The organism is Vibrio clamense (assembly GCF_050337905.1).
In the GTDB taxonomy this organism is placed as follows: Bacteria; Pseudomonadota; Gammaproteobacteria; order Enterobacterales; family Vibrionaceae; genus Vibrio; species Vibrio cortegadensis.
In genome coordinates, this window is sequence record NZ_JAKJTJ010000029.1 from 1 (window position 1) to 57,671 (window position 57,671).

Here is a 57,671-nt window from a genome sequence, read left to right on the forward strand (position 1 = left end):
GTGTCTGATCAACTGTATGTCGCCGATCAGGATGCACAGCAAGATCACTTCACCGCACAAATGGATACGCCCACACAGTATGGGCACTTCTCTATCACTGAAGCTGGCTTGTGGACTTTCACCTTAGATAATACCAATCCAAAAGTACAAGCACTTTCRGCGGGACAACAAACAACCGAAGTCATCAACGTTACATCAGCAGACGGCACACAAAAACAAGTGACCGTGACCATTAATGGCACCGATGACCAGTCGACGATAACCGGAACGTCTACCGGCACCGTCACTGAAGACCAATATGTACAGGCCAATGGTAAACTCGTGGCCCATGATGTGGATGCACAGGACCACACCCATTTTGTTGCACAGCAAAATGCTCAGGGGCAATACGGCACCTTTAATTTATTACCCGATGGTTCATGGGATTATCTGCTTACCTCGCAAAAACTGACCAGTGCAGACACTGTGACCGAGCATTTCATGGTGCACACCTCCGACGGTACACAGCAAGAGGTAGTGGTCACGGTTAAAGGGCATGATGATCAAGCACACATTACGGGATTCACCACAGGCGCTGTCACTGAAGATGGTCAATCAATGGTGTCTGACCAACTGTATGTCGCCGATAAGGATGCACAACAAGATCACTTCACCTCACAAACGGATACACCCACTCAGTACGGTCACTTCTCTATCACTGAAGCGGGCGTGTGGACTTTCACCTTAGATAATACCAATCCAAAAGTACAAGCACTTTCAGCGGGACAACAAACAACCGAAGTCATCAACGTTACATCAGCAGACGGCACACAAAAACAAGTGACCGTGACCATTAATGGCACCGATGACCAGTCGACGATAACCGGAACGTCTACCGGCACCGTCACTGAAGACCAATATGTACAGGCCAATGGTAAACTCGTTGCCCATGATGTGGATGTACAAGACCACACCCACTTTGTTGCACAACAAAGTGCTCAGGGGCAATACGGCACCTTTAATTTATCACCCGATGGATCATGGGATTACCTGCTTACCTCGCAAAAGCTGACCAGTGCAGACACCGTKACCGAGCATTTCATGGTGCACACCTCCGACGGTACACAGCMAGAGATTGTGGTCACAGTTAAAGGGCATGATGATCAAGCACACATTACGGGATTCACCACCGGTGTTGTCACTGAAGATGGTCAATCAACGGTGTCTGATCAACTGTATGTCGCCGATCAGGATGCACAGCAAGATCACTTCACCGCACAAATGGATACGCCCACACAGTATGGGCACTTCTCTATCACTGRAGCTGGCTTGTGGACCTTCACCCTTGATAATACAAACCCTACCGTTCAAGCGTTAGGTAAAGGAGTAACAGCTACTGATACCATTACCGTTCATTCTGCCGATGGTACGCCTCATCAAGTGACCATTACGGTGAATGGTACTAATGATGTCGCTATTATTGGTGGCACAAACTCAGGCGCAGTGACCGAAGAGTCAAAATTGCAAACCTCTGGAACGCTAACCGTAACTGATGTCGATACTGGCGAAACCCATTTCTCCAACACAGATATTGTAGGTTCATTGGGCACCCTACATTTAACTGACTCGGGCTCTTGGACTTACGACCTAGACAATACAAACCCTACCGTTCAAGCTTTAGGTAAAGGAGCAACAGCTACTGATACCATTACCGTTCATTCTGCTGATGGAACGCCACATCAAGTGATCATTACGGTGAATGGTACTAATGATGCTGCCGTCATCTCCGGTGACACGGTAAAATCCATCCATGAAAATGCTTTATTTGAAGCCGATAAACATGATGTCACCACTCGACAGAACGCCCACTCATTATCCGGAGCCTTAACTTCACAAGATGTAGATAGTGGACAATCGAACCTCTTCCAACCTATTCATAGTCAAATGGGCCATTACGGCTCAATATCCCTAGATGCAAACGGTCACTGGCACTATCAATTGGCACCAAGTGAAGGGAAAACGATTGATGAATTAGCACAAGGTGAACACGTAACAGAAGTCTTTACCGTGAAAGCTATTGATGGCACAAGCCAAACCATTTCTATAGAGATCATTGGAGACAACGACAGTGCAAGTATCACATTGCAACCTAGTCGCTCTCACACCACTGTTTTCGAAGACAAAATCAGCGACATTGATACCAGCGGCGCATTACGAGCTTATGGAAATGTTGATGTTACTGACGTCGATAACCAAGGCAGTACGACTCATAGTGAAGAACTGCTGAAATCAGAAACAGCGCACACAGCCATTGGCGGAGTGTTTACAGTTCATGGAACGAGTTGGGACTATCAGGTCGATCCAAATAATTCGAAGGTACAAGCACTCGCTGCTGGAGAGAAACTGGTGGAAACCCACACCATAACGTCCATCGACGGAACTGCATCAAAGCAAGTTTCGGTCACCATTGTTGGCACTAACGATGCCGCAGTGATAACGGGGACCGACACAGGAGATGTTACTGAAGGCAATGCAGGGCAACACATGTCCCCAGATTATGCTCAACCTGGCATGGCATTCCTTGGCCGAAGTACCATACATACCACTGGCAAGCTCAATATTACCGATGTCGATACAGGCGAAGCGGAATTTGACACGCACGGCATTGGGTTTACTTATTCAGGTCAATACGGCGACCTCCTTCTAAACAAAGATGGTAGTTGGTCATATCATGCTGATACAGGTCAAATTCGTAGTACAGGAGGGCTAACCAGCACCCGCGGTACAACGATAGACCAACTTGGTGAAAACGAAACACTCACAGATACTGTTACGGTGTACTCAAAAGACGGAACCTCTCATGACATTGTTATTACCATCCATGGTAGCAACGACCGCCCTTATTGCTCTTCAGAAGTACAGTTAAACTCAGGGAAAGAAGACTTAGCTCAGACCATTACTTCTACTGAACTTTTGGCCAATACTGTAGATGTGGATGCTAATGATGCAGGAAAGCTCTCCATCGCAAATCTACACGCTGATCATGGTTCAATTCTCGATAACAATGATGGGACATTTACTTTCACGCCAGATAAAGATTACAACGGGCAAGTACATTTTACTTATGACGTAACTGATGCGCATGGAGGCGTTACCCATACTGGTGCAAATGTTGCGCTTAATGCGGTAGCCGACAGCGCAATCATCACCGGCCAAGATACAGGTGCAGTCGATGAAGGGCATGGGCACTACTTTGATATGTCACCGGATTATGGCAAAAGCCAATTAACTTCCGAAGCGCTGTATGCCAATGGGAAATTAGACATCACCGATCCTGATTTGGGTGAAAGTAAGTTTGACGATCATGGCGGTGGTTATAGCTACAGTGGCCAATATGGCCGTATTAATCTGCAGGAAGACGGCACTTGGCACTATATGGTTGATATCGGCCATAATGGGTTTACCACTGGCACATCAACTACCAATGTCGGTACCACCATTGATAAATTAGGAGATGGTGACTCACTTACTGATACCATCACTGTCTACTCAAAAGACGGTACAGCGCACGATATTGTGGTTACCATTCATGGTGATAATGATGCCCCGTATTGCTCATCTGAAGTCCAGCTAAATTCAGGCAAAGAAGATATTGCTCAAACTTTAACGCTAAATCAATTACTGCAAAATACGGTCGATGTTGATACCAATGATGCGGGTCAATTAGCTATTAGTAACCTACAAGTTGATCACGGCTCTATTGCGGTTAATACAAACGGAACATTTTTATTTACACCTGAAAAAGACTACAACGGTTCCGTCCATTTTAATTACGATGTAAAAGATGCGCATGGCGGTGTGACGCATACAGGAGCAAATATTGATTTAGCAGCCGTCGATGATGCTGCAATAATCACAGGCCAATCAACCGGTGATGTGGATGAAGGCTATGGCACTTTTGGAGATAGGTCTCCAGATTATGCTCAAGCTGGCATGGCGAAAATAGGGCAAGATGTATTAAGTGCTGATGGCAAGTTAGATATTGTTGACCCGGATACTGGTGAATCTCAATTTGATCCTAAAGGCAGAGGTTGGAATAACTCCTATCATGGACAATACGGGCATTTACTATTAAATACTGATGGTACTTGGCATTACATTGTCCCCGTAGGCAGTGTAAATTGGGTTAGTAATCGTAAAACAACAATCGGCACTACCATAGATAAACTTGGCGAAGGGCAGACGCTCACCGATACAATAACCATTCAATCTAAAGACGGCACAACTCACGACATAGTGATTACCATTCATGGTGATAACGATAAACCTTATTGCTCTTCAGAAGTGCAGTTAAACTCAGGTAAAGAAGACTTAGCTCAGACCATTACTTCCACTGAATTATTAGCTAATACCGTAGATGTTGATGCTAATGATTTAGGTAAACTCACCATCGAGAATCTGCATGCCAACCATGGTTCTATTGCCACAAATCCTTATGGCAGTTTTGAGTTTACCCCAGAGAAAAACTACAACGGTGACGTGCATTTTACCTATGATGTCAAAGACGCCCATGGTGGTATTACCCATACAGGCGCTAGCACATCACTGGCTGCTGTTGATGACAAGGCCATTATATCAGGGTTAGATACGGGAGATATTCACGAAAGTAGCAGGCCAAACCGATCTCCAGATCATGCACAACCGGGAATGGGTGAAATAACCAATGATCTTTTATATATTGATGGAAAACTCAATATTACAGACGGTGATAGTGGAGAAAGCACCTTTGATAGCAAAGGCCCTGGATACAGTTATCACGGACAGTATGGCCATCTCATGCTACTTAAAGACGGCACTTGGCACTACACCATCGAAGTCGGCCAACAAGCGTCAGGTATCGGATCAATTATAGATAAACTCGGCGAAAATGAACGCCTTACCGATACCATTAAAGTGTTTTCCAAAGATGGTACAGGTCACGATATCGTTATCACTATTCATGGCGATAATGACCGCCCATATTGCTCTTCAGAAGTGCAGCTGCACTCAGAGAAAGAAGATTTAGCTCAGACCATTACTTCTACCGAATTATTAGCTAATACCATAGACGTAGATCATAATGACGCAGGCAATCTCTCTATTGCAAATCTACACGCTGATCATGGCTCAATTCGCGATAACAATGATGGTACATTTACCTTCACTCCAAATTCAAATTACAACGGTAAAGTTCAATTCACTTATGACGTTAAAGATGCTCATGGCGGTGTGACGCATACGGGTGCGGCAACCACGTTAGTCGCTGTAAACGATAATCCCGATGTGCAACCTTTAACTGACAGTGTTATTGAAGGAGCGACATCACCGCGCCACCTAGATCTGCTAGCAGGCGCGACAGATAAGGAAGGAGACGCTTTAAATATAGAACAGCTATCTTTTTCAGTAGATGGCGGCAAAAGCTCTCAATTGCTTCCATCTGGACTATCAATCGCTAAAGATGGTCATACTTTACTGGTCGATGCAACCGACCCTGCATTTAACTACCTCAATGCTGGTCAGCCATTGAACATAGTGGCGTCTTACCTTGTGAGTGATGGTCATGGTGGCCAAACTCAGCAAACCGCCGTCCTTACAATTGAAGGGACAGATGACAAAGCGGTACTAGTCTCGAATGTCATACAAATGAGTGAAACAGAGGCATTACAGAGTGAGTTTACTCGCTATCAAGGTAAGCTACAGCTAATCGACCCTGATACTGGCGACAATACTCAATTTCAATTTGGCGGTGTTTATATAGGGCAAGGGTTTCCCCCTGGTGAACTTGATATATGGCCTGATGGGTCATACTCATTCCATTTAGAGACAGCTCTCAATCGCCATGCTGATGACTTGGTCAGTAGCTTACACCAAGGGGAATCAATGGAATTCCCTTATACTGTTAAAACTACTGATGGGCAAACAGTAACTATCATGGTGAAAGTCATTGGTGAAGACAGCCAAGCAAGAATCGAAGTCGGTCGTTATTCAAGTGTTGATAACCATGTAACTGAAGACCACTTTACTCCCGGAACTACCCATAACCTAATAAGTAGCACTGGTTATTTACATGTTATCGACCCCGATCATGATCAAGCTGGTTTTATCGCTCAAGATATCACGACTTCAGAAGGAGGGCGTTTTCATATAAACGCCTTAGGAAGTTGGGCGTACAATATAGATAACAGCAAGTTACAACACTTAGGGGCTGGTGAAAGCTACCAGAAAACATTCACCGTAGAATCTATTGATGGTAGTGCGCACCGAGATATTACTGTCACAGTTCATGGTACCAATGATAATCCCGTCATCTCCTCCGCAGTATCTTTACCTGCTGGAATAGAAGATACAAAGATCATTCTTACTTCAGCTCAACTGCTTGCAAATGCCACGGATGTTGATGACAACGATGCCGGCCAGCTTTCAATAGCCAATTTGCAAACCGACCACGGATCCATTTTAGCCAATGTCAATGGCACTTTCACCTTTACCCCTGAAGCTAACTACAACGGACAGGTAAATTTCACTTATGACGTTAAAGATGCACATGGTGGCATTACGCACACAAGTGCTAGCACAACATTGGCAGCGATTAATGACGCAGGTGTAATCACAGGAGACAAGTCAGGAACTGTCACCGAAGATAACCATGTACAAGGTGATGCTCAACATACTATTTATACAGTTGGAGTTCTTGATGTCACCGATCCCGATGCTGGGGAAAATCATTTCCATGAAAGCCATAATGTGCATGCTCTCCATGACCCATTTGGAGGATCTTTCACCATAGGAAAAGCTGGAGATTGGAGTTATTCCGTTCCTAATACCAACGTCCAGCACCTTGCTAAGGATCAGGTCGAGACAGTGCAATACGAAGTGATCACACAAGGTGGCGATAAACAAATCGTTACAGTGAGTATCCACGGCACCAACGATGACCCAATACTTTCTGTCACGCAAACTACGCCAACAACAGGTACATTGACTGAAACGGATGTCGATGTAAAAGACACGCATTCTTTCTCAGTGGTTAGCCCTACCGGACAGTTTGGTGACCTTTCGGTTGATCCAACCTCTGGCGCTTATGTTTACACTCCAAATTCTTCTGTTTCAGGCATGAGCTATAACTCAGCCACACATACCTACCATGGTGCTGATGTGTTTGAAGTTAAAGTTGCGGATAATCATGGTGGCGAATCATCAAGATTCCTAACCTTTGATACCAATGGACAAGTCAATCTGATTACAGGGCAACAACCAACTATCACCACAACAGTACCACAAAACCCCATCGTTACGACGGCGCAACCAAGCCTTCCAACTAGCAGTAACACGCCACCAAGTAATGCGGTCACTGTAGATTTGGCAGCTTCAAGTGATAGCGGAAAATCGGATACAGACAACCTGACAAACGACAATACGCCAACGATAACTGGCCATACTGATATTCCTTATTCACAAGTGATTGTTTATGATGGTTCAACACCAATTGGTCATGCAGTGTCTGACGCATCGGGTCAATACAGTGCCGTAGTAAGCAACTTAACAGATGGCGCTCATAATCTATCGGCTAAAGCACTGGCTCCGTCATCAGTACTACCGGCAACGTCTCCACTACTTTCAGTACATGTTGATACACAAATACACATCGGTATTCATACCGACCCTGTCACTGTTGATAACGTGATTAACGATCAAGAATCCCATTCATCCGTTGATATCACCGGTTCCGTTTCTGGTGATTTTAATACTGGAGATCTTGTCACTTTAAATGTAAATGGCACAAAACATACTGGCGCTGTCGATTCACTTGGGCACTATTCAATTGCTGTTCCTGGTCGTGAGTTAATTGCAGATGCTGACCAGAAAATTGAAGCCTCAATAGCCGTCACAGATAGTGCCGGTAATAGCGCACACGCCACCACCGATGTGGTTTACCAAGTCGACACTCAGGTAAGTCTCCCTACGATTACTTTTGAAAGCGCAGGCGCAGACAACTTATACAGCAAAGCTGAAATTGCCCGTGGTGATGCAAACACGATCACAGCAACCATTACGCCTCCTAGTGATGCTAAAATTGGCGAGCATCTTGTCGTTAATGGACAAGACCATGTGCTCGATGCCCATAGTCTACAGAATGGGTTACAAATAGAAGTTGCACCAGGCTCTCATGTACAAGTGACCATGACTGACGAACACGGTAATACCGCGGGTAGCCAAGGCTTTGCTGCCAGTGCCATACCTGATCCGATCATAGTCAAAGCGCCACCGGGAAGTCACCAAGTGTCCGGTTCACTGGGTACACCGCCACTACTCCCATCTTTAACGCCAGTGCCAACTGCACAACATGGTTGGCGGATTCATCTTCCAGATGGGAGTTATGTAACAAGCCATCACGGTCAATATGGAACATTAACCATTGACCCTCAGACTGGTGATTTACACTATCAAGAACAGGCAAATGTACACACAGGGCCACATGGCAGCGCTTCTGGTATTGGCCAACATGAAGACAAGTTCGAAGTTGCATTACAAGGGACAAATCAAGATGAAGTGGTTGCCCATGTGAACGTTCAAATACTCAGCCACGGCCCGGGAAATAGCGGTAAACTGAATATAGGTACCGAGGTGGTTGATATGACAATAACCCCTATTACCCATACCTCACACCCTGCTCCACCACCGCCTCCTCCGGTGTTACATGACGAGCCTGACATGTCTTCGCAAGCAGACTTTACCGTTACGCAAAGTGATGACAGCTATCTAGATTTGACCCAACACGCTCACCAAGAACCAGACCAGAGAACCAGCCACCATGGTGCAGCAGCTTATCTGGATGCATTGGGCATCAAACCAGATACGACATCTACAGTAGATCACGATCAACCTGCGGACATGGACATCGTACTAGCACAAGTCGACCAGCAAGATGCAGCAACACATGACCAAGCGCACGTGGATATGTCGGATGCGCTTGAACACCATGATGCGAACGTCAACCACAACCAAGATGATGAGCATCACCATCACAACGACATAGACGGGCTGCCAGACATAGACCCTAATCCATAACATCAACATCAAGTAAGATTGGGAGTGTTGTCTGCTCCCGTAATCTCTTCTAAAGAACATACAGAATAAAGAAAGTGAAAACCAAAAAGGGAGCACATGATGTGCTCCCTTTTGCTTTCTATTTTCTTATGTGTTTATTATTCTGCGAATCTCTATAGCGATTACCTTTCACCAAACGCGACACTCACGTTCGTGTAAATTGGCTTCCACAAGTATTGGAAAACGGATTTCTCACCGGTTGTAATATCCACCTCGCCCGTCATACCTGGCAAGATAGAAAAGCTCTCCGGATTATCACGGAAATAAGGAACATCCACCGAAACGACTACTTCGTAATAGATTTCACCGCGCTCACTTTGACTTGTGGTTGGAGAGATACTCTCAACCATACCTTTCAATGCACCAAAGCGACTGTAGTCAAACGCATCAATCTTGATTCGAGTCGGCTGCCCTACGCTCACAAAACCAATATCTCTTGGCGATAATCGAGCCTTAAAGTCAGCTTTCCCACCCACAGGAACAATTTCAACCACGGTACCACCCGGTTGAATTACCCCACCATTCTTGGTACTTGGAAGACTTTGGACTAACCCTTGTAATGGCGAAACTAACGTCGTGTTGGTTACTTTAGCTTGGCTTGAACGAACTCTCGCGTTAAGTGCGGACAAATCAGATACCGCTTTAGAACGGTCGTCACTGACTTTCACTTTTGCTTCCGCGAGTAGTTGCCCAATTTTTTGTTCGACCCCATCCGCTTGTTTAATCAACACCGCTTTTTTACCACGCGCCTCTTCGATCTTCTGTTCAATGCTTGCCAACTTTTGACGCATTTCCAACACTCTTAATCGTGAAATATTGCCAGACTTGTAACCCTTCTCTAGGATATTCAATTCTTGTTTTGTTGCCGAAAGTTCTTTCTCATAACTCGGCAACGACTTCTCCAAACTACGGAGCTGTTCAGCAATCTGTTCGCTGTCTTTTTCAAGAACAATACGTTTCTGATAATAGAGACCCTTTTGAGCATTAAGCTGTGCTTTTTGCTGGCTCACTATCTCTGGGAAATCGATTTCAAACTCTCCAAAGTTTGGTTCACGATTATCAAGCAAAGCATTCATACGTTCTATACTCGCCAGCAAGGTGACTTGTTGAGACCGTAATTCTTCCAATGCGGTTTGCTGAAAAGTGGCATCAAACTCCACCAATGGCTGACCTTTTTCAACAAGTTGCCCTTCTTTCACTAGAAGTCGTTTTAGTTTGCCACCGATATCGCTTTGCAGAACTTGTTTTTCTCCTTCAGGGATAACAGCTCCTTTGGCTTTGGCGATTTCATCAACTTGAGTGACTACAGACCAAGTGGCAAAAGCAATGACACATAAGGCAACCGACCATGTGGCCAGAGCTAATGTACGAGCCGTATTTTGTGATTCAACAAGTTCACCGTAGCGCTTGCCCTTCTCGATAGGTTGTTTAGCCATTAGCGACTCCTTGCTTAGACTTTGATTGTTCTTGTTGGGCTGCATTTTGTTCAGCAGACGGATCTTGTTCTTGAGAAGCTTGAGGCTCTGAAGGCTGTTCCTGCTCCGAAGACTGCTCCGGCTCTAATGGGCCGGCATAAACCACAGCACCTTCATTTAATACCACCACTTTATCGGCAAGCTTGATTAAATCCGGATCGTGAGAGGTATAGATCACCGTTGCATTTCCTTTTTTCGAAGCCAAAAACTCGCCAAATACACGCTTAGCATTTGGATGCGCATCAGGCACGGGGTTATCCATTAAGAACATTGGGTAGTCATAAACCAACGCTTTCGCGTCAATGAGGATCTGCGCAACACTGCCTGACAACATGTCAAAAAGGCTATCCGGTTGAATACTGCTGATTGAAGTATCCAACCCATCAGGCAACGTGGCGAACCAACGCTTGCCACCCACAAGTTCAATCGCAGAAATCATTTTCTGTTCTTCGACTTTATGTCCGTCGTTTAGCCATTCACGAATACTCAACGTGAGCAAATCAGGATAAGCCGCTCGAATAAAGCACCAATGGCGATAGAGCTGTGGATCGTATTGAACGAGGTTAACCCCTTCAAGCTCAACCATCCCGTTTTGTATTGGCTGTAGACCAGACAGCACTTCGATCAACGTTGATTTTCCGCTTCCCGAAGGCCCCGTAATTGCAACAATTTCGCCAGCTTCAATATCAAAACTCACACCACTCAATGCAGGGCGACTTTGCTTCGGATAACGTAGAGTCACCTGCTCCAACTTCAAGTTAGGTGCTAACGTTGGCAGCGGGTGGTGTTGGTAGCTAAATTCACGCTCAGACGGTTGAGACAGAATACGGTTCACCTGCAACTTGGACTGATTAAAGCTATTAAAACGCATCGCACTGTTCGCCAACACCTGAGCAGGGCCTGTCACTTTAGATATCAACATCATTGAAGCAATCAAACCACCAGGCGTCATTACTTGTTCAAAAATAAGCCCTATTCCTAACCCCATAACAGCTAACGTCGAACCCACACCAATGAAATAATAAATCGAGGTGTATCGACTCTGGAGAACCGATTGATTAAACGTCACTGTAGACGCAAGAAGGTTGGCCTTTTGGAAGCGTTGAATCCAGTGCTCTGATAATCCAGCACTGCGAATAAAGGCGAGCTTAGATGACAGCTCATTGGTCATGTTCTGACGATTATTTCCCGCCACCGTCGATTGTATTGAGCGCTTGCTGCTTGAGTGTATCGAACGATTTGCTAGCAAGTAATAAAGAATCAAAGAGACAATAGGAACCAGCACCAGCCATCCGCCTAACACACCAATCGCAAGTACAAAGATAAGAATGAATGGCAGATCAAACAGCGCATTTCCCAAAGGCCCAGACAACACACCTGAAATACGCTCAGACAACATCACTTGGTTTTGTTGACTAGAAGACGCCGTTTGCTGGTTTTGAGCATAACTATTTCTAAGCAAACGTTGAACAAGAGATTGAGAGATCTCGCGACTGACTCGATTTGCCACCGAAGCAAACACTCGGCTGCGCAATGTCCTTAACCAACCCATCATCACAAACAACAAAGCCGCGCCAATGGCGATACCTTGCAACTCATGCCCCGCGTCACCACCAATCACATGGTCATAGATCGACATCGTGATGAATGGAACGGCAAGCGCAAACAAGTTGGTGATAAAACTGACCAGCAGCAACTTAGGAATGATGGGGCGAAATGCATGTAATCTTTCGCCAACCCAATCAGGAGAAGCCTTCTCTAATGGTGGTCCATCTATAACAATACAAAACTGTGGAACATCGGTAATGGCTTCATTCGTGCTAAAAGCAACAAATTGCTTCGATTCTAAATGACCGGAGATCAACTCATGCTCACTAAGAACCAGTAAGACTAATTTATGTTCACCTACCGCATCGAGATTAGCAACCAAGCGATAGGGTAATGCGAGCCTATCGAACATGGCGAACATGTCGTCGATTGATTCAATGCCATTCTCATCGACCCATTGATGTGCGAACAACTGGATATTTGCGTTAACTTCCAATTGCTTAAGAACAGAAAGGCTCTCGGTTTCTAAATGGTTCAGTACCTCTTGTCGATCACTCGTGTCTGGACGGTTGATCGTATCTGAACGGTCACTAGCATCTAAACGATTCATACGACGGCCTCCTGATTGATCTCACTTTCGACCGTAATGGTTCGGCTTTCCACTGTAATAATTCGATTAGCTAATTCGCGAAGTTTCGAATGGTAACTCACCATCAATAACGTGCGTCCTGCCGCCACTTCTTCTTCCAACACCTTAGCTAGATTCCCAAGGGCATCTAAATCGAGTGAAGAGTCAGGTCTCTCTAACATGATTACGGGCTTGTCGCTGGCCAGCTGGGTCGCGATATTGAGCATTTTCACGTTACCCATACTCAATAAAGACGCGCTCGTGTGGCCAATTTGTGTCTCTAGTCCATCGGGCAACCGAGTAATTTCTTTGGTTAATCCCAAGCGTTTAGCATAGTCATTGGCGCTTTGTGTTCTCTCGGGATCAAAGCCACATAAGTTATCGAGAATAGTCCCCGACACCAACTGCCCTTTCACGCCACAGTAGGCAGAAATGTTGGTTACGGATGCGATTGAAACAGCAGTTCCATTAATGAAGCACTCACCCGATTTCAGATCATCAATACCTGCAATCGACGACAATAAATGACTGTTGGTGTGGCGGTCTTCACCCTCTAACAAAACCAACTCCCCTTTATTTAGTATCAGATCCGCATGAGCGAGTTCGCCATATCTTTCAACGGTCGCTTGTTTGATTTCCAAAGTCTCAAAGTCAGATAAATGGGGCTCAGATTGCTCAGAATCTAAAGACTCAGATAGTGACAAGTCACTCAGCTTTTCTATTGCCTGATTGGCACTGTGTATTGAATTGAGCTTGATTCGAACCCCAATCAGAGCGCTCAGCGGCGCGACAGCTCTGCCCGATAAGATAGAACATGCCGCCAACCCACCAGTGGTTAACTGGCCATCCAATACCCACAAGCTACCCGTAATCACGAGTAAGACTGACGTCGCTAACGCTGCAAGCTGAATACACTCTTGTGCGAAAGCATTCTGTTCCTCTTCTCTCGCTTTCGACTGAGAGCGAACGTTATTTAGGGATTTAAACTGATTGAAGATTCGAGACTCAACGGCCTGACGTTTGATTCCCTGAATGGTTTGGCTCAGCAAAATCAAGAACGCTTTTCGCTCCTGCTCATCTTGGGAAGCTTCTTCACTTAGACTTTTAACGCGAATAGAAGATAACCAAACAATTCCGAGAGTAACCAGCCAAACCGCCAAAGGTATCGCCACTAGCTCACCGCCAATGTAAGCAACCAAACCAAGAAAGATCAGTGCAAAAGGAAGATCGATAAAGCCAGCTATTACCCCACCAGAATACCAGTCTTTGACTTTTGATACGGAGCTCAACCCCTCTTCCACGCCCCCAACACCTAGATGGCGAATATGACCCGATGAAGCATTAGTCACTCTTTCAACTAAGGTTTGGTAGGTCGCTTTCTCGGTATTACTGGCGGCTGCAGACAAAAGCCAAGTACGCACGAATCGAATCAATGCTTCCATCGCGACGGCCAATGTCGCACCAGCCAATAGCAGAGTGGCGGTACCGTAACTTTGGTTAGGTAAAATACGATCGTAAATTTGTAAAACCGTTAATGGAACGGCGAGAGAGAGAATATTGATGAGTAAAGAAGGCAGTAAGATTTTTCCTACCACCCCTTTGTTTTTCATTGAACTTGCGGGCATACATAATCCTTATCCATGCTTATGAAATAAGATTGGTACACCATGCTTGGTATTGCAAGATAACAAACTGATTTAACGTGTTTTTTGGGATCTTTACCATCTAGTTTAGATTTAGCAAAACAAGAGTACCCTAAATACGGCAAAAATAAGAAAACGGACACTTTGAATTTTTTAAAATGGCCTATTGAGAGTCTAATGGCACCGGTAAGACCTGACATCATTTACAAACGATTGATCGATAACATTTCTTCGTCAGACAACCTACCATCTCCAGGTCAAGTTTTACCTCATTTTTATCCTTACGATACGAAGATCCTACTGTCACTGTAGCCTATAGATTAACCAAAATAAACGGCATCTGAATAGTCCAGATGCCGCTTAACATTAATGATTATCTTGCCAAGGCTAAATTATTAGACAGTTGTAAACACATGATGCTGGAACAACTGGTCAACAATTTCATGAGAGCTCGCTGATGCGCCCAATTCTAGGCCAGACATATCGAAGCCTTCCAACGCTACCGATGTAAACTGACCTGTCTCGTTAGTAATGGTTAGATTAAGGATATCCTGTTCACCATCAAAACTAGCGCTAACATGTTCCAGTAAGGCATCCATACCAACCATATCATCTGCTGGCGAAATGATATCACTCAAATCTAACTTATCTTCAGCTAGATTGAAGTCTTTGATCACATCCATAGATAGCTCAGAACTTAAAGACTCGTTGGTGAAAGTAAACGTATCGCTCCCCTCACCTCCTGTTAGGATATCATTCCCCAAACCGCCTATAAGTATATCGTTGCCTAGGCCACCAACTAAGATGTCGTCGCCTGCAGCGCCACTTAAGGTATCTGCCCCTTCTTGTCCCAACATGATGTCAATAGTTTCACTACCATCAAGTAGGTTAGATAACTCATTCCCTATGATAGCGTGACGTTCAGTTGAAGCAATATCAGCGCCAGACTCGCTTAGCGTTAAGGTAAAAACGTTGTCACTCAACCCGCCTCTTCCATCTGACACTTTAAAGAGAAAGTTAAGATCAACTTGTTGATTACCTTCTAAGGTAAAGCTATCACTTTGTGTAAAACTGTAGCTTCCATTTGACTCAACTTGCAACAAACCAAATGCCGTTTCAACATGCAAACTCCCATCAACTTGAGACGTTGAAGAAACCAGTTCTTGGTCGACAGCGACACCATGCGTATCAGCACTTAAAAGAGTAAAATCCCCATCAACCAACGATACTGTCATGATGTCGCCATCCGCATCTTGGCTTCCTGAAAGCAACTCACCAGCAATTGGTTCAGGTGAAAAATGGTTCAGGAACTGACCTAACTCTTCGCCAGAGTCGATAAATACAACTTTGTCACTCAGCTCTTCTAGCGCTTGTGCTGCATTTTCACTATCTGACGTTGCAATACCAATACCATATACTTTGGCATCATGTGTTTGCTTGTAGTCTTCCCATCGTTCATTCAAATCCGGAGCTGCTACTTCACCTTCTTTAGGATTTGGTGCGCCGTCAGAGATAAAGAATATGGTCTCTTTGCTTTCGATTGGCTGTTCTTTCAAGTACAGATCCCAATCAAAATTGCCGTTTTCATCTAAGCCATCTTGCCAAGGGAAGCGAGTCCCTATTTCATTAGAGCCCATGACAGCTTCTAGTGCCTTGCTATAGTCAGTGTTCGTCCCGTGATCAATATCACACCATCGACTCACGTAAGAGGCAACTTCACTCAGATATTTAGGATCATTAGAATCGCGTCCATTCTGCAAAGGCGGACGACTCATTTCCTCTACTTGATCTAAAGTCAACCAGCTCTGTGTAGACGTATCGCCATCAAAACGAACCAAACGAATGAAAGTATTAGATTGACCACCATCCTCTATCATATTTACAACCATAGAGTGCAGAGCATCTGCTGCTTTATAAGCTCTTGATTCACTCTTTTCTGCGGTTGCTTCACTACCAACGGTGTTTTGCCCATCAAAGGTGAGAGTCATACTGTTAGACTCATCAAACACAACCGTCACTTTGTTAATCGGCAAGTCTTCCATTTCAGCAAAGCTGTGTACTGGCGATGACGTTGGCGCATGGTTTTCAGTTACGTTTAGAGTGACCTGAGTTGTGTCTTTATCCGTACCGTCCGTCGCCGTGACTTCCAACTGATAACTATTCTGAACAGAGTGGTCTAACTTAACCCCGTCTTTAAGCCAAATCTCACCGCTATTTGAATCTACGCTGAATAAATTGGCATCACCGCCACTTAGCTCGTATTTAATAGTATCTACGCCATCAGGATCGAAAGCTTCAACTTTACCCACCAACAATCCGGATTCCAGCTCTGCAACGTTAAAAGTTGCATTATCCGCTGTTGGCATACCGCTGACATCGGTTCCATGAGTCTGATCTGCATCAGTATTGCTAATAAACTCAGGAGCGCGATCTCGAATATCGATAGTCACTTCACCAGTGGCAGTATCGCCATCCGCGTCGATAACGGTTACATCAAATCTTTCTTGTTGATGGCCAGCAACATTCGTCGCTTTATAATCATAGCGACCATTCTCAAAGTTAATGGTTAACGTGCCGTGCTCGGTGTCAATCTCTGCCAACGAGTGCGAAGAAATAACCGTTCCATCACTCTTACTAACAGTACCTTCCACTTTATTATATTGGTAGGTTTCACCATCCACCTCTATTTGATCGACCCATTGGCTGTCGCCACTAATATCATCTAAAAGGTTACTTTGAAGCTGACCTGATACTGTTTTATTCAGGAGCCCCTCTATTTGAGAATCATCGGTCACCACTAGTGCTGAGCCTTTATCGGTTGCCACTGGTTCTAGATATTTCATATCCGCACCAGCACCAATACCAATTGACCAAATGTTCTCTAAAGATGCACCACTCGAACCGATACTGTGCTCCATCGCATTTTCAAGAATGATATTTTGCTCAGCTTCTGTCGGTTGATCCCAACCATTAACTAAGTACTCGTAACGCTGCTCACTTTCAAAATCGTCGGCTGTAGACCACTTCATTAAGCTATCGCGTAACCCACTATATGCAGGGTCCGAAGTATTTGTCCATGAATTGAAATCGCTTGGTGCACCATCTGAAATAAAGTAAAGCTGATGACTGCTAGTATCGCCCGTTTCATGGCTAAGTTCGGTTAATGCTTCGTTTACCTGATCGATCGCTTGGCTGTATGGCGTCCAACCGCCGCGACCAATTGAATCCAGATAAGTATCAATATCCTCCACAGACTCCAACCATTCAGACGTTTTACCCTCAGGGTATCCTGAGTGTGTCGCAATCTTAAATCGAACATCACCAAGATCATCATATTTTTCAAACATGGTTTTAATTGCACTGCGTGCAAGGTCCCAGCGGGTAACTTCAACACCTTGTTCGTTTTTAACCATATCTGACCACATTGAACCTGACGCATCTAACGCAATGACGACACTGTTGTTTTGTGGGTCAACGTCCATGATTTCATGGTGCCCTGAATTAACTGAAGGTAAAGAATCAACGACGCCAAGGTGCATGGTCGCATTTTCAACTCGACCACCTGCATCCACTTGAATGTTGACAGGGATATCTAACGTATCAGCACCTTGTTCCGGGTGATCTACTGGTTCATATTGTTCGACGGTATAATGCCCAGTTTTACCATCAATACTAGCTTCAATCACTTTGACCTTATCATCACCTGAGCTAACATATCCTGTCAAAGTCCCGCGATCGTCACTCACTTCAAACACGACAGGCTTGCCTTCACTGGTAACGTTCTGCAGATTCTGTTCAGAATCAAATCGGAACTCTGCATCGGATGCTAAACCAAGGTCTGCAACTAAATCACCTTCTGCATGTACGCCAGCATCCGAACCAACGGCAGACTCATCAAGCATGATATGCGAATCATCCAATGAGATAGGTTCACCTACCACATGAACTGTCACTTCTGCTTCATCAGTTAGACCATCCGCATCTTCAATGACGTATTTAAATGAGTATTCCTTTATCTCCCCTGTTTTGATCGTACGCTGATCTTCTGGCAACGACTCAAGATACTTAGCTGCATCAAAAACCAATTTGCCATCTACTAAATTTAAATATTCTGTTTGTGGGTAATCGATAATGGTTAGTTCGTCACCGTCTGGATCGCTATCATTCGCCAACACATCCAACTCTAGAATACCAGCTCCTGTTGTTTGATAGTCGTCATCAAAGTTCGTCAAATCGGCGGAAACTTGCGTTACAAAGTACTCCGACCCTTTAGGATCAACCACACCATCTTTGTAACCCACAGCTGACATTTCAATACTATCGAAATATCGACCGTCCGCATCAATACTAACAACTTGCTTACCATTGCCAGTACCTTCAAATACACCCGAAGCGACAACCTCACCTTTGTAGTAAGCCTTCCAAACACCGCGCTCAACTCCTGGCTCCCAAGAGCTCCAAAGATTATTAACTTGAACTTCAGCATGATCTGCGACTTGACTATCAGTGAAAGTGAAACGCATAGCCTCACTGTGTGAAGTGGCATCATCGAATCCAATTTGGCCATCTTTTACCTGATCCGTACCGCCATCTAAAGAAGAGCTAACCCCAAACTTATGCGTACCACCATCACCGGTGTAATCCGCCTTGTTAGCGTCACCAACTTTGTTACCAGTGTTGGTATCAACGATGTAGTAATCCACACTAATATCGGTGCTCTCGTCCCAGTTCGTGTGATCTAAAACCTTCGTCTCTTTCTCAATACCCTTGTCATCTTCAGCGATTGGAGCTTCGTTAATGTCATTTATCACGACATTGACGTTGGCCATATCCTTCGCACCAGACTGATCTTCAACTTCTACCAATAATTGGTAGCTATCCAACGTTTCATGATCAAAGACTACGCCGCTTTTAACGCTGATCTCACCTGTGAGGCTGTTGATTTCAAACAGGTCGGTGTGGTTAGTTAACTGATAAGTTACGCTACTCCCTTTATCAACATCAAATGCCTCGACCTGCCCAATTACCCCAGCAACAGTATTCTCATTGATACTAAACTGGTAGCTATCGGTATCAGCTTTACCGTCTTCATCTAGGCCGTGGCTATCATTCGTTCCACTAATAAATTCCGGAGCATCGTTGTTACCAGTAATAGTCACCACCACGTCATGAGGGGTGCCGTCCGCCGACGTCACTGTCAGGGTACGGATCACCGGATCGCTATCGGCGTCTAACGCTTGCACGTCTGGGTGGCGGTTGTTCAGCTCATACGTCCAGTTGCCCTCGGCATCAATCGAGAACGTGCCCCAGTGGCCGTCTTGAACGTCGGTTTGTGGGTGGAAGACCGCGTCACCGGCATCAGGATCAGACACGGTTAAGTTACCACTCGTGGTCAGCGTGACGTCTTCTTGCACCGCGCCCGCGTCATCACCCGGTTGCTCTGGTGTGATGATCGCTTGGTCGTCAGAGCCCGCGATGGTCACCACCACGTTATGAGGAGTGCCGTCCGCCGACGTCACTGTCAGGGTGCGAGTCACCGGATCGCTATCAGCATCTAACGCTTGCACGTCTGGGTGGCGGTTGTTCAGCTCATACGTCCAGTTGCCCTCGGCATCGATAGAGAACGTGCCCCAGTGGCCGTCTTGAACGTCGGTTTGTGGGTGGAAGACCGCTTCGCCGGCATCAGGATCAGACATGGTTAAGTTGCCACTCGTGGTCAGCGTGACGTCTTCTTGCACCGCGCCTTTATCATCACCCGGTTGCTCTGGTGTGATGATCGCTTGGTCGTCTGAGCCCGCGATGGTCACGACCACGTCATGAGGGGTGCCGTCCGCCGACATCACTGTCAGAGTACGGATCACCGGATCGCTATCGGCATCGAGAGCTTGCACGTCTGGGTGGCGGTTGTTCAGCTCATACGTCCAGTGGCCATCGGCATCGATAGAGAACGTGCCCCAGTGGCCGTCTTGAACGTCGGTTTGTGGTTGGAAGACCGCTTCGCCGGCATCAGGATCAGACACGGTTAAGTTGCCACCCGTGGTCAGCGTGACGTCTTCTTGCACTGCGCCCACGTCATCACCCGGTTGCTCTGGCGTGATGATCGCTTGGTCGTCTGAGCCCGCGATGGTCACCACCACATCATGAGGGGTGCCGTCCGCCGACGTCACTGTCAGGGTACGGATCACCGGATCGCTATCGGCATAGAGAGCTTGCACGTCTGGGTGGCGGTTGTTCAGCTCATACGTCCATTTACCAGTCTCATCAATCGAGAACGTGCCCCAGTGGCCGTCTTGAACGTCGGTTTGTGGGTGGAAGACCGCGTCACCCGCATCAGGATCCGCCATGGTTAAGTTGCCACTCGTGGTCAGCGTGACGTCTTCTTGCACCGCGCCTTTATCATCACCCGGTTGCTCTGGTGTGATGATCGCTTGGTCGTCTGAGCCCGCGATGGTCACCACCACGTCATGAGGGGTGCCGTCCGCCGACGTCACTGTCAGGGTACGGATCACCGGATCGCTATCGGCGTCTAACGCTTGCACGTCTGGGTGGCGGTTGTTCAGCTCATACGTCCAGTTGCCAGTCTCATCAATCGAGAAAGTACCCCAGTGGCCGTCTTGAACGTCGGTTTGAGGTTGGAAGACCGCGTCACCCGCATCAGGATCAGACACGGTTAAGGTGCCACCCGTGGTCAGCGTGACGTCTTCTTGCACCGCGCCCGCGTCATCACCCGGTTGCTCTGGTGTGATGATCGCTTGGTCGTCTGAGCCCGCGATGGACACCACCACGTCATGAGAAGTGCCGTCCGCCGACGTCACTGTCAGGGTGCGAGTCACCGGATCGCTATCAGCATCGAGAGCTTGCACGTCTGGGTGGCGATTGTTCAGCTCATACGTCCAGTTGCCCTCGGCATCGATAGAGAACGTGCCCCAATTACCATCTTGAACGTTGGTTTGTGGTTGGAAGACCGCTTCGCCTGCATCAGGATCCGCCACGGTTAAGTTGCCACCTGTGGTCAGCGTGACGTCTTCTTGCACCGCGCCTTTATCATCACCCGGTTGCTCTGGTGTGATGACCGCTTGGTCGTCAGAGCCCGCGATGGTCACCACCACATCATGAGGGGTGCCGTCCGCCGACGTCACTGTCAGAGTACGGATCACCGGATCGCTATCGGCGTCTAACACTTGCACGTCTGGGTGGCGATTGTTCAGCTCATACGTCCAGTTGCCCTCGGCATCGATAGAGAACGTGCCCCAGTGGCCGTCTTGAACGTCGATTTGTGGGTGGAAGACCGCGTCACCGGCATCAAGATCCGCCACGGTTAAGTTGCCACCCGTGGTCAGCGTGACGTCTTCTTGCACCGCGCCCGCATCATCACCCGGTTGCTCTGGCGTGATGATCGCTTGGTCGTCAGAGCCCGCGATGGTCACCACCACGTCATGAGGGGTGCCGTCCGCCGACGTCACTGTCAGGGTACGGATCACCGGATCGCTATCGGCGTCTAACGCTTGCACGTCTGGGTGGCGGTTGTTCAGCTCATACGTCCAGTGGCCCTCGGCATCGATAGAGAACGTGCCCCAGTGGCCGTCTTGAACGTCGGTTTGTGGTTGGAAGACCGCTTCGCCGGCATCAGGATCAGACACGGTTAAGTTGCCACCCGTGGTCAGCGTGACGTCTTCTTGCACTGCGCCCGCGTCATCACCCGGTTGCTCTGGCGTGATGATCGCTTGGTCGTCAGAGCCCGCGATGGTCACGACCACGTCATGAGTAGTGCCGTCCGCCGACGTCACTGTCAGGGTACGGATCACCGGATCGCTATCGGCGTCTAACGCTTGCACGTCTGGGTGGCGGTTGTTCAGCTCATACGTCCAGTGGCCCTCGGCATCGATAGAGAAGGTGCCCCAGTGGCCGTCTTGAACGTCGGTTTGTGGTTGGAAGACCGCTTCTCCGGCATCAGGATCCGCCACGGTTAAGTTGCCACCTGTGGTCAGCGTGACGTCTTCTTGCACCGCGCCCGCATCGTCACCCGGTTGCTCTGGTGTGATGAGCGCTTGGTCGTCAGAGCCCGCGATGGTCACCACCACGTCATGAGGGTTGCCGTCCACCGACGTCACTGTCAGGGTACGGATCACCGGATCGCTATCGGCGTCTAACGCTTGCACGTCTGGGTGGCGATTGTTCAGCTCATACGTCCAGTGGCCCTTGGCATCGATAGAGAAGGTGCCCCAGTGGCCGTCTTGAACGTCGGTTTGTGGTTGGAAGACCGCTTCGCCGGCATCAGGATCAGACATGGTTAAGTTGCCACCCGTGGTCAGCGTGACGTCTTCTTGCACTGCGCCCGCGTCATCACCCGGTTGCTCTGGTGTGATGATCGCTTGGTCGTCTGAGCCCGCGATGGTCACCACCACGTCATGAGAAGTGCCGTCCGCCGACGTCACTGTCAGGGTACGGATCACCGGATCGCTATCGGCGTCTAACGCTTGCACGTCTGGGTGGCGGTTGTTCAGCTCATACGTCCAGTTGCCCTTGGCATCGATAGAGAACGTGCCCCAGTGGCCGTCTTGAACGTCGGTTTGAGGGTGGAAGACCGCGTCACCCTCATCAGGATCAGACACGGTTAAGTTGCCACCTGTGGTCAGCGTGACGTCTTCTTGCACCGCGCCCGCATCATCACCCGGCTGCTCTGGCGTGATGATCGCTTGGTCGTCTGAGCCCGCGATGGTCACCACCACGTCATGAGGGGTGCCGTCCGCCGACGTCACTGTCAGGGTACGGATCACAGGATCGCTATCGGCATCGAGAGCTTGCACGTCTGGGTGGCGGTTGTTCAGCTCATACGTCCAGTTGCCATCCGCATCGATCGAGAACGTGCCCCAGTGGCCGTCTTGAACGTCGGTTTGTGGTTGGAAGACCGCTTCGCCTTCATCAGGATCAGACACGGTTAAGTTGCCACTCGTGGTCAGCGTGACGTCTTCTTGCACCGCGCCTTTATCATCACCCGGTTGCTCTGGTGTGATGATCGCTTGGTCGTCTGAGCCCGCGATGGTCACCACCACGTCATGAGGGGTGCCGTCCGCCGACGTCACTGTCAGGGTGCGGATCACCGGATCGCTATCGGCGTCTAACGCTTGCACGTCTGGGTGGCGGTTGTTCAGCTCATACGTCCATTTACCAGTCTCATCAATCGAGAACGTGCCCCAGTTACCGTCTTGAACGTCGGTTTGTGGTTGGAAGACCGCTTCGCCTTCATCAGGATCAGACACGGTTAAGTTGCCACTCGTGGTCAGCGTGACGTCTTCTTGCACCGCGCCTTTATCATCACCCGGTTGCTCTGGTGTGATGATCGCTTGGTCGTCTGAGCCCGCGATGGCCACCACCACGTCATGAGGGGTGCCGTCCGCCGACGTCACTGTCAGGGTACGGATCACCGGATCGCTATCGGCGTCTAACGCTTGCACATCTGGGTGGCGATTGTTCAGCTCATACGTCCAGTTACCAGTCTCATCAATCGAGAAGGTACCCCAGTGGCCGTCTTGAACGTCGGTTTGAAGTTGGAAGACCGCTTCGCCGGCATCAGGATCAGACACGGTTAAGTTGCCACTCGTGGTCAGCGTGACGTCTTCTTGCACCGCGCCCGCATCGTCACCATCAATTAACGCCGTGGAGTTACTACTATCTATTTCAGAAGAACGGTGTACCTCAGGTAAATCTTTGGTATCACTCTGCTCACTGTCTAAACCTGCTGTTTCAAAAAACGTACTTGCCAGAAGTTCAGCTCCAGAACGTTCAATCGTTCCGGAAGACGTTAAACTAGAACCTAATTGCTCACCTGCAGCTGTGGCATATTCCTCTCCTAACTCTGTTGGGTCATCGCCTTGCGCGACGGCTTTAACAATGTCCTCCACTACAAGAGGTATATCTGAGTTCGTATCACCACTTTCTACTGAAGTGTTTAGAGCTAGAGAGCCACTGTTTAACGTCTCTACGACAATCTCACCCGGAAGCAAGTTATCCTTAGATTCAACTACTTTAATGTGACCATCTTTACCGATTACAACATACTTATCTGTAGCTGAGCTTGACTTTCCAACCAAAATTATTACCCCATTGAGCAGATGAAATAATCCCTTCCCCTCGATTAATTCAGGAAATGGGCATTACTTCAGGCAGTGATACATATAAGTGATAATTTATCATTAATTGCCCAACGTAAAACATGCACTTTTTCCCCAATAAATTTCATGTTTTAAAGTTGTTTTATTTTGCTCCATAAAGACATATGTTATGCGGCTTATTTTTAGGACTTTGTTCCGACAATTACATTTTTTGAGAGATGATGGTTTAATTTACAAAGCCAGATCTTATACAAACATTTCTTTAATATATTCAGTTCTTACAGTTTCAATATTGAGACATAAATTAAAAATAATTAGCGTTGCGAATTATTTGGGGAGATTTCCTTTGAAGCTTAGTAGTATTAGTCTTGTGTGTTTTGGTTTGTTAATACCCCTTCACTCAAGTGCACAGACATTAGAGCAGGCTGTAGCAGTTACATTTGCAACCAACCCAGAGATTAAGAGTGCGTTCAATGAATATATGAGCAAACGCTACATCATTGATCAATCAAGTGGCGCGTATAAACCAACTATCGATTTAGACGCTAGTATCGGTTATGAAGGTATAGACTCTGCGAACTCTGCAGATAGAACAGACATGACCCGTAAAGACGCCTCAATTACATTTAACCAACTGATTTGGGATGGTTCAAAAACTCTATACGATATAGATCGTACATCAGCAGACGCAGAATCGGTGCGTTATCAATTGCTGGCTGATGCTCAAAATGCTGCTCTACAAGTTGCTAAAGCGTATCTGGACGTAATTGAGGCACAGGAATTTATTACACTTTCTGAAAACAACCTAAATACGCACGAACGTATTTATACTGATATCAAAAAACGTACACAATCGGGAATTGGCTCAATTGCTGACCTGACTCAAGTTGAAGGGCGTCTAGCAAAGGCTCACAGCAATTTACTAGCGGCACAAAACAACTACAAAGATGCGCAAACCGCATTTATTCGATTAGTGGGCGAAAAACCTCAGGATCTGATCTTTCCACGCGCGGACCAAAACTTTATCTCAAGCAGCTTAGATGAGGCTAAAAATCAAGCTTTTGAAAACCATCCAGTTATCAAAATAGCATTAGCTGATGTTGATTCTGCAAGATTCCAATACCAGCAAACAGACGCTAACTACTTCCCAGTGGTTTCTGTTGAAGCAGCACAAAGTTGGCGTGATGATGCAGGAGGTATTGAAGGTAGCAGCTCTGAAACCACGGCGATGCTTCGTCTCCGTTACAACCTCTACAATGGTGGCAGAGATTCTGCAAACGCTGACAGTATGGCCTACCAACTCAACAAAGCGAAAGATCTACGTGAGCGTGCCTACCGAAGTGTTGAACAAGAACTAGGCCTATCGTGGAGTGCTCTAGAACTGACTGGTAAGCAAAAAACCTTCCTAAGTCAGCATGTTGACTTCATGTCGGACACTGTTATTGCTTACCAAAAACAATACCGCATCGGTAAACGTACCTTGCTTGATTTGCTCAATACTGAAAATGAGTTATTTGAATCACGAAAAAGTTATCTCGAAACTCAGTTCGCTCAACAATACGCTAAATACCGAACTCTAACTTCTACAGGAAAATTACTTGATGCATTGCGCGTCGATATCCCTCAAGAATGGACTCAGCCAGTAGAGTACTAAACACGATGAAAACCAATACCTTAAAATTTCTAGCTTTAACTACAATGAGCCTAAATAGCGCATTTGCAACGGATCAGTTCGATTACATTCCTACTCCAGAAGCCGTTCAGGTCGCTGACCTGCAAGACTTGGACAATGATGGCGTTATCAATGCTCGCGATCTGTGTTCAAATACCCCGCTTGGTGCCGAAGTAGATAATGATGGCTGCGAAACCTACCTAAACAAAGAAGAACAGTATCAACTTAAGATCTTGTTTGCTAATGATTCAGATAGCATTAACTCAGCATTCCAACAAAAGATTACTGAATTGGCCACATTTCTTAAGAAGTACCCTACGGCTTCTATCGAGATACAAGGTTATGCAAGTAAGGTTGGAAGCACTACCTATAACCTTGATTTATCACGTCGCCGAGCAAGCAACGTACGTAATCTATTAATTAAACAGAACATTTCAGAGAAAAGGCTAACTATTGTAGGCTTTGGTGATACTCATTTAGTCAAATTAGGCACGGATGATGTAAGCCACGCTTTAAACCGTCGAGTAACAGCTACCGTTATTGGGCATAAAGGTATGGTCAAAGATGAATGGACTATATTTACTACTTTTCCAAAAGTAGACTAACACCCCAGCCCCTAGTTAATTTTCACTAGTTACTAGGGGCATTTCTCTCCTTCGTATTCAGCGATAAAAATCAAATCTGAATAAACTTTACTCACCWATAACTTTTTAGATAAAAAATCAGAAACTAATAACTAATAACTAATATAYTTATAACTAAGAGAACATAATTATCTTAATAAATTAAGTAAAAACATAAGCCGTTTTAAGAAAATAGTAGTAATATATTTATCTAAAACAGAAATGATACTTTTTAAGTGAATATAGCATGGCTATTCTAAGCCAACTTTAAGGCTATTCCTTATATTAGGTTTTAAATCTAAGTATCCCCTCTTTATCTTTTAAACAAACCGTGGCATAGCAAAATGACCGAAACATGTCTTCGTAGATTGAGTCAGCTACTAAATCATTACAATCACTCTCAGTTGCATCAAGTTAGCTTAGATGATTTGGAAGCCGTCTTTGCCACTTCTAGACGTAATACTTCCAACATCCTCAAGATGCTAGATAACTGTGGTTGGATAAAATGGATACCAGGCCGAGGTCGCGGTAAAGCCAGTACTCTCAAAGTAATGATCTCTATGCATCAAGCCCTGTATCGAACTATCCACCATGAAATTAGTAGCGGTAACTTCGATGCTATTCCCAAATACCTAGAGACGTATAAAGCGGTTGCAGCAAGTGCACTTAGCCAAGCAATGACGGAAGCCGCACAAGAAAATCAAGACGCAAATTCTCTTATCATAAGCCAATATCCTTGGGTTAATGAACTTAACCCATCTGTAACGTATCGCTTTTCAGAGCTCCAAGTCATACGAAGTATTTATGATACCCTGTTCACTATTGATTCTAATAGTCAATTAAGCCCCCACTTAGCCTGTGACTACCAAACTGACGGGAAATTTATCTATATTTGGCTTCGCCCGGATATCCGAAGCCATGATGGCCTTATGCTAGAAGCTCAAGACGTCATCATTGCGCTAGAGCAGTTGGTAGCAACAGACGGCCCTGTAAAAAGATTGTTTCAACAAGTCGTAAAAGTCAGCTTTGATGACACAAGACAAGCTATCTGTATCGAGCTTATTCAGGAGAATCCATTATTCATATTCTGCCTCGCTACTGCTAACGCATCTATCGTATCAAGACGTCACAAAGCTTTTAGTAATCAGAGAAGTGTGGCAATCGGGACAGGCCCATTTAAGCTAGAATACTGGGAAGAAGATAAGATAGTGATGAAAAAACACCATCATTACTTCGCTAAAAAAGCACTGTTGGACCAAATCACCCTCTCCCACCAAGGAGAGGAGCTCGATAAGCATCTCTGTTATAACCAAGACACCGATGATAATGAAAGCTACACGATCCAAGCTTTTTCTTATTTGGCACATAACCGCCGCCCCAGCTGTTCAATTAGCGATCAAACGTGGCAAAGCTTGTTTAAGTTTCTGGAGAGTCGTCGATTTGAATTCGCAGCGCATAGTGACTTGGATGTAATGGATCTAATTGGAGCATCAGAATCAGTGAGCGATATACCAAAGCTTACAGGCACTATTGTCTTGACACATCCAAAATGGACTATCAAATACCTAGAGAGAATGAGTGAGTGGCTTATCGCTTTGATTGGTCAAACTGGCCTAAGAGTAGAGCTAGTAGAATTATCTGATGCTAGTAAACCCCAACTCGTAAAAGAACAAGCGGATTTGCTACTTGTTGAAGACCTTATTGAGCCACCATTACAATACGGTGCATACGAGTGGTTGCTTACAGGGACAGGTATTCGTTTCATCTTTGACACAGATGAGTTTGATCACCACGTCGACGCGGTACACGACGCGATTGCTCAAGGCAGACCTAAGGAACGCTTAATAGAAGTACTCGCCACATTAAGGCATAACGCGAGCATCTTGCCGCTATTTTGGGGCCAAGAACAAGTTACCTGTCAAAAAGGAGTATCTGGTATACAAATACGTAAGTCTGGATACAGTGATTTCTATAAGCTAAGGATAACCCCCTGATAGGCAAACCACTGATGAAAAGTCATATTTCTGTTTTCTTGAGATATCACCACACTCTAAAAAAACAGACAGAACGACGAAGTTTATCTGTCACCATTTTGATCGACTGCTCACTATAAACGGAAAAAGCAATTTTCCGAATATGGTCAATAATCTTGCATCAACTAACGAATCGTTGGTTTAACCATTTGCCATTGAGATAACGCTTTGTTAGCAACATCAATACAATAGCCGTCTTGCCTGTCTAACAGGTCAACCAACTTTAAGTGTGAGCCCGTTTCCTTCCAATCTGCGCTTACTGGACCAGCAAACAACAGCGATAGCAACGATATCAGCCCCAGCGACAATGCAGGGTTCGGTGTTTGATACATTTTGGTGTCCTTCTAATATCGACTTTATAGAGCTGTGATAGATTTGGCGTAATCCAACATTTCGTCAAAATATGGGTTGTAGGTCAGCCTCGCATGAACCTTCCCTTCTTCTTTGTATCCCCAAGCGGAATACCACGGTTCATCACTATTTAAACAAGCTTCATAATCAAGAGGTTCGGTACTGTTACGGCACATTTGGAATTCACCATTAGCGCCATAATAGAAATTGTCTTCACGGTACAACAAGCTCATGTGAGAGAAGTTACTGATACGTTTTGACGGCACACGACTGTCGAAATGAACAACGCGTTTATCTAGCGTATCCGGCTTATCCCCAAACCAAATAAATCGGCTGTTTGCGTTGGTAAACTGTGTTTCAAACAGTTTAAGGACTTCAACAACATTAACGACACTGTCATCTTGAGTGACCGCTAAAAATGCAGGTCTGTCGAATGCCTTTCTTTCGAGGGATTTTTGAACCTCGTAGCTAGTCCAGTAATACTGCGCAAAGCCATTCAAAGGTACGCTATTGTATTTCATTTGATTGTTGTGATTTTGCGGGTCGCCTTGGAACACCCAATCAACAAATAGAGCGCCAGCAGGCGCAAGGAAATCTATATCACTGTCAGATTTAAAGGCCGGAGAAAACAGATACAGAGCCTCTATGCTTGAATTGCTATTTGCATAATCCGTCACTAAATTCGCACCAGTAGAGAACCCGGCTAAAGAGACCTCAAATCCCTCTTCTTGCATAATCTCGACTTGATTTTTAACTGTATTTTCCCAATCAGATATACTAATCGGCACCAAATCGGCGGGACGACTACCATGCCCCGGAAGCAGCACACTGCGCACTAAGTAACCTTCATCGGCGAACTCTTGGGCAACATCGACAAAAGACCAAGGAGAGTCGCCTAGACCATGCACAAAAATGATGCCTTTTTTCAGTGTTTTCGCTTGGTTTGGTGAGATTTCAAAAGGGGTATTATAAGAAAGCTCAGCTGTATGATCGTCTTGCAAAAACACACGATTCTCTTCAAGCCAAGTTTGAACGGTTTGTTGATACTCTAGAAACGAGTCAAACTGTTGCACTGGAAATGCGCTAGTGGACATGTCATAGAGTGGATGATCATATTCCTGCTCGCTGCTAATGCATCCAACAAGCAATAAACCACACACAATAAAAATAAGAGGCTTAAACCTAAATTTCATAAAATAGCGACCTTTTGTACTTAGTTTGAAATGGAAGATGTTGATGAGTTGTTCTGCTTATTACTGGGGATCCGAGACCATACCAGCCACAATAAGCCGCTGGTCACACCTATCGACAATTGGATCACACCAAGGCTTTTAATTAAAGAGCCAGACTCGACAGAAACCAACATCATGCCCATTGCTCCACAAATCATTGACGTAAATTGAATGATTGCAACGGCAGAACCTGTGTCCTTGTCTTGTTGTTCAAGCATGAAATTAGTACCCGGTACTCGCGTTGTAATGGTAGCTAGCGTGGCTAATCCGATCAATGGGGCGAACAAAAAAGCCGAAGTTTCTCCAAGACTAAAAGTAAGTACGCCACACAAAATCAGAAGCATAAAGCAGAAAGAAATAATACGGCTTGCAGACCAGTATTGAGTGATTTTGATGTAAGCCCGAGGTCCAAATGAGGCAAATAGAGCATTTATCGCGAAGATATAACTAAACTCTTGCTCGCTAAAATTAAAGTGCTCCACATAGATGTAAGGACCAGCAGCGACAAACGCCATCATCGACATTGGAGTGAGAGAAAACACTGCCAATAACAACAGAAACCGTGGATTCTTGAGTACGACACCCAGGCGTCCCCAAGATCTCACTACAGATCCGCTATAACGAGATGCCAACGTTTCTGTTAGGCAGAGTGAAAGCACAATCGATAGAAGACCAAAGATACCAAGCACAACAAAAATCATCTGCCAAGTGGCAACCTTAAGCAATAACGCCCCTATAACTAGCGCAACCATAGGCGCAATAACCACCAGCGACATAATGGTTGCCATTACCTTCTCTCGTTCTCTACCATCGTAAAGATCTTTGATAATAGCCACAGCGACAACCGTAACAGCACTACCACCAAACGCTTGAACAATTCGGAAACCAATCAATTGTTCTATGCTACCTGAGTTGGCACATAAGAAACTGGCAACAACGTAAATACTAGCCCCGATCAACAAAATTGGCTTACGACCAAACTTCTCACTGAGAGGTCCCCAAAATAACAACCCGAATGCATAGACAACGAAGTAGCTGCTCAGCGTAAAATTAACCATTGACTGAGTCGTGTCTAACGCTGCCACCATATTAGGAAGAGCGGGTAAATAAAGGTCGGTTGTTAAAGGAGGAAACGCGCTGATCATCACCAAAAAGATCAAAGTACCCGTATTGCCGAGTATGGGTTGTTTGTTTTTCATTACATCACCAAGTAACCGACCTGACACAGCAGGTCAGCATTATGAAATATCAAAACATCCATGTCTTTGAGGACTCAAACACTGCATTTAGCACTTAAAGCTGTCTGAGATAAAAATTGATTTGAAACTAAAAAGGAGCCTGTGGTTAAAAAGAGCTGAGAATCTAAAAACTAGTCGGTTGACCCACTTCAAGCGTAATAAACTCAGAATCTGGTACTTGAGCTTCCTTCTTTGCAACGTCAAGTAACTCAACAGGTTCCAGACGAGACTCCGCCGTCATTTGAAACGTCCCATAGTGCATACCAATCGACTGTTTTGAGTTAAGATCTTGATGAGCTTGCACTGCTTCAAAAGGATCAAGGTGCACCGGCTTGAAAATTTCTCTTGGTGCATACGCGCCAATAGGAATGAAGGCAATATCGACAGGTCCAAACTTCTCATAAGCGTATTTGTAGTGATTGGCATAACCGCTATCGCCTCCAAAATAGATTTTTTGGTCGCCGATATGCATTAAAAAACCGCCCCATAGCGTTGAATTTCTATCGAAGGGAGTTCGACCCGAGTTATGTTGAACTTCTAAAAACCAAAGCTTAAAGATGTCATTAACCTGAACACTCTCTCCCCAATCTAGTTCGGTGGTGTTAACGCTAGAAGGGAGACGTTTTGCCACTCCAAGTCCCACATAGATTTTCGGGTTATCTCGCTTAATGAGGAACGCCAAAGAGTCCAAATCTAAATGGTCATAATGATCATGACTTATCACCATTACATCAATTGGTGGTAAGTTGGCTAGCGCGATCCCCGGTTGGTGCGCCCTTTTGGGACCAGCAAAAGAAACCGGGCTCGATCTTTCTGAAAACACAGGATCGGTCAGTACATTCACCCCTTGGGTTTGAATTAAAAAGGTCGCGTGATTTACCAACGTAATACGAACGTTATCTCCTAGTTCACTAGCAGCAGGCGCTTTATCCTCATTCGTTTCAACAGCGTCAGGCCAATTCGCTTGTTCAACGTCAGAAGTTAAGCCAGCCCAGACAATCTGCCAAAACGTCAGTGTTTTGATATCAGTATTATTTTCAAACTGACCGTTTTTGAAATTAGGTGATGCTTTTCTGGTATCCATCTTGCTCTCTGTACAGGCGGTAATTAAAAGGATGAGACTCACTACCCAAAGGCACTTCATTTCGATTCTCCCGATTACTCAATGTCGCATGCTTGCAGGTAAGGCGCTGCAATCGATTCAAGTTGGTCCCACAACTTCCTAGAACCAGACGCATCACAACCAGGATCCCCCTCCGGTAAGTCAACCAACCCAAACACATTGTGCCAATAACTTCCTCTAGGAAGATCTTGTGTCGCACCAATCAGAGAGGAATGGGCCCCTTGCTCTTCCGACACAAATTGCTTAGTACGAAGCCATGCGAAAAAGCCTTTTTTACTTCCAGCAAAACCACTGGCAACCACTCCGGGATGAACCGCGATTGGATGAATATTGGGGTAACGCTCTGATAACTCCCGCACTTGCCACAAATTTCCCAGCTTGCTTCGTGAATAAGTACTGGATGTGCCATCAAAAGGAATATCAGCCGCACACTCATTTTCCATAATGTAAATATCGCCACTAGTCATTACCAGACGAGCATCGTCAACCAACATGTTTTTCTGCATAAGGAGTCGATAAAGAATGTGATGACCTAACACATTGACTGAAAATGTTTTTTCGTAGCCGGAAGGTGAGATTTCAGCCTTTTTAGACACCAGCCCAGCATTACAAATAACAATGTCGAATGGCGTCTCCCCCAGTTGTTCTACTGCAACGACAATACTCTTGGGATCAGCAAGATCCATATAGATTGATTCGGCATGAAGAATGTCATCCGTCGCATTGGATAAACCTCTCGCCAACGACGTCATCCTAGCACCTTGAGCAAGTAAAGAACGAGTGATGAACTCGCCAATGCCAGCGGTTCCGCCCGTTACAAGTACCCTTTTCCCATCAAGCCTTGGTAACTCAGAGCAAGCATGATGTTTTCTTTTCTGTCCAATAATGCCCGATAACACTCGGCGATGCCTCCCCTTCGGGGGAGGACTTGCAATCAAACTTAGCGACATAGTGATGCTCCTGATGGCCCAACAATAACAAATGACAATTTACAATAAATGTCATTTGTTATATTGTCAACGCACCAATTTGATTTAAGAGCACAATAACTTTTGTGCAAAACGGCAATACTTTTGTATTAAACGACGACCTCGTTTGACTGAGTAGGCGGTAATCGATAGCATCAGACTAATACTGTCGTTATCGAAAGTTCTTATTTTCAAAGCCTTAAATAAGGGTTTAGACACAATTTATTGGTAGTGAATAATGCTTACTAAAGAAAAAATATTAGATGCATCGGAAATCGTTTTACGTAAGTTCGGTCCGAGAAAAACGACCGTTGTTGACGTAGCTCGCGCCCTTGATGTGAGTCACGGCACGGTTTACCGACACTTTGCGACTAAAGCAGAACTGCATGAAGCCATAACATTAAGATGGCTGGATCGTGTCACCGCACCATTAACTGAGATCACAAATAGACCGGAAAGCGCATCACTAAGGCTTCGAGAGTGGTTTGAGGCGTTAACGGCCATTAAGAGAAGCATTTTTATTGGCGAGCCTGAGTTGTTTGAGTCGTATTCATCATTGGCACAACAAACACCAGAGCACGTAAAATCAAAACACATCAACCATCTGTTGCAGCAAGTTGAGTCGATTTTGAATGATGGCGTTACAGAAGGTGTCTTTGAGATTGAGGATTGTGCTATTGCTGCGCGCTGCTTCTTTTTTGGTACCGTGCGCTACCATCACCCACTTCATTCATCAGAATGGAAGAGTGACACCGTTGAACAAGAATTTTCACAGCTTTTTTCTTTGTTAGAGAAAGCCATTTATAAACTCTGATCTCTGGTATTTTTGATAATTAATTTGATGAGAGGGATGACCGTGAAGCGAACACTGTTTCTATGCGGGTTAATCACCAGCCAATTGCTTTCGCTGAATTATGCATTGGCCTCCCCTCAACAAGAGATTGCTCACCTGCTCGCTTTTGTTGAATCAACGCAGTGTAAATATGAACGAAATGGCACAATGCACAACGGACCAGAAGCGGCCGCACATATAAAAAAGAAAGCCGATTATTACGCCGACGATATTAAGTCTGCTGAAGATTTTATCATGTACTCAGCAACAAAAAGCATGTTAAGTGGGCGTCATTACCAAGTTCACTGTAAAGGTAAAGCATCGGTTAGCAGTGAGGCTTGGTTAAAATCCGAACTTGATGATTTTCGGTCTCGTTAACATTTTAGCTTGCTCACTTACTAACTAGTTCCAAACCTGAGTAAAATTGGCAAGCTTTAGGAGCCACCCTTAAATTACTTGTATGCTCGTGTTTCCAACAAAGATGTTATGTCTTTTTTTGAATTCTTCCGAAAGATGCTCAAACCGCTCTGGTGCAACCAAACCTTCTTCACAAATAAGCATGGGTTGAATAAATGCTTTATTCCGAGAATGACCATTAAGGATAAGCTTAATTTACTTTTCAGACGTTTTAGAGTACTGGCACATGAAATGAAATCTTTCACCTGCCTGTTTAAATCACCCACCAAATTTTACTAAAACAAGGCTAAGCAGAAATATCTACCCCTTGGTCCCTAGGCGGTCCCTTTTTGGTCCCCAGAGATTATTTGATGTAGAAAAATCGGAAAAGCAATACGTCAGACACACAAAAACACGCAGATAAGCGTTTCTTTTTAAAGGTTTTTTTGATTGTAAAACAGAAGGGAGCAATTGGAGCGTGCAGCGGGAATCGAACCCGCATCATCAGCTTGGAAGAGTGACACCCACCTGAAAGAAATATAATAAAAACATAGGAATTATAGATACTTACTTTTAATCAACCACTTATATCACAACTTTCTATTTACAACAATAACCATTTAATGTCATCTTATAACGAAGTAGCCTCAAAACAAAGCTAGTAAAAAGCTACTTACGGTACCTTTTTTTAAAAGATGGATTTGGAAATGCCTGTATTTTTATCCGAAAGAAAAAAGAAAAACTTATCTGTAGACATACATCCAGCTTCTCGTGAAGCGTATGAGTTTTACCACTCTCTACAATTGATATTTGATAAAACTCAGCTTAAAGCGGCATCAATAGAATCTCTAGCAAAGACTCAAGTCTACCGTGCAACTTATCTTTCAGATGACCAGATAGGCATAGTTTCAGGCTTCGAACACATAGGATTCTCAATTGAACATTTCTGCTTAAAAGATGCTTTAGTTCTTATTGAAACAGATCTCAGCTTTGAACAAATATCGGAATTTTCTTGGGGCTGCGTACTTAGAATCATTCTTTCTTCTATCGGAGCACAAAACCTTGAACCGATACGCGAAGCATTAAACTTACGTGCACCCCATCCTCTCATACACTCGATATTTCGTAGCGATCATATTACTCAAAAAACACTCTCTCGAATCACAAACTTAAGCGTATCCGGATTAAAGAAGCAGAAAAAAAGAACAAAAAAAGAGCCCACTTCGATTCGAACAAAACCCGCTATTTTTTCCAAGATGAGGGAGGTTTTTAATGACGAATAATCCACAACTCAATGATAAGACAAACGATGAAAAAAGAGCGGCATTCATCGATGATATCTTCTACGGCTCTGATGATAAGAAAAGCGCTATCGCTGACGAAATATTACGCTTATACGCCCTTCTGCCTATCGCATTTCTAGATGAGTTTGATGAAACGTTATGGCTTGTAAAGCAAGCGCAATACCATCAGAAAAAACGAAACACGGTTTCTCTATCCTCGATCAATAAAATACTCCATGACAGAAGGCTCATTAGTAAACAAGAGATCGCTTCTTTCATTACATCATCTTTAACGTTATCTTCGTACAATGCTTTAAAATTTGATCACTATAAAGCACTCGCGCTAGTGATCATTACTCAGCTATATATTCATGGGGATCATCCTGGCCAAATTGAAAATCTGTGCAACGAAATTAGGCAGTACGCTCAAGGACGACGCAAGAAACTCATCCCACTCCTTCCCGAATTAACACGGTACGATTTTTCATCATTGATTGAATACTTTAATGAACTCATTCAAAACAATGACGGTATTGATAAGCAGCAGCACAACCGACTCACTTATTATCGAAATCCAATCCGCTCTAGCTACGAAGGCAGACAAGGGATACATCGAAATGTTGGTACAAGAGAGTTTAAAAATAGTCATGAATTGTCAAAATCTAAAAAACAGCTATTTGATGATGAGCAGGACATATTCACCGCTCAGATCACCGAAATTTCAACACAGAGCAAAAGTAACGATAGTTGGTATTCTGAAGATAACATTCAGCCTGAGCGCTCTCTTTCATTAGTGTCATCAAAACATTTCGTCCGTTATGACCAACACCTAAATGGAATGCGTGCACACGCCATCAACTCTAGTATCATAAAAAATAGCATGGTACTAACGTGCCACATTAGCCATGTTTTGCAATTTGATATTGGGTGTCTTCTTAAAGAGTGTATAGAGCTAATTCGATACAATAACACCAAGTCTGAAGTCGCCACAACGTTGCTGTTGATGCTATTTACTGGTAACTCGTTCAGTGAAATAAAACAATGGAAAGCGGCAAAATCACCGGAAACTGATCACATTATTGGTATAAAAAGAGAATTTAAATTACCGTCAATTAAAAAGCTTGATAATGACTTAACCTTTCTCCTTAAAGATTTTCAGTCAGAGTATTGCCTCCCACTCCCCCTCAACTTGATAAGCAGTCTTAAAAATTTTAACTTTAATTCAATCAACGATAATGACATTAAGTGCTTATTATCCGAYATAAAGGCAAAGCACCAATTATCATTAAACGTATCATCGATTTCTCAATATATGAAACAAACCCTCATCGCCGAAAATACGGATATTTGTATCATTGAATTAATCACTGGTAACGATCCTCAAAATGAATCCGCTCGGTATTATACAAAAATCAGCCAAAATGAGCTTCTAGATTCCTACACTCAATATTGTCAACATTTAAACATGTTAAGCCAATCTGATTATTTGCTCGACCGTTATGAAATCCGTAATAATGGATTTCTTGGCTCTCCTTTCTATATTGACAAAAAAAGACTCCAATGGATGTTTCAACAATTCAACACTTACTTTAGGCAAACTACTCAAGAGCCTAAAGGTTATTTTTCCGAACCCTACCATAATATGCTTGTACTTGAGCTACAGATGATTTTGGGGCTCAGCTCTGGGTACCGCCCAGTCAATGATTGGTTCGGCACTTTAAACGATATTCATCTCACGACAGGTGAGTATCGTATTGCAGATAAAGAGCGAGGTTCAGTTTATGGAGGACGGGTCGTAATACTGCCGCCAATCGCCATAAACAGAATTCGTGCTTATCTTCAATATTGTGAAAGAGCTGAGTTACATTACAACGTCAGTTCTCCCACTTTAAGCCTTCGCTATCGCGAGGCAAGACAAGGTAAATCTGCTTTTTGTTTTTATATTCGCAAAAACAAAATTGACATGTGTACTCCTTCTTCGTATGCGGAACAAATCGACATGATTTTTCCTTTACAGCCCAATTGGACTCGGCATTACTTAAGATCTTATCTGTATTCACAAGGGATATCAGATGAACTCATCGCCGCGTGGTTAGGGCATAAATACGCGAATCAACGGCCATTCGGTCAATTTAGCCAATTTAAAAGAAGCGAACTGATCGCTATTTCAGAATGTTTACAATTGCATTTAACGACACTTTTAGGGAAAAGCAATGGACAAACAGGCAGAAGAAGAGCGTCGACATAGAAGACGTATCAAACATATTGAAAAGGTAAAACTAAAAGCGGATGAACTTTTTCATCAAGCCTTTTTCGCACCATGCACGATAAATTCAGATGAAATATTCATTGAGGTCTGGGAAAAGTTTGAGGCGTCATTACTCAATACCTTTGGTCAACAAAAAGATTTTCGGCAAGCCTTTAAACGCGGTGAACATTTACTGCGTCATTGTCAGAAACAATTTAATAGACCTTATTTTCCACCGACGACCATCGTTACCAATAGAGAACCAAAACAGACACGAGACAGCCAATGGTTGAGTTACTCATGGGACATCTACGACTCCTACGAGGTGTGGCGTCAAAATCTAAGCACGGATACGTCTGATCCAAATCTAAGGTATAAAAGCCTACTGTTATCACTCATATTTGAATCTGGTCAGTTTAACATTGATGTGATCAAGGCATTCAACAAAAAAATTGCTCAAAGTGAGCCGTTGCTTCTCTCTCGCTTCAGTTGTTATACCTGTCTACCACTGATATTAGAGAGTAATAGCATCAATACAAACACCGACATCAATGGTGACAGGGTCACAGAATATCAGTGTTACTTATCAATACACACCCTCGCACAATTGCATCTGTGGAATAAAACGTCGAAAAATCAATGGAAAGCACCGGTACGATCTGACCTCATTTACAAACGATTGAACGATAACTTTTCTTCGTCAGATAGCCTACCATCTAAGTTCCGTGCTTTTTGCAGTTGCGCAGCCAGTTGGTATGAGAGGAATAGGAACCCACATGTAAGCCAAGCATTAATTGAATTTCGAACGGGTCGTACCTCATCGTATTCATTGCCATCCAATAATCTGCAACAAATCATTCAACCACAAGTCAGTATGCCAAAAGCGACATCATTCGGTGATTTTCACCTTCAGATAGAGCAGCCCCGAGCCACACCGCATGAAAGAACAATCAACTTAATAAGTAATGCCAATCTCGCCAGTTTTTATTCAATGATGAGAGCACCGTTTAAGATAACGTCGGGTCAAAAGCTCAGCCCAACCGAATTGTCTACAGCATTACGCTCTATCACCGAGATTTATCCGCTTGAGAACTGGCAGTCTTGTTTCATTGGCTGGCTACAATTCAAGCTTTTAAGTTGCCAACCATCGACCATCAATAGCTACAAGAATACATTACTTAAAGATTGGGTGTACATGAACACTGAACATACGCTCACTCATGACCTCACGCCAGTTGAACTAGAAGAGGTTTACCAGCAACAAATCGATCGCCGTAAAAGTGAGAAATCAAGAAAAAACTTTTCAGCACGTTTAAAAGATCTGCATAGCTTCGCGTGTTCTTATTTGACATTACCGACACTTGGCGATGAATTCTTCCATCATGATGCCACTCAAGAACACACCAGAGCAGGTATTATTGATGAAGTGCTATTTCGAGCATTATTGGAGCACATTCATTCGCTCACCGATATCAATACTCTTGATAAACTGGCACTGCAGTCTATCTGTATTTTATCGTATCGTTGTGGATTGAGAATGAATGAGCTGTATAAAATACAAATGAGAAATATCAGCCATTGCGATGAGGTATGGATCGACATTCGCCCCAATGCGTTTGGGGACAACAAAACTGCAAGTAGCTTACGTAGACTACCTATATTGCCTCTTTTACTGAATGATGAAAAAGCCATCTTTGATTCCTATCTACAACATAAACGCAGTACCACCAAAAATCGAGCATCTCCATTTCTGACTATTGGCGAAAACACCACGAAGCCATTTGATAAGTCAGCCGTTTCCAATTATGTCGGGAGCTTTCTCAGAGTCGCCTCTGGCTTAGAGCACTTTGTTTTCTACCACCTGAGACATTCATGTTTGAGTCGCTTACAAGTCATGCTCGAACTCCCATCACCAAGTGAAGTTTTACCTCATTTTTATCCATACGATAAGAAGCAACACGATGATATTCGTACTTTGCTATTTAAAAATTCGTCATTAAAGGGGTATTGGGAAATTGCTGCATTCGCAGGACACGAAGATCCTACCGTCACATTTGCCCATTATTTTCATCTCAGTGATTTACTCGCGGCCCCCCAAAAGACGGAATACCTTAAACCTATTGATTCAAGTGATGCAATTAAGAGTGGTGTGTTTACACATGACCGATATTGGATGATGCATAAAAAACATCAACAAAAAGTCATATTAGCCCATGGATTAAAGCCATTATTTAAGAAACTGAATGTGAAAGCGTTAGTGTCTAATAGCGCAATACATATTAACGCATCCACAACGAGCTTAATTCCGAAACCTCAAGATACATTATCGATCGAATTATGTTACCAAGTGTTAGATGCCATTGCTTGCGGCCACTCTATTGATAACATGGCGTTCGAGTATCGGCTAAACTCCGAGATCATTGAACAGTGGTTCACTAATGCTCAATACATCAAATCATTACGAGTCAGTTCAGCCAACGCCAATAGTAATCAAAGTCGAATATTCAGTAAAAATCGTCAACACTCGCTCGCCCCTGGCCGCTTAAAAACACAAAAAGAAAAGGAGTATGCTCAAAAGTTCAATATAAAACTAAGGCCGCATTATCGAGCTCACCGTGAGCAATTTATTGAACAGATGAAATATTGTTTACATCACTGCTCCGTCAGTCATTCTGGGGTGTATTTTAACCACCCAGATAAGCTACTGCGCTTCTTAGAAGCGTTTAAATTTGCGATCCCAAATAGCCATTGGCGTGTTGTCACCTATTACATGGCATCAAGTTCTTTGAAAGAGGAGTGGATGCTCGCTTGCAAAGGGTTAAAGGTGATCACTGAGGAGGAGGGTAAAACCACGGGAAGATCTGGCCATGGCTCAGTCAGGCTAGAGTTAATTAGCCCAAATGAAAAAAACATCTTAGACAAAAAACATCTTAGTAAGTACTCATCTCATCTACTGACTTATTTAATGTTCTTTACTTTTGTGATGGTCACAAAAATGTAAACGGTGATTAAACCACACATACCAATAGCAATATCTCTTTGTCATAGTGCCTTTTTACGAAGGCACTATGAATCAAGAAGAAAAACGTAACCTCTGGCTTCAAGTTCTTGAAATAACTGAAACATAGCTCATTATCTATAAAGCCGTATTTCACCGAATAGTCGATTAGTTATCAAACTTTTCAAAACTGGTCTAAAAAATTGAACTCGGCGGATACTGCTCCAACAATTCACCCACAGTGTTTGAGTAAGCGACCAATGATATCGTTATCCAATCATTTCGAGCCGAACGGCCCACTAGTATGGGTGCTGCTCAAATCGGTATTGCCAACCTTTCTGAATTTGGCGTCGAAACGCAACTCACAACGCTTTGCCCTGAACTTTGGATACAACTCACCCTATCCCACGATACAAATGATCGTTCACAGAAAATTCGATAGTGCTTGTCAGGTCGAAACAAGTTATTCACTACAAGGTAGAGCAAGGGCTCGAGAGCGATTACAGGGCCAGTCTAGAGTGATCGACCCAGCGACTTAGGATTAGGTATTGGTTTTTGGTGGGGAGTTAAGAGAACACGTTTGAAACTCTCCAAATGGTTCGACGAAACCAACCAGCTTGTTCCGTTGATAAGGCCGAAAAGCCTCCTCCTTCATTTTTTGTAATTTTGACCATTGAAGCTACCCATATACCCACATCTTCTACCTTATAATCAGTATGACCGTCAACGATATTAGAAAGATCTATATTGTAGATTAAACTCTTTCCTTTTGGTTCGATGGCTTCCAAACCTATTGGTGTATTATTGAATAATGTTCCCATTCGATACAGATATCGTAAAACAAGGTCATTTTCTGAGTAGCAGTTAGTGATAAGTGTATCGGGATGGACCTCTAATATTTTACTCCGGCTTTCTGATTTTGATATGGCTCCACCAAACAATAAAGCTGAGTGTACGCTTTCATTTCGAGTGATCCCGGAAAGAGCATGGTATGAGACCCTAGCTCCGAGTGAATGCCCCATGAAAACATATTTCCCATCACCATGGTTAATGTAATTTGCAAGCCATTCACCATCCTCTCTAGTCTTTTTTAAGGACCTTTTCCACTCCACTGCAAATTATTTTACAGCATCAGCAGGAAGTGTGACTCATTTTTTCATAAGGACCGTTATAAATGATTTACCTAGAACTTTTGTCAAAATTCTTTTTACGCTGCTACTAGGCTAAGTAAAGTGAACTACTTTATTTTCAGGGTATAATTCATCAACAACACTAAGCCAGTCGTTAACATCTTTTGTTGATTCATTTAAAAAGCCATTTATAACTACTATAGTCGGGTCTACACCGTCCCTAACGAGTTTTATTTCCAATTAATTTATCTCCACTCTAAACATGGAACCCCTTTTCTCTGGGCATCCTACCGAATTTGTAACTAAATTAAACACATATCAACACTATGATACTGATAATTATGGAGTTAATCATGCTCAAAATAACCAATCTTCAACAACTATCTACCCTCCCAGTCACTACCACCCTACAAAAACAAGTCAAAGCCATACTCACCGAACCATTTTATAATGAAACGGAAAACCAACAAGCTTGGGATGAACTGCAATGTGAACTCTGGTTTCTCACCTCATTTAATGACCGATCCAGCCTTAATCCATTTGTTTTGACTTACCTGAAGATTACAAAAGCAACTCTAGATATGATGCTTGTGACACACGAGATTTACCAATACAGCTCAACATAAGCAATCGATCTCACCAGTCTAAAATAGGAACCACTTTTCGGAAATTCAGAAACGGAAATGTATTGTGCTAGACAGCTTTAGAAGCGGCGTTATAGTTGCAATAAATGCACCTGAAAGATACTATTATCAATAGTATTAATCTATTGCCATTGATAATAAAATAATCCTAGGGATAAGAATGTGGGTATTTGATTTTAAAGCAGATATACAATTACACAACCTGCATACCAATGAATATTGCAGGCTCGACAATACCGAAAGTAAACTGCTTACCCTATTACTTATTCATCAGAATAAGATTGTGACCAAAACTGAAATCTTTGCATACATTTGGCCAAACAAAATTGTTTCCGAAGCCAGTATCACGCAAGCAATAAAGAAGTTAAGGCTCTCATTAAGTGACTGCGCTCGAGAACAAATTATCATAAGAACCATACCTAAATTAGGTTATGCCTTAATGCCAAACAATGTTAAATTTGTAACAGATGAGGCCATAGATATGCACAATGTGATGATATCATCTTCAATAAATTGGTCAGCCGTAATCTGCTCTACTTCTCTATTCCTCCTAAATATCATATTTTTCTATTTTTTGTTTGTACCTTCTAACAGTACTAAAACTGTAAGGTTAGAATCATTTACCATAAAGAGTAACAGCTTCCAAGTTAAGAAAAATGATCGAGCAAGTAGGCTGTTGGTCGAGGCCATCGCCCAAGACAATCATATAAACAACGTTAATTTTTACATAACGTCCAATCAGAGTCGACTTTACATTGCTTGCTACAAAAAAATCCCAAATAATAACCAACAAAGAAGTTATAATTTTTCTATTGATATAAATCGCATTAACGAGGATATTGACAATGAAGTATTGGAAAAGTGTCAATAAAATCCTAACAATTTCGAGCATGTTGCTTGTTATTACGTTACTGATACAGTTCTTCCTCGCTATCTACCTTACACCTAGTTTTGTCAGGAAACCGGATACTGTCATTAATAAAGTCATCCTTACTTATGGTGAAGATAAACAAGATTACCGCTATAGAGAAATTGAGTATAGATTAGTACCATTTTGGCTTAATCGATATGAACTACTTGCTCATATTCGTTTTGACAATGGTGAATCGCTAAAAACGCAATTTCTAATGACATTCTGGCCCTTCGACGAATATTCAATAAAATTTATTAATCAACTTGTGGATGCAAAACAGACTAAGTTTTTTGATAGACCAGAACAACATATTCTATTTGATGGCGGGGACGAAGACTTTCAAGTAATACCAAGCGATACTAGGCAATACTGCTACGTTCAATTATCTAACCAGGCCATTCAGTGCGTTGATATAAATAGCCAAGATCGAAGCAAAAAATAGCATCGTGCCTTGCTAGTACAATTCAGCTCAATTTTTTACTTTGTAATACTGTTATGATTACACCATAATTAGGTGTTAATTCCTCGTACCCGACTTATCTCGAATGAGAACATTAAAGGATAAATACATGTGGGTATTTGACCCAACCGCTCGAAGACAACTATCACATCCGAGCCAAGAAAAAAGCAAGAAGCTCAAATCCACTGAAAGCAAAATTCTACAGCTGTTGCTTGTCAATCAAGGAAACGTAGTTTCTAAACAAACCCTTTTACAAGAAGTATGGGGAAATCGAATTGTCTCTGCCTCTAGTATTACCCAATCAATTGCACAAATACGTTTGGCTCTTGGTGACAACGGTAAAGAGCAGCGTTATATCAAAACCATCCCAAAACAAGGCTATATGCTTGCAGCTGGTAGGATTAAATTCTCACAGCAGTATTCAACTACGAGCGAAACAAAGCCCAGTAGTGAGCATAAGAAAAAGAGTAAACAACTAGCACAAAAGTCCTCGTTGACACCTGTAAACAGGTCATATCCAAATAAACTAATCCAGTACTCACTTGCTTTTTTCTTATCAATCGGAATTATTTCAATCTCCTATTGGCTGGTCTCAATCTATCTTCATTCCCTGAGTGTAAGGACAAAAGAATGGCTAAATGTTGAAGTGGCTGGTATTAACTATTATTACGAATCTAGCCCAAGTGGCACTAAGCTTTTTGAAACCATTTCAGACGAATATCAAAATAATATAGGCAAAATTTTCCTGTCTAAAAATCCAGAACAGATATACGTATCTTGTATCTATGAAACTGCAAAGTATAGTGAAATCAGCTCCGCTAACTTGAGTTTCTCCAACCAATATACAACTCAACAAATCAAAGAGGCAATTCGTGAACAGTGCCAATAAATTAAACACTTTATTAGCTACATTGCTCGCTAGCTTGATATTACTACTTGTATATTTAAATAATATTTTCCACCCACCATTTCTTGAAGGAAAAAGTAACACCTTGCTGTTTGGCCATGGCGTCACTTATAGCGAATCGGGGACCGAAAAGTATCGAGAATTTCACACTCTTGATCATAAATGGAGCGGTATACACCAACTGAGTACGACATATGGTACCAAAGATGACTCTGGAAGTTTAAACGTTTCCTCTTCAGTATATTTTTGGACTTCTAGCCTATTTTCAACCAGTAACACTGTATACAGCGAGGACTACAAAACGAGCGTTGAACCAGATACCACTCAAGCACACCTTATTTTAGAAACGGCAGAGCAGTACTTTCAAACCATCTATCAAGATACTAATAATTTTTGTTACTCAAGCCTACTCACGGGCAGCATTCAATGCGTCACAGCCGATCAATAATAGAGTAATTACTCTATAAGTCCCAACATATTTAGTTATAACGAAAAATTAAGATATATAATTATCATAAAATCAGCAACTTAAACCCAAACACCTTTAGATTAACACTTTCAACACAAAAGGTAATTATCACATAAGTTCATTAGCTTCCCTCCCCAATGAGACATAGTATAAGGGAATATTCGCTACATTACATAAGGAAGCACGTACCATGCATTTCACGTGTACTAACCCTAAACCGCTTCAAATAACTGCCCTACTCTTTGATGGAATGCCAACGACATCTATCTCTGGCCCAATAGAAATGTTAACCGTAGCAAGCACTTTAGCGGGAATTCCAACACCTAAAATAAACTACGTTTCAACTTCAGGTAGCGACGTTCAAGCGCTAGGTGGAATTAATTTGTCGCCAAACCGTGAATGGAATGAAGTCTCTCATACCGATATCCTTTTGATCGGATCTTGCGGCGAACCTGAAAAACTACCACTCTTGATTGAGGCTGACATGGGGAATTGGCTCAAGAAGTTAATTAAAGAGACTTCGTATGTTGTTTCATTATGTACCGGAGCTTTTCTTCTCGCTCAGTTGAACTTGCTCAATCATAAAACAGCAACTACGCATTGGGTACACAGCCATTTATTCCGAGAACACTACCCGAAGGTAAAATTACTACCGCATATCAAAATGACTTGTGAAGACAACTTGATCTGTACTTCCAGTGTTGGCGAGTACTATCAAGCTATTATGCTAGTTCTAGACCGCATTTTTGGTTCAAGCCATAAAGAAAAATGTGATCAGTTTTTAAAAGGAGAAGTGACAGAAGAGCAGCAAGTATCTCATTCTTATTTTGTTGAATTTCGTCAGCATAATGATCAACTGATTCATGAACTACAAGATTGGATGCACAGCCAGAATTCTACTCAGTTAAATGTTGTTAAATGCGCAACACAATGCTTTTTGAGTGAACGACAAATGACACGACGCTTTAAGCTAGCAACCGGAGAGGCCCCAATTAATTATATACAAAGGATCCGAATAGCTTTGGCACGCGAGAAACTAAATAAAACCAAACATTCTATAGAGCATATTTGCTATCAAATTGGATACAGTGATACCAACCATTTTCGTTTACTTTTTAAGAAGTATCATAATATGACACCAACTCAATATAGAAAATCAATACAATATTACGAGGATAGCTGCTGTATTTCTTAAACTTATATAAGCCAACAAACGTTAAATAAACTAAATCTGTTAAAATACGTTAAATTGTTACAATGAGTTGGCCAGAAGTTCTGCTCTTGCTAACTCGGTTAATTTAGCAATTCCATTTTTTATGGTGTATTTCAATGAAGTATTATTTTCAAGTAGAAGTTCACCACCAACTTCGACACTCACTAAAGAGCCATTAGATTCGAAATCCATAAACGAGCTATTTATTGCCACAATACGATACTCGACCCTTTCACTAACCAATGCGACTGGGACAAGGGTGTGATATTTTTTAGCTGTTGGTAGCATTATGGTTAGCATATCTTCTGTGAATAAAATCATTTCTTTTCCCTTAATTATTTCAAATTGCTTTGGCTAGAGGGTAGTAATGGCGATGAAGTTGCAATAAGCACTCTTCAAATGATACTAATGAGCGATACTTTTCATCTTCGTTCAGTACACGACTTTGTATTATTGGATAAGTAACACCTCCATCGATCATTAAATTGTCAACCAGATCAAAATCTTCAATTGCCATATTGTTTTGATCTCTATATTCGCCACTCGATACACTAACTTTATTTAGCTTTTCGATATTTCTTTGCAAGAATTGTCGCTCATCATGAGTGTAACCAAGTATCACTTTGCATAAACCTTTTGCCATTCCGACTTCATACACAGTTCCAACATCAGCACTTGCTCCTCTAAATGGGGTTAAATTAGCAATAACGGCATCAGCGGATAGAATGAGAGCTTCATTTGCACTCGATATTTCTAACCCGATAGACTCTTTTGATATGCCATTCATATCAATTTCATTATCGAGAGGATATAAACCTATAAAGCCGTATTTTTCACACAACTCTTTTTTCTTTCTGCCTATTTCAATCGAATCAGTAAGAAAAACCTCTGGACCAGCTAGATATATTTTTTTCATAATATCTCCTTAAATAAAGTGAAGCAATTATGTTTTATTTGTGACAGTTATCAATATTCAACTCGTTAAATAACAACAAGCGCAACCTATATATATCAATGACATAACTTAAAAAACCTATCACATTGTCATATTTACTTAGTAAAGTCGTCTTATTTGCCACTAATATCTAATTTTATCGTCAGAAATAAATATATTCCTACAGATATACCAACCCTATAAATAGGATGTAATGACACGCCAAATCAGACAAAAACAACATCAACAACCGTATAACCCACTGTTTTAAAATAACAAATATGACATTCACCTCACAATATTAAACAGGATTTATATTTAACCCATGGGAAAATTAAGGATAATTAGCACCGTACTAATTAAATATAAATACGAGGGTATATACATGTTGTATTCACAACCAAACACAGAAAATGCTGTAGTTAATTTTAAAGAAAAATACGCAAACTTCATTGATGGGAAGTGGGTTGAACCTATCTTAGGAAATTACTTTACTAATACCTCACCGGTAAATAACGAAGTTATTTGTCAGATCCCAGCATCGACAAAAGAAGATATTGACCTAGCCGTAAACGCAGCGCATACAGCAAAAGCAACTTGGGCGACAACATCTGTTACAGAACGTTCTAATTTACTACTTAAAATCGCAGATCGTATTGAAGCAAACTCAGAAATGCTTGCTGTCGCAGAAACTTGGGACAACGGCAAACCTGTTCGAGAAACGCTTGCGGCTGATATTCCACTAACTGTTGATCATTTCCGCTACTTTGCAGGCTGCATTCGAGCTCAAGAAGGTACTGCAGCCGAACTAGATAACCAAACGGCAACTTACCACTTCCCAGAACCTGTTGGTGTCGTTGGTCAAATTATTCCTTGGAACTTCCCTCTACTAATGGCGGCATGGAAACTGGCTCCAGCGCTTGCTGCTGGCTGCTGTGTTGTATTAAAACCAGCAGAACAGACACCCGCTTCTATTCTGGTATTGATGGAACTATTAGAAGATCTATTACCGGCCGGAGTTGTTAATGTAGTAAACGGCATGGGTTCAGAAGCGGGTCAAGCACTAGCGACTAATGACCGTATTGCAAAAATCGCATTCACAGGCTCAACAGAAGTAGGCCAACACATCCTAAAATGTGCAGCAGAAAGCTTAATACCATCTACAGTTGAATTAGGCGGCAAGTCACCAAACATCTTTATGGAAGATATTTTCGACCACGAGGATAGCTATGTAGATAAGTGCGTTGAAGGCGTTCTTCTTGCTTTCTTCAACCAAGGTGAAGTTTGCACTTGTCCATCACGTTTGCTAATTCAAGAGTCTATTTACGACCGTTTCATGGCTAAATTGCTCGAGCGTATGCAGACGATTAAGCAAGGCAATCCATTAGACACCGACACGCAAGTGGGCTCTCAAGTTTCAGAAGAGCAATTTAATAAGATCCGTGGTTATATTGACCTTGGTCTTGAAGAAGGTGCCGAACTTCTTGTCGGTGGTAAGAGCTCTGCAGACAATGGTTACTTTGTAGAACCAACGATGCTGAAAGGCACCAATGATATGCGCATCTTCCAAGAAGAAATTTTTGGCCCTGTTGTTGCTGTTACTACTTTCAAAACCACAGAAGAAGCACTTCAAATTGCAAATGATAGCGAGTACGGCCTAGGCGCAGGTGTTTGGACCCGCGACAGCAACAAAGCATATAACATGGCTCGCGACATCGAAGCCGGTCGTGTTTGGGTGAATTGCTACCATGCGTACCCAGCACACGCGGCATTCGGTGGCTATAAAAAATCTGGTATTGGTCGTGAGACACATAAAATGATGCTAGATCATTACCAAAACACGAAAAACATGGTGGTAAGCTACAGCGTTAATCCACTTGGTTTCTTTTAAAGAATAAATAACAAGGCCTTTATCGCCAGCAATAAAATTACGGCCTGACTCATTGTCAGGTCAATTATTATAAGTACCAGGAGTCCATATGCTTAAGCGTCTACTGCTAATACTCTTCTTTTCCTTTTCTTCGTTAACTTACTCGTACACTGACTCGGGACTTGATGATGAAGGAAACCCGATTCCTATTAATCAATATGATGTTGTTGGTGATAGGATTCTGGAAGAAAATGTCCCAAAAAAAAGTCGCTTAGTTTGGCAACGTTTTACACAGGTTATCCCGGCACAATACCGAGAAGAAATTCAAGTATTTGAGCCAATAGACGGCAATTATGGCATTGATGGCTCAATCCACGCCATTAGTGATGATAAAAGTATCTGGGTCGTACAACTCGATATCAAAGGTTCAGTATCAGAATACGATCTAGACCGAACAATGATCCACGAGTTCGCTCACCTTCTAACCTTAAGGGCCGACCAGATCCCGCTAGCTGACACTTACGATACAACAATAAAAGAACCTTGCCCAAGCTACGCTTTACCCGACGGCTGCACTGCGCCCTACTCCTATTTAAACCAGTTTGTTTCTCAATTCTGGCAACCTCATCTTCCCGTTTCAAACAGCGAGGTTGATGCGTTAAAACGCCACCAAATGCATATTAATGAATTTATCACCGAGTACGCAGCAACTAATCCAGCAGAAGATATTGCTGAAAGCTTTGCTGAATATGTGCTAGCAGAACAGTTGCCACCGCCAAGTTCAATCGCAAACAAAAAGATTCGCTTTTTTGATCACTATCGAAAACTGCGCCTAATGAGAAAAAACATCAGGTCGAGCGGTAAAATTTAGCCTTTTCACACGACAGTTGCGTAACTAAATTCTTCCCAGAACGGTGCCAATTCTCGCTTGTGAAGAGCTCAGATCGCACAAACTAAAAAGGTTTAAACAATTAGACAATTAGACAATTAGACAATTAGACAATTAGACAATTAGACAATTAGACAATTAGACAATGCGTCATTTTGGTACTCCCACACACATAAATAAATAAATAAATAAATAAATAAATAAATAAATAAGCACATCATAAAATTGTATAATTGTATAATTGTAACAAATTCATTTCTGATACATGCATTTCTTATAATTAGTGTAACCCTAACCACAAATAGGTCCAAAATGCCAAGCATTAATGTCTGATTAGTATGACAAATAATTAGCTAATATCATATAAAATCATGTTTATGACTGCACACTATGGACACGAATAATGATAAAAAAGTCTTTATTTTAGCAATGCTACCACTAGCATCTTTTGCAGATAGTAACGTTACAGGAAATCAATCTCATATAGGATTTGGCTACAAACATACTCATTATAGTGCTGAGTCTATCGCTCCATATACAGATAGAAAATACTCAAATAGCGAAAGTAAAAATCTCGGTGGCTTATATTTATCAGTAAGTGCTAACCTATACAAGAGTTTATATTTTTCCGGTTATACCGATTTTAATACTCGGTTCAGCACTAGCATTAACAAATGGCAAGTCGGTCTCGGGCTCTCACTACTTAAAACACCACTTTTATCTGTACCATTTTCATGTGGTGTTGTTAACAATCGAACAGAAAGTGACTATGCTCCCAATCATACTGACGAAGGTGCCTATTGCTCAACAGGTATTAATACTCAAGTTGCGAAACATTGGGCCTTAGGCCTTATTTATCAACATGATTTCATTGATATACCAAAAAACACTTTCACTATAAAAAATACATTTCAATTTGGCTCCGTATTTGGAATTACTGCAGGTATAGATTTTGCGACACGAAAAAAAAAGGAAACTGGTCTTAGCTTAGGACTACAGTTTTCATTCTAATAATTATCTATTAATCACATATAAACCTTAAAGAGTATTAAATGAATAAAATATTTGCTGTACTAACCATAGCTGCTTTCACATCTTGCTCCGCTCTTGCTGCTAATAATAAATCAAATTTCTATGTTGGACTTGATTATGCACAATCCGACTTTCCAGAAATTGCGTTAGCAACCAAAACAGAAAGCTCGGGATATGCAATACAACTTGGCTATCAACTTCCTTCATCAGGTAATTGGACTAATGCATTCGAAATTGAATACATTAATGCGGGGAGTGCAAAGTATAACTTTGATGACACAGCTCTTGGTATTAAGGGCTCTGGAGAGCTCGATCTAACAGCTATAAACCTAAGCTATAAACCTAAGCTTTACTTAGGCCGTTTTTTCATCGGAGGACAGGTGGGATATGCTAGTTTATCAGCTTCTGGCAAAGCCAATTATACAGTTATGGGCAATACAAAAAGTGTCGATCTTGCCGACCAAGTGGATTCAGGGCTCACCTTAGGTGGAGAGGTTGGTATGTTAATTACAGACCAGTTATTATTAAAAGGGGGGTATAGAATCATAGAATCTGATACTAGTACTCTGTATGCGGGGCTTGCACTTAACTTCTAGATTATTACGCCGATACTAAGTTTTATCTCAGTAGTAACGTATGCATTCATCAATATTGATATGATAATACTTTGCAATATTTCTGTGCCGCATGCGACATAAAAGTGTTGCAATAAATAGTAGATTTTATCACAAAGATAAGATACATCATTTTTTACATAAAATAATAAGCAAAAAAGATCAGTCAAGCTAGTTTATCGGTAGAACCATCCGGCTTTTCAACCGCGACAATTTCCCCTGACTGATCTTTGACGAACGGTGATTGTCTTATTGGTTAAATCAAGCCACCCCACATCACTCCAACGATTTTACCAGTACGAATCCCCTTGTAATTAAAGTAAAACAATAAGGTAGACGCGCATCGCTGTCTTTGAGCTAATGAATCTCGCAAAACATCATTTTGATCGTAAGCGCGCCATAAACCCCTCATTCTAATCATCCGACACGAATAATAAGATCAACTATCTAATCCAAAGGAGAGTTGAAATGGCAAAACGACGCACCAACCTAGAATGGCAAGCACTCTTTAAACAATTGAGAGCAGCAATATACCCATCGAGTTTTTTGCGAATAATATAGACTGAGTTTATCCATGCTCTTTGCAAAGCAACGTCAACTCCAAAAGGCAGACCAATCTGAGTCTGTGGCATTTGTTAGAGCCAAAATCATCGGAAAGACAACAAAATATCAGGCCCAGATAGCAACGGCTAACATGACACTTCTCGTGAATGATGTGGATCTGAGTATTTCTCAAGGCACGCCAGCAGCCTATCTTGCTTAACTCATTGGAGCGTTGTCATGAAACGCATGCTCAGTGCTCCAGAGATTTACCTTTATCGTAAAAGCGTCGATTTTAGAAAGTCCATCAACTAGCTTGCGGCGATTATCGAAAGTGACACGGACTTGCCTCTTGGCCGCGGTGCTCTATTCCTGTTTACCAATAAACAGCACGATAAGATCAAGATGTGGTACTGGGATAAAACAGGCTTCGCCCTCTGGTATAAGCACCACGAAAAAGCCAAATATTAATGGCCTTCAAAAGATAAAAATGAGGTGTTTACCCTGGCTCAATTCGAACTTGATAGACTTCTTCTTGACTTTACATTTATCGGCCATAAACCCGTTAGAATAAACTATTTTACAATGAGTTAATCGAGAATAAAGCCTTATTCACCAAGCGTTAACGGCACAATTTTAGTGTGAAAAAGACGGGAAATATCAACCCAGAAAGTTAAAATATTGCCGAGCTACAAGCGATGGAGAATGCACTGCTGCTCTCGCAGGTGCAAAAGGAATCACAATGCTCTTGCTGGAATAAGTCCGTTCTAAATATGCGTGCCGCGAGTGCGAGAAAACAAAAGACAATAAGCCGCATCGTTCAAAAGCCAGCCCCATATAGTTTTATCCCTAAGAGCTTCGCAACAGAAAGCTTGCTTGCCAATATCATCCTTGGCAAATACCACAACTTTATCGCCAAGAATCGCTATTTACTCAATCGGGTATAGATCTATCACGCACCACAATGGCAAGGTGGGTCATCCACAAGTCAGCGAGAAGTTCACCACGTTGTATGCCGCCTTGAAAGAACATCTACATCAACAAGTGGTGGTTCGGCGGATAAAACGCAGCTCAATGTGCTCAAGGCAGAGAAACATTGTTATATGTGGCTTTATTGCTCGGGAGCTTACTCGCCCGAAGCTGTACTACCGAATGTGAAAGTATCGCCTTGTACGACTATCAAAACAGTCGCGCGAGTGCGGGCCCTATTGCCTTTTTAGGTGACGACAACGGTTAAATACAAACCAATGGATACGCTGCTTATGAAGGCTCGGCGTAAGTTCATGGGTGCTAAAAAATGTAAGTTGGGCAAGGCCGATAAGACGCTGTCTAAAGTCCAAAAACTCTACGAGATAGAATCTCACTTAAAAGGTGCCTGCCGAAGGACGAAAAGCAGAGCGTAAAGCGTATGCCAAGCAGATACTGGATGGGCTTTACCAATAGATGAAGTCCCAGAAAGTGATAGGCTCTAACCAACTAGGCAAAGCGATAAAATACACGCTCAGGCAGTGGCCTAAACTCATTCGTTATATCGACGATGGTCATTTATCTATCGATAATAATCGCGCTAAACGCACAATTAAACCACTGGTCATTGGACGAAAAAATTGGTTATTCTCACTAATACACCAAACGGTGCTGATGTGAGCGCAATGCTTTACAGCATCATCCAGACCGCGAGAGCCAAAGGTATTATCCTCTACGACTACATGGTCAAGTGCATGAAAGAGTTGGTGAAAGCAGAGCCTGATATCGGCGTACTCCTACCTTGGAACTTCAAACACTAGTTATGTCGCCCCGTGGGTTTATGGGGGTTTACCTTCGTTTCAGCTAAATCCTTTGCTCCAAATTCAACGTAATTTAGAGTTTCATGAATATTCATCTATTACTCCATTAATATTTATGATCGAAAAATCCATGCGCAAACCAATGCTTATTATGAGCATTTACATAATTTTAATTGATTCCAATTAGGAATAGAACAATTTCTTACGTTTCGTTTATCCACCGTTTTAATCACTTGTACTATCTAATCCAACGATACAGAACAGACATGAGGCGAGCTATGAAATTTATCTGTAAGAGCTGCGGTAAAGAATACCCACCTATACCTGAATTAATTAGATGCACTTGTGGCTCAGCCCTTTGGGTTAAGCCTGAGTTTTCTTTTAATAAGAGTAACTTGATTAAGAATGAACTATCAATATGGCGATATTCCAAAGCTTTCCCAGTAAAAAAACATGAAGTTCAGGCTTCTTTTAATGAAGTCATTACACCACTGGCTGATGCCGAAATATCTGGTATTCCGATTCTTGCAAAAATGGATTCATTACAACCAACTGGGTCATTTAAAGATCGAGGGGCTGCTATGGTCATCAATTACCTGAAAAAACAAGGAATAGGTAGCATTGCTGAGGATTCTAGTGGCAATGGTGGCAGTGCCTATGCTGGGTACGCAGCTAAAGCAAAAATCAATTGCAACATATTTGTACCCGCAGGGACATCATTAGGAAAAACCATACAAACCAGAATGTACGGTGCTAACTGTATTGAAATTGAGGGGACTAGGGAAGATGTTGCCTTAGCAGCAATGAATAGCTCTAAAACACACGGAAGTTGCTACGTAGGACATAATTGGCATCCATTATTTATTGAAGGTGTAAAATCTATTGCCTATGAAATCTGGGAGCAATGTGGTTATAAAGCTCCAGACAATTTTGTGGCACCAGCAGGTAATGGTAGCCTGCTCGCGGGGGCATACCTTGGTTTCTCAGAGCTATTAAAAGCTAGGGAAATAAACAAGCTACCTCGCATCTTTGGAATTCAAAGTGAAGGTATTCAACCGTTTGTTCAAGTCTTTAATGGTAAAGATATCGAGATAACATCATTAAAGACTATAGCTGAAGGTATCAAGATCCAGCATTCATCTCACCTGACAGAAGTCATTGATTTTGTTCGACAGTCTAATGGCAGTTTCATTAGTGTTAATGAACAACAAATCCAATCAGCATTAGAAGAAATGGGGCAGCAAGGATTTTTTATCGAGCCTACATCGGCAACTGCGTTTGCGGGTATAGCTCGACTTTTAGAAACAGGAGAGATTGGCGCAAAAGACTTAACAGTTGGTGTGATAACTGGAAATGGTCTCAAAGCGACGAACTCTATTCAGCAACTATTCAGTAGATTAACCAATTGAGGGCATTAACGATGAGGTATATACAAACCAATAATGCCCTGAAACCTGCAGGGCACTACTCTCAGGCGATTGTTTGTAATAATTTAGCTTACGTTTCAGGCCAGCTACCAATCAGTCCAGATACTGGGAGGAAAGTTACTGGAGATGTTGAACAACAAGCTCGCAGGATCTTAGATAATTTGGCGATTATTCTTGAAGACGCAGGTTCGAATCTTGATAAGGTTCTAAAACTCGTTATCTATATTTCAGATGTCCATATGTGGGATACCGTTAATAGTGTTTGTGGCGAGTACTTTACAAGTCATAAACCAGTACGGACAATCGTGCCTACCAGAGAGCTTCATTTTGGGCTCAAAATAGAAATAGATTGTATAGCTCTATGTGAGTAGAACACTTTTATCTCTATAGCGACACTTCAGATATAGCGTTTATGACTTTCTTAATGCGTTCTAATCGAAAGTTGTTTTGCCGTACACAGATGTAAATTGGCCTATATAGTGGGCTGAGCTCATCATACATGTATAAATGACGTTCTTCTATACTCAGTGCTTTTACTACTGAGAGTGGTACAAGGGCAGCCGCAGCTCCTTGCAATGCCAGGTGAGCTGCGGCTGTATACGAGTCTAGTTCCAACACGGGACGTATTTTCAATTCTTCCAAGATAGCTGACTGGTAGGTGTTTGCGCTATTAGTGAGATCTGTTGCGATTAACATTTCTGGTAACTCTTTTAAAGGCACGCTGCTGACGATATAAAATGGTTCATCGAAAAGATGAATACTTAACAAGCCATGACCTGAAGGTAAGTATCCCGCACATAAACCAAGGAAGGCTTTTCCCGACTTAACATTTTCAACGATTCGGGGTGTATGGCTTGTCGTTATAGTTAAGTTAGGATCATCACGAAAGCAACGAGTCAAAGCAAAACTAAAATAACCAGAGACAAGAGTTTCTGAACAGTCTATACGCAGTTGAGTGTTATCGGCTAACACCTGCTGCTGTTCATATATAAGACCACATAACTCGCTAAAGGTTGGGCTAATGTTCTCAATCAACGTTTTAGCATCTGCCGTTAGAACAACGTAACGCCCATATGGCTCTATTAATTTTTTCCCCAGCCGTTTTTCTAATTTAGCAATACGCTTACTGACGGCGGATTGACTAAGATACAGTACGCTTCCTGTGCGGCTCATCGTTTTTTCTTTACTAAGTACCAGAAGCGTTTCAATACCTTCAAGCAACATATATTTACCAATGAAAAAATGGAATGATTACGTCAGTCTATTCTTTTTTGTTATAGGTTGCAAAGTAGGTTGTGCGAGCATAATAATGC

35 protein-coding genes and 3 pseudogenes are annotated in these 57,671 nt (G+C 43.0%); 25 read left to right on the forward strand and 13 right to left on the reverse strand.

Going from position 1 to position 57,671, the window contains the following annotated elements:
• The gene (locus L4C39_RS16330; RefSeq protein ID WP_429746946.1) at positions 1-9,087 is read left to right on the forward strand and encodes a VCBS domain-containing protein; all 9,087 of its coding nucleotides are present in this window, start codon (positions 1-3) and stop codon (positions 9,085-9,087) included.
• Positions 9,088-9,248: 161 nt separating this feature from the next.
• On the opposite strand, the gene L4C39_RS16335 is transcribed toward L4C39_RS16330, so the two are convergent.
• The 4 genes from L4C39_RS16335 to L4C39_RS16350 all read right to left on the reverse strand — a co-directional run bounded on the left by L4C39_RS16335 (position 9,249) and on the right by L4C39_RS16350 (position 24,511).
• Positions 9,249-10,562 (reverse strand): HlyD family type I secretion periplasmic adaptor subunit, encoded by a 1,314-nt coding sequence (locus L4C39_RS16335; RefSeq protein WP_429746948.1) that lies wholly within the window; start codon positions 10,560-10,562, stop codon positions 9,249-9,251.
• Entirely contained in the window at positions 10,555-12,759 is a 2,205-nt protein-coding gene (locus tag L4C39_RS16340; RefSeq protein ID WP_429746950.1) for a peptidase domain-containing ABC transporter, read from the reverse strand. Before L4C39_RS16340 ends, L4C39_RS16335 begins: the two co-directional genes overlap by 8 nt.
• The gene (locus tag L4C39_RS16345) at positions 12,756-14,402 is read right to left on the reverse strand and encodes an ABC transporter transmembrane domain-containing protein (protein ID WP_429746952.1); all 1,647 of its coding nucleotides are present in this window, start codon (positions 14,400-14,402) and stop codon (positions 12,756-12,758) included. Before L4C39_RS16345 ends, L4C39_RS16340 begins: the two co-directional genes overlap by 4 nt.
• A gap of 413 nt (positions 14,403-14,815) precedes the next feature.
• Complete coding sequence (locus tag L4C39_RS16350) at positions 14,816-24,511, reverse strand: VCBS domain-containing protein (RefSeq protein ID WP_429746954.1); 9,696 nt, start codon at positions 24,509-24,511, stop codon at positions 14,816-14,818.
• A 367-nt stretch (positions 24,512-24,878) separates the two neighbouring features.
• On the opposite strand from L4C39_RS16350, the gene L4C39_RS16355 reads away from it, so the two are divergent.
• From L4C39_RS16355 to L4C39_RS16365, 3 genes are all read left to right on the forward strand, one after another.
• The gene (locus tag L4C39_RS16355; RefSeq protein ID WP_113795471.1) at positions 24,879-26,186 is read left to right on the forward strand and encodes a TolC family outer membrane protein; all 1,308 of its coding nucleotides are present in this window, start codon (positions 24,879-24,881) and stop codon (positions 26,184-26,186) included.
• 5 nt (positions 26,187-26,191) lie between these two features.
• Complete coding sequence (locus tag L4C39_RS16360) at positions 26,192-26,809, forward strand: OmpA family protein (protein ID WP_171757461.1); 618 nt, start codon at positions 26,192-26,194, stop codon at positions 26,807-26,809.
• Positions 26,810-27,171: 362 nt separating this feature from the next.
• The gene (locus tag L4C39_RS16365) at positions 27,172-28,821 is read left to right on the forward strand and encodes an ABC transporter substrate-binding protein (RefSeq protein ID WP_429746957.1); all 1,650 of its coding nucleotides are present in this window, start codon (positions 27,172-27,174) and stop codon (positions 28,819-28,821) included.
• A gap of 164 nt (positions 28,822-28,985) precedes the next feature.
• Here L4C39_RS16365 and L4C39_RS16370 read toward each other — a convergent pair whose 3' ends face one another.
• The 5 genes from L4C39_RS16370 to L4C39_RS16390 form a co-directional block, all read right to left on the reverse strand.
• Entirely contained in the window at positions 28,986-29,192 is a 207-nt protein-coding gene (locus tag L4C39_RS16370) for a hypothetical protein (RefSeq protein WP_113795468.1), read from the reverse strand.
• Between the two features lie 24 nt (positions 29,193-29,216).
• Positions 29,217-30,404, reverse strand: a complete 1,188-nt coding sequence (locus L4C39_RS16375; RefSeq protein ID WP_429746959.1) for an alpha/beta hydrolase — start codon at positions 30,402-30,404, stop codon at positions 29,217-29,219.
• A 20-nt stretch (positions 30,405-30,424) separates the two neighbouring features.
• Positions 30,425-31,642, reverse strand: coding sequence for a multidrug effflux MFS transporter (locus tag L4C39_RS16380; RefSeq protein ID WP_429746961.1), 1,218 nt, complete (start codon positions 31,640-31,642; stop codon positions 30,425-30,427).
• 163 nt (positions 31,643-31,805) lie between these two features.
• Positions 31,806-32,765, reverse strand: coding sequence for an MBL fold metallo-hydrolase (locus L4C39_RS16385; RefSeq protein WP_429746963.1), 960 nt, complete (start codon positions 32,763-32,765; stop codon positions 31,806-31,808).
• A 74-nt stretch (positions 32,766-32,839) separates the two neighbouring features.
• Complete coding sequence (locus L4C39_RS16390; protein WP_429746965.1) at positions 32,840-33,754, reverse strand: SDR family NAD(P)-dependent oxidoreductase; 915 nt, start codon at positions 33,752-33,754, stop codon at positions 32,840-32,842.
• 256 nt (positions 33,755-34,010) lie between these two features.
• Between L4C39_RS16390 and L4C39_RS16395 the strand changes: the two genes are divergently transcribed.
• The 6 genes from L4C39_RS16395 (at position 34,011) to L4C39_RS16420 (ending at position 41,971) form a co-directional block, all read left to right on the forward strand.
• The gene (locus tag L4C39_RS16395; RefSeq protein WP_429746967.1) at positions 34,011-34,586 is read left to right on the forward strand and encodes a TetR/AcrR family transcriptional regulator; all 576 of its coding nucleotides are present in this window, start codon (positions 34,011-34,013) and stop codon (positions 34,584-34,586) included.
• Positions 34,587-34,622: 36 nt separating this feature from the next.
• A complete protein-coding gene (locus tag L4C39_RS16400) occupies positions 34,623-34,982 on the forward strand; it encodes a DUF5329 family protein (protein ID WP_429746969.1) in 360 nt (119 codons plus the stop codon).
• Between the two features lie 725 nt (positions 34,983-35,707).
• Positions 35,708-36,283, forward strand: coding sequence for a hypothetical protein (locus L4C39_RS16405; RefSeq protein ID WP_429746971.1), 576 nt, complete (start codon positions 35,708-35,710; stop codon positions 36,281-36,283).
• Complete coding sequence (locus L4C39_RS16410) at positions 36,273-38,531, forward strand: site-specific integrase (RefSeq protein ID WP_429746973.1); 2,259 nt, start codon at positions 36,273-36,275, stop codon at positions 38,529-38,531. The genes L4C39_RS16405 and L4C39_RS16410 overlap by 11 nt, the downstream gene beginning before the upstream one ends.
• Entirely contained in the window at positions 38,497-41,532 is a 3,036-nt protein-coding gene (locus L4C39_RS16415) for a hypothetical protein (RefSeq protein ID WP_429746975.1), read from the forward strand. Before L4C39_RS16410 ends, L4C39_RS16415 begins: the two co-directional genes overlap by 35 nt.
• A 301-nt stretch (positions 41,533-41,833) precedes the next feature.
• Positions 41,834-41,971 (forward strand): hypothetical protein, encoded by a 138-nt coding sequence (locus tag L4C39_RS16420; RefSeq protein WP_017051770.1) that lies wholly within the window; start codon positions 41,834-41,836, stop codon positions 41,969-41,971.
• Positions 41,972-42,095: 124 nt separating this feature from the next.
• Here L4C39_RS16420 and L4C39_RS16425 read toward each other — a convergent pair whose 3' ends face one another.
• The gene (locus tag L4C39_RS16425) at positions 42,096-42,641 is read right to left on the reverse strand and encodes a DUF726 domain-containing protein (protein WP_429746977.1); all 546 of its coding nucleotides are present in this window, start codon (positions 42,639-42,641) and stop codon (positions 42,096-42,098) included.
• Between the two features lie 371 nt (positions 42,642-43,012).
• On the opposite strand from L4C39_RS16425, the pseudogene L4C39_RS16430 reads away from it, so the two are divergent.
• The 6 genes and pseudogenes from L4C39_RS16430 to L4C39_RS16455 all read left to right on the forward strand — a co-directional run.
• Positions 43,013-43,237: pseudogene (locus L4C39_RS16430) on the forward strand (hypothetical protein); the annotation flags it as partial.
• Between the two features lie 226 nt (positions 43,238-43,463).
• Positions 43,464-44,174 carry a winged helix-turn-helix domain-containing protein gene (locus L4C39_RS16435; RefSeq protein ID WP_371731258.1) on the forward strand — a complete coding sequence of 237 codons (711 nt, stop codon included), beginning with the start codon at positions 43,464-43,466 and terminating at the stop codon, positions 44,172-44,174.
• Complete coding sequence (locus L4C39_RS16440; RefSeq protein WP_171757468.1) at positions 44,149-44,658, forward strand: hypothetical protein; 510 nt, start codon at positions 44,149-44,151, stop codon at positions 44,656-44,658. The genes L4C39_RS16435 and L4C39_RS16440 overlap by 26 nt, the downstream gene beginning before the upstream one ends.
• A 127-nt stretch (positions 44,659-44,785) precedes the next feature.
• Positions 44,786-45,565 (forward strand): winged helix-turn-helix domain-containing protein, encoded by a 780-nt coding sequence (locus L4C39_RS16445; RefSeq protein ID WP_171757469.1) that lies wholly within the window; start codon positions 44,786-44,788, stop codon positions 45,563-45,565.
• The gene (locus L4C39_RS16450) at positions 45,549-46,031 is read left to right on the forward strand and encodes a hypothetical protein (RefSeq protein ID WP_429746980.1); all 483 of its coding nucleotides are present in this window, start codon (positions 45,549-45,551) and stop codon (positions 46,029-46,031) included. The genes L4C39_RS16445 and L4C39_RS16450 overlap by 17 nt, the downstream gene beginning before the upstream one ends.
• Before the next feature lie 211 nt (positions 46,032-46,242).
• A complete protein-coding gene (locus L4C39_RS16455) occupies positions 46,243-47,247 on the forward strand; it encodes a GlxA family transcriptional regulator (RefSeq protein ID WP_017051763.1) in 1,005 nt (334 codons plus the stop codon).
• Between the two features lie 57 nt (positions 47,248-47,304).
• Here the strand turns inward: L4C39_RS16455 and L4C39_RS16460 are convergent, their stop codons facing one another.
• Together L4C39_RS16460 and L4C39_RS16465 are read right to left on the reverse strand one after the other, a co-directional pair.
• Complete coding sequence (locus L4C39_RS16460; RefSeq protein ID WP_371731224.1) at positions 47,305-47,586, reverse strand: hypothetical protein; 282 nt, start codon at positions 47,584-47,586, stop codon at positions 47,305-47,307.
• A gap of 19 nt (positions 47,587-47,605) precedes the next feature.
• Positions 47,606-48,181: a nucleoside 2-deoxyribosyltransferase gene (locus L4C39_RS16465; protein WP_017051761.1), complete on the reverse strand. Its 576-nt coding sequence runs from the start codon at positions 48,179-48,181 to the stop codon at positions 47,606-47,608.
• 403 nt (positions 48,182-48,584) lie between these two features.
• Between L4C39_RS16465 and L4C39_RS16470 the strand changes: the two genes are divergently transcribed.
• The 9 genes and pseudogenes from L4C39_RS16470 (at position 48,585) to L4C39_RS16510 (ending at position 56,729) form a co-directional block, all read left to right on the forward strand.
• Positions 48,585-50,090 carry an aldehyde dehydrogenase family protein gene (locus L4C39_RS16470; protein WP_429746983.1) on the forward strand — a complete coding sequence of 502 codons (1,506 nt, stop codon included), beginning with the start codon at positions 48,585-48,587 and terminating at the stop codon, positions 50,088-50,090.
• Between the two features lie 88 nt (positions 50,091-50,178).
• On the forward strand, positions 50,179-50,940 hold the full coding sequence (locus L4C39_RS16475; protein ID WP_429746985.1) for a zinc-binding metallopeptidase: 762 nt from the start codon (positions 50,179-50,181) through the stop codon (positions 50,938-50,940).
• A 408-nt stretch (positions 50,941-51,348) separates the two neighbouring features.
• Complete coding sequence (locus tag L4C39_RS16480; protein WP_429746987.1) at positions 51,349-51,969, forward strand: hypothetical protein; 621 nt, start codon at positions 51,349-51,351, stop codon at positions 51,967-51,969.
• A gap of 41 nt (positions 51,970-52,010) precedes the next feature.
• Positions 52,011-52,586, forward strand: a complete 576-nt coding sequence (locus L4C39_RS16485) for an outer membrane beta-barrel protein (RefSeq protein WP_429746989.1) — start codon at positions 52,011-52,013, stop codon at positions 52,584-52,586.
• A 486-nt stretch (positions 52,587-53,072) separates the two neighbouring features.
• Positions 53,073-53,367: pseudogene (locus tag L4C39_RS16490) on the forward strand (IS66 family insertion sequence element accessory protein TnpA).
• Positions 53,368-53,471: 104 nt separating this feature from the next.
• Positions 53,472-53,615: an IS66 family insertion sequence element accessory protein TnpB gene (tnpB, locus tag L4C39_RS16495; RefSeq protein ID WP_367613446.1), complete on the forward strand. Its 144-nt coding sequence runs from the start codon at positions 53,472-53,474 to the stop codon at positions 53,613-53,615.
• A gap of 289 nt (positions 53,616-53,904) precedes the next feature.
• Positions 53,905-54,931 (forward strand): annotated as a pseudogene (gene tnpC / locus L4C39_RS16500) (IS66 family transposase); the annotation flags it as partial.
• Positions 54,932-55,209: 278 nt separating this feature from the next.
• Positions 55,210-56,340, forward strand: a complete 1,131-nt coding sequence (locus tag L4C39_RS16505) for a threonine synthase (RefSeq protein ID WP_171757474.1) — start codon at positions 55,210-55,212, stop codon at positions 56,338-56,340.
• Between the two features lie 11 nt (positions 56,341-56,351).
• Complete coding sequence (locus L4C39_RS16510; protein WP_017052214.1) at positions 56,352-56,729, forward strand: RidA family protein; 378 nt, start codon at positions 56,352-56,354, stop codon at positions 56,727-56,729.
• A 13-nt stretch (positions 56,730-56,742) separates the two neighbouring features.
• On the opposite strand, the gene L4C39_RS16515 is transcribed toward L4C39_RS16510, so the two are convergent.
• Positions 56,743-57,582: a LysR family transcriptional regulator gene (locus L4C39_RS16515; protein ID WP_429746991.1), complete on the reverse strand. Its 840-nt coding sequence runs from the start codon at positions 57,580-57,582 to the stop codon at positions 56,743-56,745.
• Positions 57,583-57,671 lie beyond the last annotated feature (89 nt).

Excerpts from the sequence above, each read along its gene's own strand:
- L4C39_RS16390 (WP_429746965.1), bottom strand. The coding sequence starts at position 33,754 with ATGTCGCTAAGTTTGATTGCAAGTCCTCCCCCGAAGGGGAGGCATCGC.
- L4C39_RS16480 (WP_429746987.1), top strand. The coding sequence starts at position 51,349 with ATGGACACGAATAATGATAAAAAAGTCTTTATTTTAGCAATGCTACCA.
- L4C39_RS16375 (WP_429746959.1), bottom strand. The coding sequence starts at position 30,404 with ATGAAATTTAGGTTTAAGCCTCTTATTTTTATTGTGTGTGGTTTATTG.
- L4C39_RS16515 (WP_429746991.1), bottom strand. The coding sequence starts at position 57,582 with ATGTTGCTTGAAGGTATTGAAACGCTTCTGGTACTTAGTAAAGAAAAA.
- L4C39_RS16415 (WP_429746975.1), top strand. The coding sequence starts at position 38,497 with ATGGACAAACAGGCAGAAGAAGAGCGTCGACATAGAAGACGTATCAAA.
- L4C39_RS16405 (WP_429746971.1), top strand. The coding sequence starts at position 35,708 with ATGCCTGTATTTTTATCCGAAAGAAAAAAGAAAAACTTATCTGTAGAC.
- L4C39_RS16335 (WP_429746948.1), bottom strand. The coding sequence starts at position 10,562 with ATGGCTAAACAACCTATCGAGAAGGGCAAGCGCTACGGTGAACTTGTT.
- L4C39_RS16340 (WP_429746950.1), bottom strand. The coding sequence starts at position 12,759 with ATGAATCGTTTAGATGCTAGTGACCGTTCAGATACGATCAACCGTCCA.
- L4C39_RS16470 (WP_429746983.1), top strand. The coding sequence starts at position 48,585 with ATGTTGTATTCACAACCAAACACAGAAAATGCTGTAGTTAATTTTAAA.
- L4C39_RS16420 (WP_017051770.1), top strand. The coding sequence starts at position 41,834 with ATGGGTGCTGCTCAAATCGGTATTGCCAACCTTTCTGAATTTGGCGTC.
- L4C39_RS16455 (WP_017051763.1), top strand. The coding sequence starts at position 46,243 with ATGCATTTCACGTGTACTAACCCTAAACCGCTTCAAATAACTGCCCTA.
- L4C39_RS16485 (WP_429746989.1), top strand. The coding sequence starts at position 52,011 with ATGAATAAAATATTTGCTGTACTAACCATAGCTGCTTTCACATCTTGC.
- L4C39_RS16360 (WP_171757461.1), top strand. The coding sequence starts at position 26,192 with ATGAAAACCAATACCTTAAAATTTCTAGCTTTAACTACAATGAGCCTA.
- L4C39_RS16445 (WP_171757469.1), top strand. The coding sequence starts at position 44,786 with ATGTGGGTATTTGACCCAACCGCTCGAAGACAACTATCACATCCGAGC.
- L4C39_RS16440 (WP_171757468.1), top strand. The coding sequence starts at position 44,149 with ATGAAGTATTGGAAAAGTGTCAATAAAATCCTAACAATTTCGAGCATG.
- L4C39_RS16370 (WP_113795468.1), bottom strand. The coding sequence starts at position 29,192 with ATGTATCAAACACCGAACCCTGCATTGTCGCTGGGGCTGATATCGTTG.
- L4C39_RS16435 (WP_371731258.1), top strand. The coding sequence starts at position 43,464 with ATGTGGGTATTTGATTTTAAAGCAGATATACAATTACACAACCTGCAT.
- L4C39_RS16385 (WP_429746963.1), bottom strand. The coding sequence starts at position 32,765 with ATGGATACCAGAAAAGCATCACCTAATTTCAAAAACGGTCAGTTTGAA.
- L4C39_RS16380 (WP_429746961.1), bottom strand. The coding sequence starts at position 31,642 with ATGAAAAACAAACAACCCATACTCGGCAATACGGGTACTTTGATCTTT.
- L4C39_RS16510 (WP_017052214.1), top strand. The coding sequence starts at position 56,352 with ATGAGGTATATACAAACCAATAATGCCCTGAAACCTGCAGGGCACTAC.
- L4C39_RS16395 (WP_429746967.1), top strand. The coding sequence starts at position 34,011 with ATGCTTACTAAAGAAAAAATATTAGATGCATCGGAAATCGTTTTACGT.
- L4C39_RS16465 (WP_017051761.1), bottom strand. The coding sequence starts at position 48,181 with ATGAAAAAAATATATCTAGCTGGTCCAGAGGTTTTTCTTACTGATTCG.
- L4C39_RS16345 (WP_429746952.1), bottom strand. The coding sequence starts at position 14,402 with ATGCCCGCAAGTTCAATGAAAAACAAAGGGGTGGTAGGAAAAATCTTA.
- L4C39_RS16505 (WP_171757474.1), top strand. The coding sequence starts at position 55,210 with ATGAAATTTATCTGTAAGAGCTGCGGTAAAGAATACCCACCTATACCT.
- L4C39_RS16365 (WP_429746957.1), top strand. The coding sequence starts at position 27,172 with ATGACCGAAACATGTCTTCGTAGATTGAGTCAGCTACTAAATCATTAC.
- L4C39_RS16400 (WP_429746969.1), top strand. The coding sequence starts at position 34,623 with ATGACCGTGAAGCGAACACTGTTTCTATGCGGGTTAATCACCAGCCAA.
- L4C39_RS16475 (WP_429746985.1), top strand. The coding sequence starts at position 50,179 with ATGCTTAAGCGTCTACTGCTAATACTCTTCTTTTCCTTTTCTTCGTTA.
- L4C39_RS16460 (WP_371731224.1), bottom strand. The coding sequence starts at position 47,586 with ATGATTTTATTCACAGAAGATATGCTAACCATAATGCTACCAACAGCT.